Origin of the sequence: Mesorhizobium sp. M0306 (genome assembly GCF_040321655.1) — a bacterium.
Taxonomy (GTDB): Bacteria; Pseudomonadota; Alphaproteobacteria; order Rhizobiales; family Rhizobiaceae; genus Mesorhizobium.
Window position 1 is genome coordinate 109,083 of sequence record NZ_JAMYRY010000001.1, and the last position, 55,485, is coordinate 164,567.

The window sequence follows — 55,485 nt, forward strand, 5'->3', positions numbered from 1 at the left end:
TTCTTGAGCCGGGTATTCTACAGGGATCGAACATCGGTCCGTCCTCCAGTTGAAGATGCAGATAGAAGGGTGAACCAACCCAGGCCGCGGGCACGCGCAGCGCGGCAAAGGTCACATCGGTCGAAGTGTGTTCAGGTGGGGCGTTCAGCCCCTTCCACAGCTTGAAAAACATCGCAGGATTCCTTCAAAGGCCGAAAAAGGTTTCGGCGGGAATCGGTGCGATTGAAGTCTAGAAAGTCAGGAGAATCGTCGTGCCGAATCCGCCGTCGGGCTGGTAAGCCCACGAGAGGGGTGGTGGATGTGCATGGCCATCATGAATTACCCCTCCATCGGTTCGGGTTGACAATGCTGGCCGTATAACCGACTTCGCAGAAAATGACCACCCGCCAGTCCAGGAATTTCCAAAACCGCGAGAGCTCTGTGGCTGATCTGCCACTTATTAGAAAGACGCGGAAATGAACGACCGTCTCCGCATCGCGCTCTACCAGCCGGATATCGCCGGCAATACCGGGACAATCCTGCGCTTCGCCGCTTGCCTCGGTCTCGGCGTCGACATCGTCGAACCGGCGGGCTTCCCGCTCAGTGACCGGGCGCTGAAACGGGCCGGAATGGACTACCTCGAAATGGCGGCGCTCACCCGGCATGTCGACTGGCACGCCTTCGAGGACTGGCGCAAACTTGGCAAGCGGCGGCTGGTGCTGCTGTCGACCAAAGCCGCTGTCGCCTACACGGATTTCGTCTTCGCCACCGATGACATTCTCCTGTTCGGCCGCGAATCCGCAGGCGTGCCGGATGCCGTCCACGAGGCGGCGGATGCGCGACTGATCATCCCGATGCAGCTCGGCGCGCGCAGCATCAACGTCGCGCTTTCCGTTGCGATGGTGGCGGCCGAGGCGATCCGGCAGCTCCGCTAGGATGTGTACGTGATCGCCGGCCGCAGCGACCAAGGCGTCGTCCTCGCGCAACACTGCGTCCTCTCCGGTCATTCTCATCCAGACGCACATCGCCTTCTCCTGCCGTTTGCATCTTCGAGGCTTCTTCGCTAGAAGCTCAACTTAACTTGAGGTCAAGCGGAAAATCGGAGATGGCTGCGGCAACCGAATTAACAGTCGGCCAGGTGGCGACGCGCAGCGGCGTGGCGGTGTCGGCGCTGCATTTCTACGAAGCACGCGGGCTGATCCGCAGCCACCGCACATCAGGCAACCAACGGCGTTACGGCCGCGACGTGCTGCGACGTGTGGCGATCATCAAGGTAGCGCAGGAGGTCGGCATTTCGCTGGCCGAGATCAGCGCCGCACTTCGATCATTGCCCGAAGGCCGAACGCCGACGCGCGAGGATTGGAACCTGCTTTCGACGGCTTGGCGCGACGAGCTCGACCAGAAGATTGCCCAGCTCAAGAAGCTGCGCGATGGGCTGACCGACTGCATCGGCTGCGGCTGCATGTCGATCGACAAATGCCCGCTGAGGAACAAGGGCGACCGGCTGAGCACCCGGGGGCCGGGAGCGAGACGTTTGCTGATCGAGCGTTAATCCGCCGCCGGCAGCCGCCTGATGGTGAATTCGATGACGTCGCCCGGCCGCTCGAACCAGCTCTCGATCTCGGTCCAATAGGCCTGCTTGGGAAAGCGCTCGAACCATTCCTTCGCCTTGAGACGAGCGTCGGAGCGCGGCAGCACGAAGGTCTCGCGCAGAAATCCGTCGCGCGGCATGCGCGCGTTCTCGGCGCGTGAACGGTCGAGCCTCTTCTTCAGGCCATCCAGCGGCGGTCTTGCCGGGGTGCGCACGAAAGACCTCCATTCACACTTGACCCTTGCACCTAAGAGATTAGGGATCGCGGCCGGAAAAGACGAGTCATTTGTCGGGGTACGCCCCGCAACCGGAGACAGGATTTGCAACGACCCGAGATACCGGCGGGGCTGCCAGCCGACATCGAACAGAAGAAGATGAAGGCACGGCTGTGGTTCGAGACGTTGCGCGAGCGCATCTGCGCCAGCTTCGAGCAGATCGAGCAGGACCTGCACGGGCCGCAGGCCAGCTGGTCGCCCGGTCGCTTCGAAAAGACGCCGTGGCAACGCGATGCCGGCAAGGGCGGCGGCGGCATCATGTCGATGATGCACGGCCGCGTCTTCGAGAAGGTCGGCGTCCACACCTCGACCGTCCATGGCGAGTTCTCGCCCGAATTCAGGAAGCAGATGCCGGGCGCCGAAGAGGACCCGTCCTTCTGGGCGAGCGGCATTTCGCTGATCGCCCATCCGTGGAACCCCAACGTGCCGGCCGTGCATATGAACACGCGCATGGTCGTCACCTCGCGCCAGTGGTTCGGGGGCGGCGCCGACCTGACACCGGTGCTCGACCGCCGCCGCAGCCAGGACGACCCCGACACGATCGCCTTCCACAGGGCGATGCAATTTGCCTGCGAGAAGAACGCGGCGATCGCCGACTACGCGAAATTCAAGGCTTGGTGCGACGAGTACTTCTACCTGCCGCACCGCGACGAGCCACGCGGTACCGGCGGTATCTTCTTCGACTGGCTGCATTCGGGCGAGGACAAAGGCGGCTGGGACGCCGATTTCAACTTCGTCCAGGACGTCGGGCGATCTTTTCTCGTCGTCTACGGACATCTGGTGCGCGCCAACTTCAATGATAACTGGACCGATGGCGACCGTGACGAGCAGCTCATCCGTCGCGGCCGCTATGTCGAATTCAACTTGCTTCACGATCGCGGCACCATCTTCGGGCTGAAGACCGGCGGCAATGTCGCGTCGATCCTGTCCAGCCTGCCGCCTGAGGTGAAATGGCCGTAAAATCTCGGTGAGCACAACGTGAGCCGCAATCGGGTCTAAATCCCCAGAATTTGACGGCAAATGTGGCGCAAGGCGCGCCAGAAAATATCTTTTTCGTCTAATATTCTATTGAAAAGATTGGGCTATTTGTCGCGTCGGGCCGGGAAACGCCGGCGGTTCTTTACTCCCGAGCGCCGCGACCCGACGTGACCGGACGGCCCATGATTGAATGGGGCACCTTTCCCAAGCGGGTGCCCGCATTTTCCAGGAGAGCATGCCATGCGCAAGCTTATTATGACCGCAGCCGCCGCTGCCGTTCTCGCCTCTGGTACTGCCGCATTCGCTGCGGTCAAGCACACCACCGGCACGATCAAAAGCTTTGATGGAACGGCGATGAGCCTAGTTCTGGATAATGGAGCCACCTTTACGTTGCCCCAGACCTTCAAGGATCCTGGCCTGAAGGTCGGCGAAAAGGTCCGCGTCACGTGGGATATGAGCGGCAAGGACAAAATTGCTGAGGCAGTCAAGATCGTGAAGTGATGTCCTGCCTGCTGGAGTAAGACAAGGTCTTGCCTCCGGGGGTAGCGTAAGAGGGCGGAGCAGCGATGCTCCGCCTTTTCGCAATCCGTACCCTTGAGCACTGCGTGTCGGCTTGGACGCGCGGCGCTCTAAGGCAACCAAAACCGTTCGATCGTGTTATGCTAAGCTGGCCAGCGTGTAACCTGGATACCGGACCCGGTTTCCGGATGCTGCGCAAGATCAAAGGTCTGGAGCTTCCGTGTCAGTGCGCTGCGCGGCGCTCCAAGGAGGAGATGAGGAGAAGCCGATGAAGGAATTCCATTGCGGGTCGCTCGTACCTGGCTGCGAGTGGCACACACGCGCCGAGGAGGAGGCTGAGGTCATGCGCCGTGCCGTCGAGCATCTGCGCGAGACGCACGGCGAGACGGTGATCCGCGAGACGATGATCGAGGCGATCCGCTCGCGCATCGAAAAGGCCCGCGACGCAGCGTGACGGTTAGGATTCGAGTGCCTCTGCGGCGCGCTTGAGCAGCGCGCCGCGATCAAGCGCAAAACCGGACTCGACCCATTCCTTTTCAAGATTCTTCAACGTTGCACCAAGCTTCGGCCCCGGTGATGCGCCAAGTGTCGTCAGATCGGCGCCCTTGACCGGAAAAACAGGGTTTTGCCATTTTGCGGCGAAGGCAAGCAGGCGCGAGAAGCCGCCGGCTTCGAGCAGTGCGTCATTGTCTTCGACCGCGCGGGCTCGAGCGGAAGCGAGCAACAGCCGCAACCGATCGACAAAGCCTTGGCGGTCGCCAAAATAGAGCCTTTTCGCCAACTCTACTTCGGTCGTTTTCGGATCGACGGCAGCCGTGATCGCCCAATGCCGCAGGCGGCTTGCCTCGCTCACGGAAAGCCTCAATCTCTCGGCAAGCGTTTTCATGCGCGCGGCATCCGGCGGCACGATGGCTTCCAGCCTGAGCAGCGGGTCCGGCGCCCAGGCCAGGTCCTTCTCGGTCTTGGTCAGCCCGTGGATGGCATCGATGCCCCATTTCTCGCTTTCCGGCAAAACGGCGGTCAGAACGCCGGCCTGGCGCATCCACAGCAGCGCCCGCGACGGATCTGGCGCCGACAGCAATTTCTTCAATTCCCACCAGACGCGCTCGACCGAGAGCTGGTCGAGCCCCTGCTTCAGCCTGGCGCAAGCCTTCAATCCTTCGGCATCCGGCCTGCCGTCGCCATACCAGGCGAAGAACCGGAAGAAGCGCAGGATGCGCAGATAATCCTCGCGGATGCGCGCTTCCGGATCGCCGATGAAGCGCAGCCGCCGCGCTTCGATATCGGCGATCCCGCCGACCAGATCGACGATCGTTCCATCGGCTTCGGCATAGAGTGCATTGATGGTGAAATCGCGCCGCTCAGCGTCGGCTTTCCAGTCGCGGCCGAACGACACTTTGGCGCGCCGGCCGTCGGTTTCGATGTCCGCACGAAGCGTGGTGATCTCATAGGCCTTGCCATGGGCGACCGCGGTGACGGTACCATGCTCGATGCCGGTTGGCACCGTCTTGAAACCCGCCGCCTCAGCGCGCCGGATGGTTTCCTCGGGCACCGTCGTGGTGGCGATGTCGATGTCGGCGACCGGCTGGCCGATGAGCGCGTTGCGCACGGCACCGCCGGCGACGCGTGCCTCCTCGCCGCTGTCGGTGAGCGCGGCGAGCAGGCGCTGCAGGTGGCTTTCGCCGAGCCAGCCGGCCTTGCCAGCAATCGACACCGGATTGCTCACGAATAGAGCCTTTCATAAAGCGTTCGGATGATACCCGCGGTGACGCCCCAGATGCGCTGGCCGCCATAGGGCATCTCGTAATAGAACCATTCGAGGTCATTCCACATGCGACTGTCTCTGGTGTGGTTGGCGGGGTCCATCAGAAAGCCCAGCGGCACTTCGAAGACGGCATCGACCTCGTCGGAATTCAGCGTCAGGCTGAAACCGGGCCGCACAATCCCGAGCACCGGGGCGATGCGATAGCCGCTGCCGGAGACGTAGTCCGGCAGACGGCCGATGATCTCGATGTAATCCCTATCGAGACCGATCTCCTCGAATGTCTCGCGCAATGCCGCCGCTTCCGGGCTCGCATCGGTTGGATCGATGGTTCCGCCGGGGAAAGCCACCTGCCCCGAATGGTTGCGCAGCTTTTCCGCCCGCCTGGTCAAAAGGACCGTGGCTTCATGGCCATGATCGACCACCGGGATCAGCACGGCGGCGTCGCGCAGCGCCTTGGCCAGCTTCAGCCTGGCATGGCCCGGATTGAAGCGGTGGTCGCCAAAATCGTCGCCGGCATGCGCCAGTGGCTGCGCCGCGACGCGCTGGCGAAACTCGGCAGCGGAAAACGGCAACGGCGTCACCTGATCCATCATAGACGGTCCATCATGCGCTCAGCCGTTTCAGTTTCTCAGCCGGCATGATTGGATAGACCTCGCCTTTGGAACGGACGGCAAACATCGTCTTGCCGCCGATGTCGATCTCTTCGCCGTGCTCGACCAGCTCGTACATCACCGGCCGCGCCACCAGCGCCTCCAGCCGCCCGCGCACCAGCACGTAGGGCTTCAGGCCACCTGTCTCATCCTCATCGACGAAGCGCAGCGGATGCTCCGCCCCAGCCTCGACCACATCGCCGACATTGGTGCGAAAGGTGATGATTTGTCCGTCGCCGGCGCCGGACACGTCCATCTCGACGGCAATGAAGGGCGCGTCGGCGACGCGGATCCCGACCTTTTCTACCGGCGTTACCAGGTAGGTCCTACCGTCCTCGTCCTTGCGCAGCACCGAGGAAAAAAGCTGCACCAGCGGCATCCGGCCGATCGGCGTTCCCAGATAGAACCAGGTGCCGTCCTGCTTGATTTCCATGTCGAGATCGCCGCAAAATGCCGGATTCCAGCGTTCCACCGGCGCCTGCCCCTTGCCGGCGCGCGTCGCGCGCGAGACCAGCGCCTCCAGCCCGCGCGCCTCGGTCGCGGCCGTCAGGCTCTCTTCACGATGGTCGGCGGCTTCTGTCATGGTCACGAAATAGTCACTGTTGTTCCGCTTGTCAGCCTAAGTCTGTGATTTAAGTTCATTGCAGGCGCCATGCGAGGCCGAATCGCGGCATTCTGCGGCACCCAAGGTGCCAAGCGGTATTTCCAACCAGAAGGATCGATGCTGCATGAGCGTTATGATCAAGGAAAGCCCGATCAGCGAAAAGGACATGGTGGCACAGGCCGAGAAGGCGCTGGCCGACATTTCGAGAATCCGCGACGGCGTCGGCCGGGTCATCTTCGGCCAAGAAAATGTCGTCGAGCGCACGCTGGTTGCATTGCTGGCCGGCGGCCATGCACTGCTGGTCGGCGTGCCCGGCCTCGCCAAGACCAAGCTGGTCGAAACGCTGGGCATCGTGCTCGGCCTCGATTCGCGCCGCATCCAGTTCACGCCCGACCTGATGCCATCCGACATTCTCGGCTCAGAAGTGATGGAGCAAGATGAATTCGGCAAGCGTTCGTTCCGCTTCATTTCCGGGCCGATCTTTGCGCAACTGCTGATGGCCGACGAGATCAACCGCGCCTCGCCCCGTACCCAGTCGGCGCTGCTGCAGTCGATGCAGGAATACCACGTCACCATTGCCGGCGTGCGCCATGACCTCCCGTCACCGTTCCACGTTCTGGCGACGCAGAACCCGCTGGAGCAGGAAGGCACCTATCCGCTGCCGGAAGCGCAGCTCGACCGCTTCCTGATGCAGGTCGACATCCTCTACCCCGAGATCGAGGCGGAGCGCCGCATCCTGCTGGAAACCACCGGTATCGAGGATGCCAAGGCTGAAAACGTGCTGCAGCCGGCGCGGCTGAAGGACATCCAGACGCTCATCCGCCGCATGCCGGTGCCTGAAAGCGTCGTCGAGGCGATCCTCAAGCTGGTGCGTTCGGCGCGCCCCGGCCAGGGCAACGCCGATACCGACAAGCACGTCGCCTGGGGCCCAGGCCCGCGCGCCAGTCAGGCGCTGACGCTGTGCGCCCGCGCCCGCGCCCTCTATGACGGCCGGTTGGCGCCGTCGGTCGACGACGTCCGCGCGCTGGCCGAGCCGGTGCTGCAGCACCGCATGGCGCTGACCTTCGCCGCCCGCGCCGAGGGCACCACGGTTCGCGATATTGTGGCGAAGCTCGCGAAAGGGATTTGATGGCGCGCATCGGTGAAGCGCAGGCACCGGCAGCGACGCGCGATGCGCTCGCCAGAGGCCGGTTGCGGGCTTCGTTGGTGCCGGACCTGCTGGTCGAGGCGCGCCGCATCGTCAACACGGTAATTGCCGGCTGGCATGGCCGCCGCAAGCGCGGCATCGGCGAGAATTTCTGGCAGTTCCGGCCCTATGTCGAAGGCGATTCCTCGCGCATCGACTGGCGCCGTTCCGCTCGCGACGACCACACCTATGTCCGCGACCGTGAATGGGAGGCCGCCCATACGGTGTGGCTGTGGGCCGACCCCTCGCCCTCCATGCTCTACAAATCGACCGGAGCCAGCGTTTCCAAGGAATCGCGCGCCCTGGTGCTGGCGCTGGCCATGGCCGAGCTTTTGTCGCGCAGCGGCGAGCGCATTGCCTGGCCGGGCCTGACCGACCCGTTCACCGCCCGCAATGGGGCCGAGCGCATCGCGGCGCAACTGATGCACGCCGCCGACCTGCCGGCAAAGCCCGACCTGTCCGGCATTCGCCGCTTCTGCGACATCGTCCTCGTCAGCGATTTCCTCGACCCGGTCGAGGACACCATGGCCTGGCTGGACGTGCTCGCCCGCCACGGCGTGCGCGCACATCTGATCGAGGTCGCCGATCCGGCCGAGGAAAGCTTCCCCTATGCCGGGCGCACCGAATTCACCGATCCTGAGACCGGCGACAAGCTGACCGCCGGCCGCGCCGAAATGCTGGGCGAGGAATATCGCCTACTTTATGCCGCCCGCCGCCAGGAACTGGCCGCCTGGTGCAAACGGCTTGGCTGGAGCTTTACCGTCAATCATACCGATCGCCTTGCCTCCGAGGCGCTGGTGCGCATCCATATGGCGATGACCGCCGAGGGCAGCTTTGCCGGGAGGGCCCGCGCATGAGTTGGCTGCCTCTCTCTTTCGGGGAGCCGATGGTGCTGTGGGGCCTGCTGGCGCTGCCGGTGATCTGGTGGCTTCTGCGCCTGACCCCGCCCAGGCCGCAAACCGAAGTGTTTCCGCCGCTCAGGATTCTCGCCCGTGTGCTGAGGCGCGAAGAAACGCCGCAGCAGAGCCCTTGGTGGCTGACGCTGCTCAGGCTGCTGATGGCCGCGCTTATCGTGGCAGCACTTGCCGAACCCGTCTTCAACCCGCGCGAAAAGCTGCCGGCCGAGGGCGCCGCCTTGGCGCTGGTGATCGACAATGACTGGGCAAGTGCCGCCGACTGGGGCAAGCGCGTCGCCACCGCCGAGCGGCTGATCGCCGATGCCAATTCGAACGGCGTGCCGGTGCTCATCGCTTTCACTGCCGAGAAGCCGAATGCCGAGATCGGTCCCTTCGATGCCGCTGCCGCGCTCGACCGGCTGCGCGCGGCAAAGCCGCGGCCGATCCCGACCGACCGCCCCGCCGTCTACGCCCGCGTCGCGTCAGCCTTGGAGTCGCTGCCGGGCGCCAGCGTCGCAGTGCTCGCCGATGGCTTGGCGGCGCAAGGCGACGAAGCCGCCTTCAACACGCTGTTGTCGAAGAATGCGGCACGCGTCGTCTGGGCCGTCTCCGACCGGCTGTCGCTGACCGGCCTGACCGGCGCCGACAACCAGGTCGACGGCTTCGCCCTGACCGCTATCCGCGCACCGGGCGATCCGGCACCTGCACAGGTGACGGCCGGCGCCTTCGACGACAAGGGCCGCCGCATCGCCGACGCGACGCTGACCTTCGCCCCGGGCGGAACCACCGCCACCAGCACGATGGCGGTCCCGTTCGAACTGCGTAACGACTTCGCCTACATCGCGCTCGATGGCGAGCGCCAGGCCGGTGCCGTCCGCGTGCTCGATGAGAGCTCAAAACGCCGCCGCGTCGGGCTGCTGTCGCAGGCCGAGGCCGACCAGGCGCAACCGCTGCTGTCGCCGCTCTACTACATCCGCCGCGCCCTGCAGCCTTTCGCCGATCTCGTCGAGCCGTCGAGCGTCGATCTCGCCGATGCCATCCCGCAACTGCTCGACCAGAAACCGGCGATGATCGTCATGGCCGATGTCGGCACCATTCCGGAACAGGCACGGCGAAGGCTGGTCGACTGGGTCGACAAGGGCGGCACGCTGGTGCGTTTTGCCGGTTCGCGGCTGGCGGCTGCCGGCAATGACGACGATCTGCTGCCGGTCCGGCTGCGTACCGGCGAGCGATCGCTTGGCGGCGCGCTGTCATGGACGGCACCGCAGCCGGTCACTGAATTCCCGAAAACCGGCCCCTTCGCCGACCTCGCGCCGCCCACCGAGGTCACCGTCACCAGGCAGGTGCTGGCCGAACCGACGCCCGACATCGTCGAGCGCACCTGGGCCACGCTTGCCGACGGTACGCCGCTGGTGACCGGGATGAAGAAGGACAAGGGCACCCTCGTGCTGTTCCACGTCACCCCCGAGGCGACGTGGTCCAACCTGCCGATCTCCGGCAGCTTCGTCGAGATGCTGCGGCGCATCGTGCAACTGTCGCGCAACCAGGGCGCGGCGGTCGCCAATGCCGAGGCCGCCGCGACGTCGCTGGCACCCTATCGCATGATCTCCGCCGACGGCACGCTGGTGCCGCCGACGCCGGATGCCAGGCCGCTGGTGCCCGGCGCCGGCCCGCAGCCGGTGACGCTGGAAAACCCGCCCGGCCTCTACGGCTCCGAGACGGGAGTGTTCGCTCACAATCTGCTCGTTGGCGACAGCGCATTCACGCCGCTGGCCCGGCCTGAAATCACCGTGCCGGTCACCACCATCCAGTATGCCTTCGGCGAGCAGCGCAACCTCAAAGGTCCGCTGGTCACGGCGGCCCTGGTGCTGATGGTGCTCGACACGCTTGCCGTATTCTGGATGGGCGGCCTGTTGTCGCGCCGGCCGCGCCGTGCCGGCGCTGCGGCGACGGCAGCCGTCCTGCTGATTGCGCTCGGCGCCTTGATTGGCCACGCGGACGTCGCGCGTGCCGACGACGCCAAACCGGGAGATACGGAGGCGATCGGGGACATTTCAAAGACCCGGATCGCCTATGTGCTGACCGGCGAGCCGGGTATCGATTCGATCAGCCGCGCCGGGCTCGAAGGCCTGACCCGATTCCTCATCGAAAAAACCGCGCTCGAACCCGGAGCACCGGCCGGCGTCGACATCTCGAAGGACGAACTGTCCTTCTATCCGCTGATCTACTGGCCGATCGATCCCTCGGCCCCGATGCCGAGCGAGGCCGCCATCGCCCGCGTCGACGCCTATATGCAGCAGGGCGGAACCGTCTTGTTCGACACCCGCGACCAGTTCGCCAATGGCATTGGTGCGGATTCGACCAGCCCGGCGACGGAGCGGCTGCGCGACATCCTCGGCAACCTCAACGTGCCACCGCTGGAACCGGTGCCGTCGGACCACGTGCTGACCAAATCCTTCTACATCCTTCCGGAGTTTCCCGGCCGTTTTGCCGGCAGCCCGCTTTGGGTCGAGGCATCGCTTGAAGCCAGCAACACCGAGAACCGCCCGGTGCGCACCGGCGACGGCGTTTCGCCAATCATGATCACCGCCAATGATTTCGCCGGCGCTTGGGCCGTCGACGAGAATGGCGACCCGCTATTGCCGACCGTGCCGTCGGATCCGATGCAGCGCATCTATGCGCTGCGCGCCGGCGTCAACATCATGATGTACATGCTGACCGGCAACTACAAATCCGACCAGGTGCACGTCCCGGTGCTGCTCGAACGGCTGGGGCAATAGACCATGAACTGGTCGCTCGCCTTCGAACCGCTCACCACCTGGCCGCTGCTCGCAGCGGTTGTGGTGCTGCTGCTGCTGCTGGCGCTAGTCGGCCTTTGGTTTCGCCAGCGCGGCGCGGTCTTCCGCCTGGCAGCCCTGATTGCTCTGGCTGCGGCGCTGCTCAATCCGGTGTTCCTCGACGAAGAACGCGAGCCGCTGAAAAGCATCGTCGCCGTCGTCGTCGACCGCAGTCAGAGCCAGGATATCGGCGACCGCACCAAGCAGACCGACGCGGCGTTGGCCGGTCTTCAGCAGCGTCTAGGCCGCTTCAAGCAGTTCGACGTCCGTGTCGTCGAAGCCGGCAAGTCCGAAGCCGCCGACGAGCGCACCGAGACGCGGTTGTTTTCCTCGCTCGAAAATGCTTTCCGCGACGTGCCGCCATCGCGCATTGGCGGCGCCATCATGATTACCGATGGCGAGGTCCATGACGCGCCACCCGGCGCGCCCGACTTCAATGCCCCGCTGCATGCGCTGATTACCGGCAACGACCATGAAAAAGACCGCCGCATCCGCTTCGAGAATGCGCCGCGTTTCGGCCTCGTCGGCAAGCCGCTCGACATGACCTATCGCGTCATTGCCACCAACAACGAAACCGGCCCGGTCGACGTCCGCGTATCGGTCAACGGCGAGCAGGTATCGGTCGAGCACGCCAACATCGGCCAGGCGATGCCGCTGCAGGTGACCATTCCCAACGCCGGGCGCAACATCGTCGAACTCGCCATCAACCACGAGCCGGGCGAACTCACCGACACCAACAACCGCGCCATCGCGCTGATCGACGGCATCCGCGAAAATCTGCGCGTGCTGCTTGTTTCCGGCGAACCGCATGCAGGCGAGCGCACCTGGCGCAATTTGCTGAAATCCGACGCTTCGGTCGACCTCGTGCACTTCACCATCCTGCGCCCACCGGAAAAGCAGGACGGTACGCCGATCAACGAATTGTCGCTGATCGCCTTCCCGACGCGCGAGTTGTTCGTCGAGAAGATCAAGGATTTCGACCTGATCATCTTCGACCGCTATCAGCACCGCGACGTGCTGCCGATCCTCTATTACGACTACATCTCCGAATATGTCGAAAAAGGCGGCGCGCTGCTAATCGCGGCCGGCCCCGAATACGCCGGCGAAAGCTCGATCGCCCGCACGCCGCTGATGTCGGCGCTGCCGGCAATGCCGACCGGCGAGGTCATCGACAAGGCCTTCTATCCGCGCCTCACCGATACCGGCCAGCGTCATCCAGTAACGCGCGGGCTTGATGGCTCGGCGACCGAGCCGCCGCACTGGAGCCGCTGGTTCCGCACCATCGGCGTCGAGAACCCCGAGGGCGAGGTGGTGATGAAGGGCGCCGACAACCGGCCGCTGCTGCTGCTCGACCGCAAGGGCGAAGGCCGCGTCGGCATGCTTCTGTCCGACCAGGGCTGGCTGTGGGCGCGCGGCTTCGAGGGCGGCGGGCCGCATGTCCAACTCTACCGGCGCATCGCCCACTGGCTCATGAAGGAGCCCGAACTCGAGGAGGAGCGGCTGACCGCCGACGGCCGCGGCATGGTGCTGGAGATCCGCCGCCAGACGATGAGTGACGATCCCGGCCCGGCGCAAGTCATCACGCCGTCCGGCAAGGCACTGATCGTCAGGCTTGAGAAGTCCGAGCCAGGCGTCTTCCTCGGCAGCGTCGAGACCAGCGAAATCGGTCTCTATCAGGTCGGCAATGGCGACCTGACGGCATTGGCCCATGTCGGGCCGGTCAACGCGCCGGAATTCACCGACGTCGTCTCCACCGAAAACCGGCTGAAACCACCGGCTGAGGCAACCGGCGGCAGCGTTCGCCGGCTGGCGCCTGCCTCGGCACTTGGCAATCTCACCAGCACGGTCACGCTGCCCTCCGTCGTCCCAGTCCGTTCCTCGGGCGCGGCTTCCGGTAATGACTGGATCGGCCTGCGCACCACCGACGACAGCGTGCTCAAGGCCGTCTCGCGCGTGCCGCTGTTCGGCGGCTTCCTCGGCCTCGGCCTGCTGCTTCTGGCGATGGGCTCGATGTGGTACCGCGAAGGGCGGTAGTTCCCTTCTCCCCGTCTCTATACGGGGAGAAGGTGCCGGCAGGCGGATGAGGGCGGCGCCGGCGCTGTGAAACTTTCTTCAGACATTGCGCTGCCCCTCACCCTGCTCCGTCCGGCAAGCCGGGCCTCGCCTCCCTCTCCCCGTAAACGGGGCGAGGGAGGAGCTCTACTCCTCCGGCTCCGTCGTGAACATCAACGGGTAGCCCTTGGCCTTGCCGGCATCGGTTGCCCGCGCCGCCTTGGTCTCGGCGACATCCCTGGTGAAGACGGCGACGACGCAGACGCCGCGCCGGTGCGCGGTGATCATTATCCTATGCGCCTGGTCTTCACTGAGCTTGAACTCGGCCTTCAGCACCGTCACGACGAACTCGCGCGGCGTGAAATCGTCATTGACCAGGATGACCTTGTAGAGCTTCGGCCGTTCGACCTTCGGCTTCGTGCTGGTACGGGGTTTTGTGGTGATTTCAGGCATTGGACCGGCAATTGCGTACGACAGCTTTGCGGTCATTTTGACATGGGCAAAAGCGGTCGTCCATTCAACCGCGCGCGATCGGCTTCCCGGCGGGCGCAGTTCAAAAGTCCGTGCCTATGTGGGAACTGCCGTCTGGCGTTCAACGGAGGGTGTGGGCCGGGACTGACCCTATTGTCTGCACGCAACAAAAAGACGACCGCTCCAGGCAAATCGCAACTGGAGCGGTCTTCTCATAGGGTAGAAAGATGTCGCTTGATCAGGCCTTCGGAGCTGCCTTGACCGCGTGCTTCTTGTGCTTCTTGACGGTCTTCTTGGCAGCGACCTTCTTCACGGCCTTGGCCGGCGCAGCGGTCGTCGTTGTCGTCGCAGCCGGGGTGGTGGTCGCGGCATTGGCGCTGCTGGCACCGAGAACCGGCATCGAGAAGGCCAGCGCGATAGCGAGACCGAGGGCGGAGAGCAGGGACTTTTTCATGGCTTCACTTCCTTTTGTGCAGATTTGTGCAGATCGGATTGAGTGTCACTGAACGGGATCGATCGGTGTCACTCCAAGCAGCTTCAAAGCGTTCGCGAGCATCCGGATTCCCTGCGCCTGTTTCTTGTTGGCGCAGAACCGGTTTCCCTTTCTTTGAAGTGCTTTCGCCGCGGTGACCTGCGTTGCCGCGGCATGGGTTTCGAGGGCTTCGTCAAACTGGCGGTTCAGATCGATGCAACGCTCGCTGCGGGTGGTCGCCACCTTTGCATCGGCCGCCTTTGCATTGGCCACCTTCGCATCGGCCAGTTTTGCATCGGCTTGTTCAACCGCGGCCGTGACGAGCGAAATGGAAAGCAACGCACCCATCAGACTGATCGAGAACCTTTGCATTGGTCTGTCCGTAATCCCGTAACGCGTGTCGCAGCCGATGACCTGACCGCCACGGCACCACTTATGCCTTTGATTTTTTTCGGTAGTTTTTCCGGATTGTAGAATTTTGTTTCTGGATTGTTTCTGGGCAGCCCGGATCGAGCCGCCGATCTCCACTGGCCAACTTATGGCCTGAATTCTATCGTCTGGCTGACGGGCGAAGCACGGCTTGGGCGATCCACAAATGACAGGTTCCCTGTGAAATCCGACCCCCACATACTGATCGTCGACGACGACAAGGGCATTCGCGACCTGCTTCAGGAATTTTTCCAGAAGCGAGGGCTGCATACATCGGTCGCCGCCGACGGCACCGAGATGGAGACCGTACTGCGCCGCGCCCAGGTCGACCTGATCGTCCTGGACGTCATGCTGCCCGGCAAGAGCGGGCTGGAGCTCTGCCGCGAGTTGCGCGCCAATTATTCGACACCGATCATCATGCTGACCGCGGTTACCGAAACTACCGACCGCGTCGTTGGCCTGGAGATGGGCGCCGACGACTACGTGCCGAAACCCTTCGATCCGCGCGAGCTGCTCGCACGCATCCGTGCCGTCTTGAGACGCAATGGCGCCGCCGAACCGCGACGCACCGCCTCGCGGCAGATCTACCATTTCGCAGGCTGGACGATGGACTGTTCGCGCCGCCGGCTGATGGCGCCCGGCGACGTCAGGATCGAGCTGACGATGGCCGAATTCAACCTGCTGCAGACCTTCGTCAAGAGCGCGCAGCGCGTGCTGAGCCGCGAGCAGCTCATCGAGCTGTCCGGCGGCGACAGCGGCTACAGCTTCGACCGCAGCGTCGACATTCTGGTCAGCCGGCTGCGGCGCAAGATGGAAGACGACCCGAAAACGCCGAAACTGATCCTGACCGTGCGCAGCGGCGGCTACCAGTTCCTGCCTGAGACGACCTCCGAATGAGACGCATTCTGCCGCAAACGCTGCCGGCCTGGGTGCTGCTCATCGTCATCGCCGGCCTGCTGATCAGCCAGATCGCGACCCTCTACATCGTTTCGCGCGACCGTGCCGCCGCCAATGACGTCGTCGATCTCTACCGGCTCAACGACCGCGCCTTCTCGCTGGTACAGCTGATGCATGACGCCACCCCCGAACAGCGCAAGGCGACGGCGTCCGGCCTTTTCAACGCCACTTACGCGCTCACCGTCTCCGGCACGCCCGCCGTTACTTCGTCAATAGCTGGCGATGACGAACTGGCCGAATTGGAAGATATATTAGTCGGTCGGCTATCCAAGTTCGGCATCACCGACGCCCGGGTCCGCCGCGACCCTGCAACGCACGAAGCCGACGCTCCCGGTGGGACGGTCGCCGGTCCCGATATCGGCCAGGTCGAGCGCGACCTGCTGGTGCTGGCGGCCGATTTCGCCCAGAGCGACAAGCTGACGGCCTCGCTTCGCTTTGCCGACGGCCAATGGCTGAACTTCACCGAACCGAACACACCGGCCGGGCCGATACTGAGCTTCGAGAGCCTGCCGCTTTATGCCTTGATCGCCGGGCTGGTGGTGGCGAGCTCGATCTGGTCGCTGCGGCGGCTGACGGCGCCCTACCGGATGATGGAGACCGCGGTGAAGCGGATCGGCGAGGACCTGAAGAGCCCGCCGATCGCCGAGAGCGGCAGCCGCGAGGTGCGCACCGCGGCAAAGGCGGTCAATGCCATGCAGGCGAGGCTGCGCGCCTATGTCGAGGACCGTGAGCATCTTGCGGCCGCACTGGCGCACGACCTGCGCACGCCGCTGACCAGGATGCGGCTGCGCCTCGAATTGCTCAGGAATTCCACCGTGCGCGCCGCACTGGCGCACGACCTCGCCGACATCGAAGGCATTGCCAGCTCGGTCATCGACTTCGCCACTTTCGAGGTGACCGAGGAGAAGAGCGAGAGGATCGATTTCTGGTCGCTGGTCGAATCGATCGCCGACGGCTTCGACGAGGTCTCCTTCGACAATGAGGAAGCGCGCTCGCGCGGCCTGATCTGCATAGCGCGCCCGGTCGCGCTCCGGCGCTGCGTCACCAACCTCGTCCAGAACGCGGTGACCTACGGCAAGAAGGCGCATCTCAGCCTGCGTCAATCAGGCAAGACAATCATGCTGGCGATCCATGACGAAGGGCCGGGCATACCGCAAGCCGAGCTCGACGCCGTGTTCGGCTCGTTCGTGCGTCTGGAACAGTCGCGCAACCGCCAGACCGGCGGTCTCGGTCTTGGCCTGACCATCGCCCGCAACATCGCCCGCAGCGCCGGCGGCGAAGTCAGCCTGTCCAACCATCCCGATGGCGGCCTGATGACGGAGTTGCGCCTGCCGCTCGCGGTTTAGCTTGCGGTATCGGGCTAAGCCGGCGTTCCTTCGCGCCCCCTCTGTCCTGCCGGACATCTCCCCCACAGGTGGGGAGATTGGCTGTCGTCGCCGATTTTCGCCAACTACAAACGTTGGAGTGTGAGAGCCGTCCGCGAAACCGTCGATCTCCCTCCAAGTGGGGGAGATGTCCGGCAGGACGGAGGGGGGCGCGACAGAACTCGGCGTTTGGTCTTGGTTCTCTTCCCAAGGAAAAACTACCTTCGCAGCACCGCGCTCAGCACATCCCTGACGCCGATGGCGCCGACGAAGCGCGACTGGTCGTCGAACAGAGCCACCGGTGCGGTCTGCGACCGATGCATGGCCAGCATCACGGTCTTCAGCGAGGTGCCGGGGTTGGCCCAGAACACCTGCGCCGTCTCTTCCGGCTGGGCCTCGACATCGGCGCAGGACACCCACACCGCCGGCTTGCCGTCGCGCTCCGCCGCCGCCACCAGCCCGTGTTCGTCGATCTTGAAACGCGTCGTCTTGCGCCGGTCGAGCCACACCCAGCCGTCCTCGCCATGCTCGAGGTCGCGGCGGTCGCGCATGACATTCCAGGCGGTCAGCACCGAAAGCGGATTCACATTGGCGATGAAGTCGCGGACATAGTCGTTGGCAGGCCGCAGCACGATGTCTTCCGGCGCGCCGGTCTGCACGATACGCCCGCCCTCCATGATGGTGATGTGGGTGCCGATCTTCAGCGCCTCCTCGAGGTCGTGGCTGACGAAGATAATGGTCTTCTTCAGCTCGGCCTGGAGCTGCAGCAACTCGTCCTGCAGCTTGGTCCGGATCAGCGGATCGAGCGCCGAGAACGGCTCGTCCATCAGCAGGATCGGCGCCTCGGTGGCAAAGGCGCGCGCCAGGCCGACGCGCTGCTGCATGCCGCCGGAAAGCTCATGCGCGTATTTCTTCGACCACTGGTCGAGATGGACCAGCCTCAGCTGCCTGTTCACCCGCTCCTTGCGCTCGGCTTCGGGTACCCCGGCGAGTTCGAGGCCGAGGCCGACATTCTCCTCCACCGTGCGCCACGGCAGCAGGCCGAACTGCTGGAACACCATTGCCACCTGTTTCTGCCGCAGCCGCCGAAGCGTCGCCTCGTCGCAGGTGACGACGTCGACCGTACCGTCGCCGTCCTTGACCAGCACCTGACCGCGCGAGACGACGTTCAGCCGGTTGACGGCTCTGAGCAGCGTCGATTTGCCCGAGCCGGAAAGCCCCATCAGCACCGAGATCTCGCCTTCGTTCACGGTGAGGCTGGCGCCGGCGCAGCCCAGCACATTGCCCGTCTGTTCGAGGATCTCGGCGCGGGTGGCGCCGCTGTCGATCAGCGCCAGCGAGCCTGCCTGGTCGGCGCCGAAGACGATGTCGACATTTCTGAAATCGACGGCGACGGTCATTTCTTGCCTCCCACGCCGATGCGCGTCATTCGGTCGAGCACGATGGCGAGCACGACGATGGCCAACCCTGCCTCAAGCCCGAGGTCGATCCTGCGCGAACCGAGCGCCCGGTTGATTTCTGTACCGAGCCCGCCGGCGCCGATAAGGGCGGCGAACACCACCATCGACAGCGACAGCATGATCGACTGGGTCAGCCCAGCCATGATGGTCGGCAGTGCCGAAGGCAGCTCGACCTTCCACAGCAGCTGGCGCTTGGTGGCGCCGAAAGCTTCGCCCGCCTCGACGATCGATTTCGGCACCGACGTGACGCCGAGATGGGTGAGCCGGACCGAGGTCGGGATGACGAAGATGATGGTGACGATCAGGCCGGGCGCGTTGCCGAGGCCGAACAGGGTCAGCACCGGGATCAGGTAGACGAAGGTCGGCAGCGTCTGCATCAGGTCAAGTACCGGCAGCATGACGCGATAGATCTTCGGCTTGTGCGCGGCCCAGATGCCGAGCGGCACGCCGTTGGCCATCGACACGGCGGCGGCGGCAACCACCAGCACCAGCGTCTCCACTGTCTGCTTCCACAGATTCTGGTTGAGGATGAACAGCAAACCGATGAACACCGCCAGGGCCAGGCCTTTCGAGCGCTGCAGGAAATAGGCGAGCAAAGCGATCAGCGCGATCAGCAGAACCGGCGGCAGCAGCAGCAGCCCGTCGACGATGCCGTCGAGCAGGAAATTGAGGCTGTTGGAAAAAGCCCTGAAGACGGTGTCGAAATTATCGGTGAGAAAGCCGAAAAACGCCTTCCCCCACGCCCCTATGGGAATCTTGTAGCTGACCAGGAATTTGGAGATCGGATCCATCTAGCCCCTCTTCTGCCGGCGCCGTCCTTGCCGGACGGTCATCTTGTCACAGGATATGAAAAAGGGCAGCCATTTCTACCGTGGCTGCCCCTCGTCTTGTCGTGCAAGCGGTCAGGTCAGCTTCCGAGCGCTGTTTTCACCGCTGCCGCCGCATCGCCGCCGTCGAAGGTGGTTACGCCGGCGATCCAGGGAGCGACCGCGTCCGGGTGCTTCTTCAGCCAGTCGGTCGCGACCGTATTGGCGTCGCCGCCCTTCAGGATCGCGTCCATCATCTCGCCTTCCATGTCCAGATTGAATTTCAGGTTGGTGATGAACTTGCCGACATTAGGGCACTCGGTTGTGTAACCCTTGCGTACGTTGGTATGCACAGTCGCAGCGCCGAAGCCGCTGTCGCCCATACCGTCGAGATAGGTGATCTTCATGGCGCCCATCACCGGATGCGGCGTCCAGCCGAGGAAGGCAATCCATTCATTGTTCTTCATCGACTGCTCGGCTTGGGTGAGCATGCCGGCCTCGGAAGATTCGACCAGTTCGAAGCCTTCGAGATTGGTTTTCGGATCCTTGATCATGTCGAGGATGATGCGGTTGCCGTCATTGCCGGCCTCGATGCCGTAGATCTTGCCGTCGAACTTGTCCTTGAACTTGCCGAGATCGGTCAGCGTCTTGACACCGGCATCGGCGACATAGGTCGGAACGACAATGCCGTAGCCGGCGCCGCTGAGGTTTTCGCTGACGGTTTCGACCGAGCCTTCGGCGGCATAGTCCTTGATGTCATTGGTCATCGACGGCATCCAGTTTCCAAGGAACACGTCGAGGTCTTTGTTCTTCAGCGACGCATAGGTCACCGGCACGGAAAGCTGGATCACCTGCGGCTCGTAGCCGAGCGCGGTGAGCAGAACCGAGGCGACGCCGGTAGTCGCCTGGATGTCGGTCCAGCCGACATCGGACAGACGCACCGTCTTGCAGCTTTCCGGATCGCCGGCGAAGGCCCCACTCGTGGATAGAAAAGCCGCCAGGCCGAGGCCGGCGACGAATGAATTCAGACGCGACATGAAAATTCTCCCATTTCATTTCTCGGTGAAGCGAAGCGACGGTTTTATCTCCGCCTTGTCGCGTCAGCCAAACATCATTCTGCTGCGGTTTCAAGCACTAAGGCAATCACGAACAACGGCGCAGGCTGGCCGATCAGCGACACGCCCGCCGCTTTCCGGATGGAAGCCGCCTTTTCCCGGTGGAATGTAGGCGCTCCCCCTCCCCGCTTTGTTGCAACTCGGCTTAAAAGGACGGCATGGCCAAGCTGTACTTTCACTATGCGACGATGAATGCCGGCAAGACGACGATGCTGTTGCAGGCCTCGTACAATTACCGCGAGCGCGGCATGACGACGATGCTGTTCATCGCCGGCCACTATCGGAAGGGCGATACCGGGCTGATCTCGTCGCGCATCGGCCTGGAGACGGAAGCCGAGATGTTCCGCGACGGCGACGATCTGTTTGCCCGGGTCGCCGAGCATCACGACCACGCCACGGTGCATTGCGTCTTCGTCGACGAGGCGCAGTTCCTCGAAGAGGAGCAGGTCTGGCAACTCGCCCGCATCGCCGACCGGCTGAACATCCCGGTCATGTGCTACGGCCTGCGCACCGATTTTCAGGGCAAGCTGTTTTCCGGCTCGCGCGCCCTGCTGGCGATCGCCGACGACCTGCGCGAGGTGCGCACCATCTGCCGTTGCGGCCGCAAGGCGACGATGGTGGTGCGCCTCGGCGCCGACGGTAAGGTGGCGAAACAGGGCGAACAGGTGGCGATCGGCAAGGACGTCTATGTCTCACTCTGCCGCCGCCATTGGGAAGAAGAAATGGGCCGCGCCGTGCCCGACGATTTCATCGGCTTCACCAAAGCCTGAACCAGCGCTATTGCTTTCATCCGACCTCCCGGCCGACATTCGTTCCGCAATCGCGCCATCGTGCGGCGCTTGTTAAGGTTTGCTTCCTATTTCAGAACCTCTCAGCCAGAGCCGTCGGGATTTCCCATGCTTCGAGCCATTTCGTCTGTCGCTGCTTTCCTCATCACCGGCACTCTTGCCGCGCATGCCGACGGCGATGCTGCTCTCGGCAAGAAGGTCTTCAACAGATGCATGGCCTGTCATGAGGCAACGAGCGACCGCGACAAGGTCGGCCCGCATCTGCTGGGTGTCGTCGGCCGGACCGCCGGCACCGCGGACAGTTACCTCAGCCGCTACTCGCAGGGGATGAAGGACGCGGGCGCTGCCGGCCTGGTCTGGGACGAAGCAAACCTTGCCGAATACCTGCGCGCGCCGCGGCAGAAGGTCCCCGGCAACAAAATGGCCTTCTCCGGCCTGACCAGCGACGACGACATCGCCAACGTCATCGCCTATCTCAAGGCCGATCCCAAGCCCTGAGCGTCGCTCCCGAGCAAAAAGTCCAGCCGCGGTTGAAGCGGTGTCTGACCGGACGGCAGTTACACCGTAATCATGGCTTGACTATCCTGCGGTCGCCTCCTGAAATTCTTTTGTTTTCCTGTAATCCCATGTCTTCCGTCTTTCATTCGCCAAACCCGGCACATATATTCGCGGCGGTTTGCGTCACGAAACCGATGCCGAAGCGGGAGGCCCCAATGGCGACATTGCAGAATTTCGATGCCGAGATTGCCAAGACCAAGCAGGTCGTGCAGGACATGCGCACCAAGATCGAGCAGTCCGGTACCGTGCTCGACACGCTCGCCACCGCCGACAAGAAGATCGGCGACGCCAATTTCGATATCGAGAATGCCCGCATCGAGGATGTGCTGAAGCAGCAGAAGGTGATGGAAGGCAATATCGCCGACCTGATCATCGGCCTCGAGGACGCCACCAACGTCTTCGGCGCCGAATTCGAGAGCATGAAGAACTACACCGGCTGGGAAAGTTTCGTCGGCGTCTTCTCCAGCCAGCGCAAGCAGCGCATGCGCACCGACCGCGTCCGCAACATGTCGCTGGCCGGCAATTTGCAGGAGCTGCTGGCGAAATCCGACACCATCGTCGGCATCCTCAAGGCACAGAAGCAGGTCCTCGACACGCGTTACAAGACTTCCGAGGCCAGCCTGTCGCAGGTGATCGAGCGCCGCAAGACCACCATGTCCAATCTCGAGACCGTGCAGAAGCGCATCGAGGAACTCAACCCGATGCTGCTCGACATCGAGAACAAGATCGCCGCCTCGACCAGCCAGAAGGAACGCACGCAGCTTGAAGGCGAACGCTCGAAACTGGCCACGGAATACAACGAGAAGCAGGCCAAGGAGCAGGAATTGCTGGCCGAAAGCCAGACGCTGGAGCGCTATACCTCGATGTTCCAGACCTTCGTCGATTCGCTCAACAACCAGATCGCGGCGCAATCGACGCTGATCAACAAGCTGACCATCGATACCGAGCAGCGCATCGTTCTGTACAAGGCGCTGGAAGATTCGCTGAAGACCGCCGCCCAGCAGGATGTCGCCCACAAGATCAACACGCTGGGCAGCCAGGTCGACAACACCGCCGAAGAGACCATGGCCGGCATCGGTGCTGCCTCGCAAAAGCACATCGGCGATCTGCTTGAAATGCATGAGAAGAACATGGTCGCCACCGCCGACATCCAGCGCCGCAAGAAGCTCGCCGACGATGCCTTCGCCCGCCGCTTCGACGATGTGATGAAGAAGCACAATTCGGCAAATTACGTTCAGTCGTAATTGCTGCACGTGCACTGCTCCCAAGGGCTGGCAACATGACCCCCGAAAACGAAGCCGCGGCGCGGTATTTCTCGGCGATCGCGGCGGCACTTGGCGGCCTCGAAGTGTTCATGCGCGACGATCGCTCGCCGCTCTACCGGCACGGCATCGTCGCCAAGGTCGTCGCCGAATATATTGCGCGGCTCGACAAGTCGTTCTCGTGCTGGCGCAACCGGCTGGGCTTCACCGAGACGTTCCGCATCTCGCGCGCCGAAAGCGGTTTCCCGGTCTTCCAGAACCTGCTCGAGTTGGAGAACGACCGGCTCCAGGCCGATGCGCGCCTCGCCAATCTCCCGCTGGCCGACGAGCTGCGCGAGGAAATGGCGGACTTCATCCTGCGCCACAAGGAATTCCCCGAAGCGCTGCAGAAGTCGATGGCCGAGCGGCTTTACCTCGAGGACGTCAAGAGCGAGACCACCTTCGGCCCGTTCACGCTGGCGCAGACGGTCAAGGTGTCGGTCAATCCGAAGACGTTGCGGCCCTATTATCTGGTCCACTGGGCCTGCTTCGACGGCAGCGCCAACCTCCCGCTTGTCTATATGGTGACGGTCGAGGATTCCTCGGACGACATGATCCGGCAGCTTGTCGACTCCAGTGGCAAACTTAATGAGAGGGTCGACATTCCGCTGCCGGTCGACGGCTTGCTCAATCCCGAGCTTGCCCGCCGTTTCGACGATTTCACCGAGAAGAATTCCGCCTACGCGCTGTCGCCGGCGACCATCGCGGTCAACCTCGACAAGGATTTCGAGCCGCTGCATCCCAAGCAACTGCGTCGCGTCGTGCTCGGCCCGTTCTATTCTGCAGGGATTACCGACAACAATTCGACGGTGAGCGAAGTGCTGGCCAAGGTGCGCAAGCCGGAAAACGCCTGGCTGCTGACCTGGACCATCCAGGAGGTCTTTTCCAAGGCCGAAAAGCCAGGCCGCAAGGGGCTGTTCTCGAACGAAAAGACGACGCAGGAATTCTTCATCAATACCGACGATCTCGAGGCCGCGCGGCAAGGCGTGTCGAGCTATGAGAACCACGCGCTGATCCCGCACGAGGCCTATCAGGCGCTCTATGCCGCCGGCGAGGCGCAGAAGATCTTTTCGGGCTACAAGGTCCACATCCTGTCCAAAGGGCAGGTCATCAGCGACGTCTGACCGTCAAATCGCGGAGCATCCTCCATGGACACCGGCCTGACCACCATCCCGGAAGCGGCAATTGAAAAGCACCGTGCCACTGCGCAAAGTTTCATCACCCGCATCGTCGTGCTGGAGGACCCGTCGCGCGAGTCCGGCACCGCGCTTGCCGGCACCAACCGCCGCTTCGTCTCGACCGTCTCGGTCGGCTCGGTGCGCCGCACGCGCGAGGTCGAGCTCGCCAAAACCGTCGCCGCCGTCCATTCCGACGACCAGTTGCTGACCATCCCGCAGCACACGCTGTTGTTTCGCGCCCGGCGAGGGCTGGCGATAGCGCTGGCCATATCGGATATCTTCGCCGAAGGCTCCGATCTCGAAAGCCTGCAGGCGAAAAACGCCCGCGCGCCGCTCGAAGGCGATGAAGCTGCCACCTTCAAGAAGCTGCTGTCGGCCTCTGCCTACATCTCCGCCTTCAGCCTTGCCTCCTATTTGTTCCAGCTGATCGACAGCGACGGCGAGGCGCCGAACGACACGCCCGAGCCGGACTTTCTGTTCGACACGCCACAGGATGCGGTGAAGTCGATCGTAGCCGGGCTCGACAGGGCGATAGCAGGTTCGAAGGACGATGCCGACCTGATGACCCGCGCCCGCGCCTTTGCCCGCGTCGCCATCGACGGGCTGTTGGCGCGAAAGGGCCGCTTCGACGGCATCGGCCCGTTCGATAACGCGCATATCCGCATCGACGTCGACGATTTTACCCTTGACGGTTTCGACGTCGCGCCGGGTAAGCGGGCAAAGCCGCTGGTGATGACCTTCAAAAAACCGGAAGAGGTCGTCGGCAACCACATCGCCAAATACCAGTCGGTCAAGCTTGCCAAGATGCTGATGGCCTACGATTTCGAGCGTGAGCTGAACCCGTTCGTCGAGCTCGGCGGCTTCCTGTTCACCTTTATCGGCGATGGCGCGCCCGGCACCGGCAAGACAACCTTGATCCAGATGATCGCCGGCCTTCTCAATGGTTATTGCCAGGTCGCCGGCTATCCCTTCGCCTACGAGAATTTCGGCGTCGACCAGATCTCCTCCTACCAGGGCAAGTCCGGCCAGAACTGCCGCCAGTTCATCAACAATGTGCTGAACCCGCGCGTCATCGGCTTCGGCACCATCGACGATATCGACCAGGTCGCCGCACGCCGCTCAGACGACCGTGCCTCCGCCGGCCAGCAGGAAATCACCGGCGTGCTTATGGACGCGTTTGGAGGTGCGGCGACCGTGGTGCGCGGCAACTGCTCGTTCGGCATGTTTTCCAACTATCCCGAAAACGTCGACGACGCGCTGCGCCAGCGCGCCGGCGCGCGCTGGCTGGTCGACGGCCCGCAGAGCCGCGACGACTATATCGACATCTTCGTTCTGCTCGCCGGCAAGAACCACAAGATCCCGCTCGGCGACCACAAGCTGTATGCGGCGCAAGAGATCCAGCGCGCGGTGATGGAAGCTTACGAGGAGCATGAGAAGCCACAGGAAGACGGGTTGATGAAGGTCTATGAGCGCTACATGAAGGAGAACGGCGCGCCAAAGACTATGGCCGACATCGGCGCTTATCTGCATATGATCAAGGATGCCGAGCCGCGCTTTACCGGCCGCGCCATCAAGAACGTCACCGATGCCATCAAGATGCGCGCCATGGACATCGAATTGCCCGACGAATGGTTCGAAAAGCCGGAAGCCTTCATGCACAAGGGTTACGACGACAAGAAAGCGATGATCGAGGAACTGCGCGGGCCATTCTCGATGGACATGGTCATGCAGGAGATCAACCGCTACGCGGATTCCGAATTCCGCTATTCCGACAAATCCGATGATGCGGCGGTGACCAAGATGATCCGTGACACCCGTCTGCGGGAGCGTGCCGTGCGTGAGATCGAGGAGATGAAGAAAAAGGGGCTGTGGAATGCGTGAGTCTGGCGCTTCTCCCTTCTCCCCGTTCACGGGGAGAAGGTGCCCGAAGGGCGGATGAGGGGCAGCGCTGTGCGTGGTGGAAACGAGCCGAAAGTTACGAGAGCCCGGCAACTGCGGAAGGTCGAAAACGGCGCCGAAGACAAGCTTTGGAGCGAACTGCGCGGACGAAGGTTGAATGGCCATAAATTTATTCGCCAACTGCCGATCGGTCCATATTTTGCTGACTTCGCCTGCCGTGAAGCCAATCTGGTCGTTGAAGTTGATGGAAGCCAGCACGCAAACCGATCTCAGGATCGATACAGGGACGAGACGATGAACCGGAATGGCTGGTCGGTACTGAGGATATGGCACGCCGATGTGCTGACGAGCCGCAAGAGCGTGCTGGACACGATCGTGGCCGTCCTTGACGGTCGACTGGATGAAAAAATGATTGCTGTTGACGCAAAATTTCTGCCTTCGACAGCTGCAGGAAAAGAATGATGAGCGTCTGCGCCGCCCCTCATCCGCCCTTCGGGCACCTTCTCCCCGTAAACGGGGAGAAGGAATAATGGCCAAGAAGCCCGATCTGCTGCGCGACAACGAGCTGATCTACGGCCGGCTGCTGACGATCGACGAGCCGCACCTGATCCAGCGCTACAACAAGGCGATGGTCGCGTTCGGCTTGAAGCCGACCAAGTTGAAAAGCTTCGAGATCGATCGCACTGGCTTCTCGCCGCAGGTCGCCGAGGAATGCGGCGACTACAGCTACCTCGATCCTAACGAGGTCAACCGCCGCTTTATCATCCTGACGCCGTCGCAGATAGACCTGCCGGTGGTGCACACGGCTTTCTCCAACACCTCGCTGCTGATGTACGAATTCATGTCCAAGAACCAGCGCGCCATCGATGCGCTGACGATCAAGGACGTCATCTACGGCGAGATCGAGGATTCGGTTCCCAAGGTCGACGACATCGAGGACCTGCTATCGATCAACCAGGTCGAATTCAAGGTGCTGTCGGCCGAGGATGTGCTCGGCAAGGCCGCTGAACTCGGCAAGCTGGTCGACCGGCTGAAGCAGGAGCCGGATGCCTGGCGCGACAACGCCATGCTGGCCCACATGGTCGATCTGGCGAAGATCTGCGGCGACATCCGCGAGAATGCGCTGGTGCCGGACCAGGTGATCTTCCGTCACAATGCCTATTGGACCAGCCATTTCGGCGGGCTCTATGTGTTCGTCGATCCGGACGTGACGACGGTGATCAGCGACCCGGCAGCGCCGGGCTTCCGCCGCTCACGGCCATGGCAGGTGAGCTACCTTTCGATCCACGACGCCGACAAGGTGTTCAAGTTCCTCGCCTCGACCGGCCGCATCGAGTTGCCGCGCGCCTCATGGATCGAAACCTCCGGTTATCTCGAGCATCGCGCCGAAATGGTGGTGCGCGCGCTAATCCGCGACGCCGATCCCGACCGCAATCTGACCGACGTCGACAAGGTCTGGCTGCAGACCTGGATCCACGGCCATACCGATCTGATCACCAGAGACGGCAATTTTCCCTTCCTCAACGCCGCCAAGCGCGAGATCGCCCAGCTCGGCCATCTCAAGATCGAGGACGTGTTCCCGCAGCAGCGCTTCCTGGTCATCCGCGCCAAGCCGGACCATCCCGACGCCTGGCTGACCAACCAGCTGATCTCGGACTTCGTGCCGCAGGACTTCGTTTCGCGTTACGTCTTCAACAAGCCGGGCTTCTACAGGGATTATGAAGGCTTCAGCGACGCCTGGCGATCGCATGTTGTGGACGTTCTGAAAACCACATATCTGAAGGACAAGGTGGCGTTTCGCACACGCCTCTACGGCTTGACTGACTGAGGGGTGACATCGCCATGCTTGATCCGATCGTGAATTTCTTCACCCGGATTTTCCAGTGGATTGGCCGCGGCATCGGCATAATCATCGGTGCGATCCTGTGGCCGTTCCTGTGGGCGGGGCGCTGGTACACGCAACGCGGCTGGATCCTGAAGGCGGTGCTCGGCCTGGCTGTGCTCGTGCTGATCGGCCTCTATGTCAATTTCTTCTACGCCACCCAGTGGTGGAACAATTTCGACCCGAATTACGTCGACAAATACACGTTCGAAAAACGCAACGGCTCCGCCGGTGAACAGGTTTCCGCCGGCGCCGGCACCGACACGGCCAAGACCTGCGGAAATTCAGCCATTGCCCAGGTTGCGGCCGACCTGACCGACTTCAACGTCAACCAGAATGCCTGGGTGTCGTCGATGATCCTTTACAAGCTCGGCCTGTTCGGCATCGACTGGGACCACACGCCGTTCATGGACAACAAGGCTTCGTTCCAGCGCGGAATCAACCAGGCGGTGCGGCGCACGGCGACCGAGCTTGCCGACAATCTCGGCCGCGTCCGCACCACCTCGCAGATCGACGCCGACTTGCAGGACGCCCGTGGCAATCTGCAGTTCGATGAGGAAACCTGGTACTTCGGCTTGAACCCGTTCGGTCCCAAGACGCCGACGCCGAGCTACTATCGCGACGCAGTGCGCAAGCTGCGTTCCTTCAACGCCCGCCTCGCAGCCTGCCAGGCGACGTTCGATGCCCGCGCCGACAATCTCAAGCAGTATATCGACCGCATTTCGTCCGATATCGGTTCGACCTCGGCGATCCTCAAGGAGCGTGCCGAAAACCACAATAATGGCTGGTTCGACACTCGCGCCGACGACCGCTTCTGGTTCGCCTATGGCCAGCTCTATGCCTATTACGGGCTGATGAAGGGCGCACAGGCCGACTTCGAGGACGTCATCAAGGAAAAGCACCTGCAGAACCTGTGGGATACGATGGACGCGCAATTCGTCTCGGCGCTGCGCATCCAGCCCTTCATCATCGCCAATGGCCGCGAGGACGGCTGGCTGTTGCCGACACACCTGACGACGATGGGGTTTTATATACTCAGGGTGCGCTCGAACATGGTCGAGATCAGCAACGTGCTGACGCAGTAGCGGATCGTCCCGCACAGCCGGCGCTGGTGAATTTGCGCCGTTGCTTCTGTCGCTTTTCGCGTATTACGCGGCTGTTTTGAGACGGCGGAACCGCGCCTGCTCTGGCTTCTATACGGCGCGGCAACCGGCGCGAAAAGAACCTGTAGCAGGGCAGCCGGCCGCAGAGGCATTTTCTTCGTAGGAAACATAGTTGCATGAAAGTTGACGCGGCGGCAGCGACAGGGGTAGAACATGCCCGCGCCTGCAATGCCGGGCTATTCTTGCGACCACACTAGTCAAATCCGTCCAATTCAGAGGGAAGCCGTCATGGCCGAAGTGAAGTCCGACATCGAGATCGCCCGCGGCGCCAGGAAAAAGCAGATCCAGGAGATCGGCCAGAAGATCGGCATTCCGAGCGAACATCTTTTGCCCTACGGCCACGACAAGGCGAAGATCTCGGCCGAGTTCATCAAGTCGGTGAAGGGCAACAAGGACGGCAAGCTGATCCTCGTTACCGCCATCAACCCGACACCGGCCGGCGAAGGCAAGACGACGACGACGGTGGGCTTGGGCGACGGCCTCAACCGCATCGGCAAGAAGGCCATCGTCTGCATCCGCGAGGCTTCGCTCGGACCGAATTTCGGCGTCAAGGGCGGTGCCGCTGGCGGCGGCTACGCGCAGGTCGTGCCGATGGAGGACATGAATCTCCACTTCACCGGCGATTTCCATGCCATCACCACCGCTCACAATCTGCTGTCGGCGCTGATCGACAACCACATCTACTGGGGCAACGAGCTCGGCATCGATACCCGCCGCGTCGTCTGGCGCCGCGTCATGGACATGAACGACCGGTCGCTGCGCGAGATCATCTGTTCGCTCGGCGGCGTCGCCAACGGTTTCCCGCGCGAGGCCGGTTTCGACATCACAGTCGCCTCGGAAGTCATGGCCATCCTGTGCCTGTCGACCGACCTGAAGGACCTGGAAAAGCGCCTCGGCGACATCATCGTCGCCTATCGCCGCGACAAGTCGGCCGTCTATGCCCGCGACCTCAAGGCCGACGGTGCAATGGCCGTACTCTTGAAGGACGCCATGCAGCCCAATCTCGTGCAGACGCTGGAGAACAACCCGGCTTTCGTCCATGGCGGCCCGTTCGCCAACATCGCGCATGGCTGCAACTCCGTCGTTGCCACCACGACGGCGCTGAAGCTTGCCGATTACGTCGTCACCGAAGCCGGTTTCGGCGCCGATCTCGGTGCCGAAAAGTTCTTCGACATCAAATGCCGCAAGGCCGGCCTTAGGCCGGCAGCGGCAGTCATCGTCGCCACGGTTCGCGCCATGAAGATGAATGGCGGCGTCAAGAAGGAGGACCTCGGCAAGGAGAACGTCGAGGCGGTGAAAAAGGGATGTGCGAATCTCGGCCGCCACATCGAGAACATCCGCCAGTTCGGTGTGCCGGCCGTGGTCGCTATCAACCATTTCTACTCCGACACCGAGGCCGAGATCCAGGCGATGAAGGACTACGTCGCCTCGATGGGCGAAGAGGCGATCCTGTGCAAGCACTGGGCCCAGGGATCGGCCGGCATCGAGGAACTGGCCAAAAGAGTCGTGGCATTGGCCGAATCCGGCGCGTCGCAATTTGCCCCGCTCTATCCCGACGCCATGCCGCTGTTCGAGAAGATCAACACCATCGTCCAGCGCATCTATCGCGGTTCAGAAGCGATCGCCGACAAATCGGTGCGCGACCAACTCCACGCCTGGGAGCACGCCGGCTACGGTCATTTGCCGGTCTGCATGGCCAAGACGCAATATTCCTTCTCCACCGATCCGAATCTGCGCGGCGCGCCGACCGGCCACACCGTGCCGGTGCGCGAGGTCAGGCTGTCTGCCGGCGCCGGCTTCGTCGTCATCATCTGCGGCGAGGTGATGACCATGCCCGGCCTGCCCAAAGCGCCATCCTCGGAAAAGATTTTCCTGAACGAAATGGGCCAGATCGAAGGCCTGTTCTAGGGATAATCAAAGCTTGAACGGCAAAGGGCGCCGCAACGCTGCGGCGCCCTTCTGCCTGTTCGCAATAGTCTCCTAAGCCGCGCTTCGCGCCAGCGCGCGCTGGTTGGAGGCATAGGGTGTGTCGTGCTGGGGCACAACGCCGGTCTTCAGGCAATCGATCCACTCGGCGGTTTTGAGAACGGCCGCGAAGCGCGACTGCAGGACGATCGTCACCACGCGATGGATTTCCTCCCCCGAAGCGTAACCGGCGCTGTTGGCGTACGGCAATGACCCCGTTGCGTCCGACAGGAACTCCACCTCAAAGCCCATATGCACGGCGTGGATGACCGTCGACAGATCGCAATTATGCGTCATGTAGCCAATGACCGTGATCGTATCGATAGAGTTGGCGCGCAGCCACTCCTCGAGGTCTGTGCCGGTGAAGGCGCTGGGCAAGTTCTTTTCGATGTAGTGGTCGCGGTTTCGCCTGGCGATTTCCGGGTGCAACTCGGCGCCATGGCTGCCCTTGGCGAAGACCGGTGAGGTTTCCGGCGCCAACTGTTTGATGACCACCACCTTGACGCCTGCCTCGGTGGCCGCGTCCATCGCTCGCGCTACATTGACGACGCTGTCGCGGAAGGGCGGATGCTGGATGGCGAGGTTGCCGCCATCATAGTCGTTCTGAACGTCGATGACGATGAGGGCGCGGCGTGGAGCTTTGCCTTTGGCTGGTTGCGACATGGGTTTTCCTTTCCCGTTGGACATTGATGGGTGGACGATAGGCTCGGCACCGGATGGAAAAAGTGTCCCGATTGACATTATTCGAAAGAATTGGGACAATTAGCTGTTACTCCTGTTGGTGCTGCCATGACCGATCCTGCCGTTGCCGCCATCGCCTTCGATGGCATCAGCCCGTTTCATCTCTCCGTGCCGTGTCTCGTGTTCGGCGCGGATCGCACGACGCTCGGCCTGCCGCGCTTCGACTTCCGGGTCTGCGCGATTGAGGACGAGCCGATCCGCACCGATGCCGGGCTGACCATCAGCGTCCCGCACGGGCTTTCCGCGCTCGATGACGCCGACATCGTCATCGTGCCAAGCTGGAAGGATCTCGGGAGTTCACCTCCAGCGGCATTGATCGACGCGTTGCTTGGCGCGCACGAGCGCGGCGCGCTGATCGTCGGACTGTGCTTGGGAACGTTCGCTGTCGCAGCGACCGGACTGCTCTCAGGGCGGCGAGCGGCGACGCACTGGGCCTACGCGGATCAGCTGCAGGAACTCTATCCCGACATTCTCGTCGAACCGGAAGTGCTCTACATCGACAATGGCGATGTCGTGACATCCGCCGGCGTCGCCGCCGGGCTCGACTGCTGCCTGCACGTCGTACGGGCTCGTTACGGCGCGGAGGCGGCACTTCGCCTTGCCCGGCAGATCGTGCTTTCTCCGCATAGGCAGGGCGGGCAGGCTCAATTCATCGAACGTCCTATCGCCAGGACCGGCAATGCGGACCGCTTTACCCAGGCTCTCGAAACGGTGCGCAAAACCCTGGGTGATCCGCACAGTCTGGACAGCGTTGCCAGTCTCGCCGGCCTCACCCGCCGGACGTTCACGCGCCGTTTCCAGAAAACGATCGGCACCAGTTTCGGCGGCTGGCTGACCGATCAGCGCGTCCAGCTGGCGCAGCGGCTGCTGGAAGCAACGGAAAAATCAATGGACACGATTGCCTTCGAGGCCGGCTTCGGCAGCGCCACCTCGCTGCGCCAGCATTTCGCGGCGCGGCTCAGAACCTCGCCGGCGCAATACCGGCGCGAATTCTCGAAGAGTGCTCAGGAGGAGCGCGTGGCTCACATGCCGAGGTGAAATTCGGCTCGCGCTCGATTCCAGGGCAATCGCTTCGGGTTTGCGCTGCCCCTCATTGCCCTGCCGGGCATTTCTCCCCGTATAGAGACGGGGAGAAAGTCGCATCGCAAAGGATTTCGCCAATCACCAGCGTTAGAGAAGGGTGCGGAGGTTGCGGCCAGCCCCTTCTCCCCGTCACTATACGGGGAGAAGATGCCGGCAGGCAGATGAGGGGCGGCGCCGACGTCGAACTGGCATCTGGCCTGAATTATAGGCTATCTTTTTTCTCGAAGCGATTGCCCTGCTCTCGATCCTGTCGTCCTTGAAAGGCTCTGCGTCATCTGTCATGTATTAAAGCGACAGATGACGCGAAGAGGCCCGCCGTGGCGATAGCATTGGAAAAGGCTGCGCCAGCAGCAAAAAACAATGAACTGCAGAAAGTGGCGAGATTGCTAGGCGGCAGCCGTATTCTGGCAAGGCGCCTCAGCAGCGCTTTGGATGCCCACGAGCTGCTTCTGCACGGCCTGCCGGCTTCAGCGCTGGACCATCTTATCGGGCAACTCGTCTTCATCCAGAAGACCGATTCGCTGGAGAAGGCCGTCGGCATGAGCCTGCGCACCTACCAGCGCCGCAAGGATGCTCCTTCCAAGCCTCTCAGTCAGGACCAGAGCGGACGAACCTGGAAGTTCGCGGAGATCCTGTCGAAAGCTACCGACGTGTTCGGTTCGCAGGCGGAGGCAGAGCAATGGCTGGAGCGCCCGGCGATTGGGCTCGACCAGCGTCGTCCAATCGACCTTCTGGCGACGCCGGCGGGAATCGAGCTTGTAGAAGACTATCTGGAACGGCTTGAATATGGCGTTTATGCATGACGCCGCTGCCGGCGGCGCTTGGTGGCTCCGACCTCATCGGATGGCGCCTCGATCAAGCCGCGTTTGCGTCTACATGGGATAGTGGCGAGGGCGCATACAGGGTGGGCGGACGCTGGAACAGCAAGGGCGTGCGCGCCGTCTACTGCTCGATCGATCCCTCGACTGCGATCCTCGAAGTTGCGGTCCATAAGGGCTTCAGGGCGCTCGACACGGTTGCGCATGTCATGACGGCAGCAATCGTCAGCGATGTCACGGATGTGCATATCGTCGAACCCGCCGCCGTGCCCAACCCCAACTGGTTGCGCCCGGGCATTCCGAGCTCCGGACAACAGGCGTTTGGCGACGATCTTCTGCAACGGCACCGATTCGTTGTGATTCCGAGCGCCGTATCGCAGCACAGCTGGAACCTGATCTTCGACGCGAGCCTCGCCAGGGGGGCATACGCCATGAAGACCCAGGAGGCGTTTGCGCTCGACACACGGTTGCATCCACCTCCGGCCAAGTGACACAGCCGCCCATGTCCATCAGAACGAGGACATGACCGGGACAGAAGCACGGTGCTCAGCTGTTCCTGATTATCCGTGCCGGATTGCCAACCACCGTGGTGTTCGCCGCGACGTCGCGCGTCACCACAGCACCGGCGCCGACGATGGCGCCATCGCTGATCCTGACCCCGCCGAGGATGATGGCACTGCCGCCGATCCAGGCGTGTTTGCCGATCTCGACTGGCTTGGCGATCTCCAGCCCTGCCTGCCGCCCCGCAGCCTCCTTGTGGTGCTCGGCGCAATAGATCTGCACATTGGGTCCGAGCAGCGTTCCCTTGCCGATGCGGACTGGCGCCGTATCGAGAATGGTGCAGCCGGCATTGAGGAAGACGCGGTTGCCGAGAAAGATGTTGAAGCCATAAGCGCAGTGGAACTGCGCTTCGATCCGGGCGCCCTCGCCCGCAGCGCCGAGCAGCGCCCGCATGCCAGGCCCAATATCGCCACGCTGCCGGGGTGGCAGGCTGTTGTGCTCGAACACCGCGTCGCGTGCCGTGATCCGCAGCGCCTCCAGTTCCGGATCGAGGCAGCAATACCACTCGCCCGCCGCCATTTTCGTGCGTTCGCTTCCGGCCATGGCCGCGACTCCAGTCTCAATCTTTGCCAAAGCACAAGTGGTGAAAATACGGAAGCGCCGGCGGCGACACCACCTCTGGTCAAATACCGGACCTATGGTAGCCTGCCCTCTCGGACCTGTCCCAGGCCGGCCATCGAGGGGATCAATCATGCTGTATACTCTTGTACTCCTGATTGGCATCGTTGCCGGGCTTCGCGCCATGACCGCGCCCGCCGCGGTCGCCTGGGGCGCCTGGCTTGGCTGGTTGCCGGTCGCCGGCACCTGGGCGAGCTTCATGGGCCACTGGATCACCGTCGGCATCTTCACCATCCTGGCCATCGCCGAACTGGTCACCGACCAGCTGCCATCGACGCCGAGCCGCAAGGTGCCGCAGCAATTCGGGACGCGCATCGTCCTGGGCGCTTTCACCGGCGCGGTGATCGGCGCCACGGGTGGCGCCACCATCGGCGGCCTGATCGCCGGCGCCGTTGGTGCGGTGATCGGCACGCTGGGCGGCGCCGAGGCGCGCAAGCGCCTGGCCACCGCCTTCGGCAAGGACCCGCCCGCCGCCTTCATCGAGGACGCGGTGGCGATCGTCGGCGGGCTTCTGATCGTGGCGGCGGTGGCATGACGGCAAAGACATTCGACGCCATCATCATCGGTGCCGGGCAGGCCGGCCCACCGCTCGCCGGCCGGCTGAATGCGGCCGGCATGAGCGTGGCGCTGATCGAGCGAAAGCTGGTTGGTGGCACGTGCGTCAACACCGGCTGCACGCCGACGAAAACTATGGTGGCAAGCGCCTATGCCGCGCATCTCGCCCGCTCCGCCGCGGATTACGGGGTGACGCTCTCCGGTCCCGTCGGCGTCAACTACAAGGCCATCAAGGCGCGCAAGGACAAGGTCTCGAACGACGCCCGCGGCAATCTCGAAGACTGGATTGCCGGCATGGACAAATGCACGCTTTATCGCGGCCATGCGCGCTTCGTGACCGCCAATACGGTGCGCGTCGGCGACGATCTGCTGAGCGCCGAAAGGATATTCCTCAACACGGGTGGCCGCGCCTCGGTGCCCGACTTGCCCGGCGTCAACGACGTATCCTACCTCACCAACTCGTCGATGATGGATCTCGACGTGCTGCCGCGCCATCTGATCGTCGTCGGCGGCAGCTATGTCTCGCTCGAATTCGCGCAGATGTTCCGTCGCTTCGGTTCCGAAGTCACGGTCATCGAAAAGAGCCCGCGTCTGATCGGCCGCGAGGACGAGGATGTCTCGGACGCCATTTTGTCGATCCTCGAAAACGAAGCCATTGCCGTCCATCTCGGCGCCGACGACATCCGCTTCGCCAGGCGAGGCAACGAAATCGCCGTGACCTTCTCGCCAGGCAAGGCGGCTGCGGTCGGCTCGCATGTGCTGCTGGCGCTGGGCCGCACGCCAAACACCGACGATCTCGGCCTCGACAAAGCCGGCGTCGAGGTCGACAAACGCGGCTTCATCGTCGTCGACGACCAGCTGCGCACCACCGTGCCCGGCATCTGGGCGATGGGCGACTGCAACGGCAAGGGCGCCTTCACCCACACCTCGTACAACGACTACGAGATCGTCGCCGCCAACCTGCTTGACAACGATCCGCGCAAGGTCAGCGACCGCATCGAGGCCTATGCTCTCTATATCGACCCGCCACTCGGCCGCTGCGGCATGACCGAAGCCGCGGTTAGGAAATCCGGTCGCCGCGCCCTGGTCGGCCAGCGGCCAATGACCCGTGTCAGCCGTGCCGTCGAAAAAGGTGAGACGCAAGGTTTCATGAAGATCCTGGTCGATGCCGACACCAAGGAGATCCTCGGCTGTTCGGTGCTCGGTCCGGGCGGCGACGAAGCGGTGCACTGCGTGCTCGACCTGATGTATGCCAAGGCGCCGGTCAGCACGCTGGCGCGCGCCGTGCACATCCACCCGAACGTCTCTGAGCTTCTGCCGACCATCGCCCAGGAACTCAAGCCCCTGGTGTGAGCGCCGGGCGCAGGCGTTATCTCCCGACGCTGCGAGCGCCGGCCGGGTAGAATCTTGCGCCCATAGCGGCGCCGGCTGGACCAATCGACAGCGTATCGGCGAAAGGGCATGTGTTCGGCCTCTTTCCTGGAGGAATATCATGCAGAAATCGATCGAGCGCATAGCCGGCGACAGCGAGGGCGTTTCCTACGAATTCTCGGTCTTCCGCTTTGACGGCAGTGACAAGGCAGCACCCTCAGCCTATCTGCAGGCGGCTCTGCATGCCGGCGAACTGCCGGGGGTCGTCGCCATCGACGCGCTGATGCCGATGCTCGGAAAAGCCGAAGCGGAAGGCCGCATCAAAGGCAATATCACCGTCGTGCCCCAAGCCAATCCCATCGGCCGCGCCCAGTATCATTTCGGCGAGCACCAGGGCCGTTTTCACTTGGGCACGCGCACCAACTTCAACCGCGGCTTTCCGCTGCTGGCCGCGCCGGACATGATGCTGTTGCCGGACACCACGCTTGGCACGGCCGATCAGCGGCTTAAGGTCCGGTTGCTCCAGCTCTCCATCGGCCACGACATCGTGCTCGACCTGCATTGCGACGATGAAGGCCTCGCCTATCTCTACGTCCACACCAGCCTGTGGCCGGCCATGGCGGATTGTGCGGCGGCCATGGGCGTCGATGCGGTGATGCTGTGGGACGAAGATCCCGACGGCACCTTCGAAGGCGCCTCGATCATGCCATACCAAAACGTTCCCGCCGACGTCGCGTGCCTGGACCGGCGCGTCGCCACCACCGTCGAATATCGCGGCATACTCGATGTCGACGGCGCCCTCGCCGGCGTCGATGCTGAAGGGCTCTACCGGCTGCTGGTGGGGCGCGGCATCATCCGGGATCAGGCGCTGCCCGCGCCTGGCAGCTTCGTAGGGCTCGTCGCTCCTATCGAAAACATCGAGATGATGCCGGCGCCCCGCTCGGGCGCGATCCTCTACGACGTGAAGCCGGGCGACCGGGTCGCCAAGGGTGCGCGGCTTGCCACCATCGTCCACGCGCCGGGTGAGCCCGACGGCCGCACGGAAGTGTTGGCGCCGCAAGCGGGCCTCATCCTGACACGGCGTTCCCGCCGCATCATCCGCGCCGGCGAAGACCTCTTGAAGCTGGTCGGCGACAGGAAGAGCGCCGATGCAAGGTCCGGGACGCTGGAGGATTGAGGCCTTCCTTTGAATCCAGTTGCGCGGCCGTCCAATCGCCGCTATGGGAATCGCCATGAATATGCGTTCGATCAAGACCATTTGGTGGTGGGCTCGCTGACAGCGGCCTGTTCGAACGCGTTCGCGTGACAAGAGAGGGTGGCCGCAGCGGAATGTCCGGGCGGCCATTTGTTTTTTCAAGCCATTCCCGGGTCCGTTGCCCCAAAGACGCTGATGGAGACGGCAATGACGACGAAAATTCTGGAGAATGGCGCCGAGCGCTTCGTCACGGCGGGTGGCGTGGCGATTACCCGCCAGCGCCATGACCGGCCATATGAAGGGGCGATCGACGGCTATGTCGATGGCCTGAATTCGCGCCGCGGCGCCGTGTTTTCCTCGAATTACGAATATCCCGGCCGCTATACGCGCTGGGACACCGCCATCATCGATCCGCCGCTGGTGATCTCGGCACGCGGCCGCGGCATGCGCATCGAGGCGCTGAACCGCCGCGGCGAGGTGCTTTTGCCGGTGATCGGCACGGTGCTTGCCGGCCTTGACGATGTCACGATCGCCGAGACGTCGAACAAGCTCATCCGCCTCGAAGTCGCCAAGCCCGGCCGTGTCTTCACCGAGGAGGAACGCAGCCGCGTTCCCTCCGTCTTCACCGTGCTGCGCGCCATCACCGCTTTGTTCAAGACCGAGGAAGACGCCAATCTCGGTCTCTATGGCGCCTTCGGCTACGACCTCGCCTTCCAGTTCGATCCGGTCGACTACAAGCTCGAGCGCAAGCCAAGCCAGCGCGATCTCGTGCTGTTCCTGCCCGACGAGATCCTCGTCGTCGACCATTATTCGACCAAGGCCTGGACCGACCGCTACGACTATTCCGGCGATGGCTTCTCGACCGAAGGCCTGCCGCGCGACGAAATCGTCGAGCCGTTCATGACCGCCGACCGCATCCCGCCGCGCGGCGACCACGAGCCCGGCGAATATGCCAAGCTGGTGCGCAAGGCGATGAAGAGCTTCGAGCGCGGCGACCTGTTCGAAGTGGTGCCGGGGCAGATGTTCTACGAACGCTGCGAAACCCAGCCCTCCGAGATTTCCCGCAAGCTGAAGAGCATCAACCCTTCGCCCTATTCCTTCTTCATCAATCTCGGCGAGGGCGAATATCTGATCGGCGCCTCGCCGGAAATGTTCGTGCGCGTCAACGGCCGCCGCGTCGAGACCTGCCCGATCTCCGGTACGATCAAGCGCGGCGACGATGCCATCTCCGACAGCGAGCAGATCCTGAAGCTGCTCAATTCGAAGAAGGACGAGTCCGAACTCACCATGTGCTCGGACGTCGATCGCAACGACAAATCGAGGGTCTGCGAGCCGGGCTCGGTGCGCGTCATCGGCCGCCGGCAGATCGAGATGTATTCGCGCCTGATCCACACCGTCGACCACATCGAAGGGCGGCTGCGCGAAGGCATGGACGCTTTCGACGCCTTCCTGTCGCATGCCTGGGCCGTCACCGTTACCGGCGCGCCGAAATTATGGGCCATGCGCTTCATCGAGCAGAACGAGAAGAGCCCCCGCGCCTGGTATGGCGGGGCGATCGGCATGGTCAATTTCAACGGTGACATGAACACCGGCCTGACGCTTCGCACCATTCGCATCAAGGACGGTATCGCCGAGGTGCGCGCCGGCGCCACGCTGCTCTTCGACAGCATTCCCGAGGAAGAAGAAGCCGAAACCGAACTGAAGGCATCCGCCATGCTCTCCGCCATCCGCGACGCCAAATTAGGCAATGCCGCCAGCACCGAACGCAGCACCGCGCGTGTCGGCGACGGCGTCAACATCCTCCTGGTCGATCACGAGGACAGTTTCGTCCATACGCTCGCCAACTATTTCCGCCAGACCGGCGCCAATGTCTCGACGGTGCGCACACCGGTGCCGGACGAGATCTTCGACCGGCTGAAGCCAAACCTGGTCGTGCTGTCGCCCGGCCCCGGCACGCCGAAGGATTTCGACTGCGCCGCTACCATCAAGCGAGCCCGTGCGCGCGACCTGCCGATCTTCGGCGTCTGCCTCGGGCTGCAGGCGCTGGCCGAAGCCTATGGCGGCGAGCTGCGTCAACTGCACATCCCGATGCATGGCAAACCGTCCCGCATCCGCGTGTCGAAGCCGGGCATCATCTTCTCCGGCTTGCCCAAGGAGGTGACGGTCGGCCGCTACCATTCGATTTTCGCCGATCCGGTGCGGCTGCCCGATGGTTTTGTCGTCACCGCCGAGACCGAAGACGGCATCATCATGGCCTTCGAGCACCGCAAGGAGCCGATCGCTGCGGTGCAGTTCCACCCGGAATCGATCATGACGCTCGGCCACAATGCCGGCATGCGCATCATCGAGAACATCGTCGCGCACCTGCCGCGGAAGGCCAAGGAAAAGGCCGCTTAATTCGAGGGCTCAGTGTTGGGATCTTTTCCCCAATGACCGCGGCAGAAATCAAGGCCGCCGCCAGGCAGAAGGTCGCCAGCCTCGCCTTCTGGTCGATCATTGTCGCCTTCGTCGTGCTCGGCCTGAAGCTGGCCGCCTGGTACATCACCGGCTCGGTTGCGCTTTATTCGGACGCGCTGGAATCGATCGTCAACGTCATTGCCTCGGCCGCCGCCTATTGGGCAATCCAGGTCAGCTACAAGCCAGCCGACCAGGACCATCCGTTCGGCCACCATAAGGCCGAGTATTTCTCGGCCGTCCTGGAAGGCGTGCTGATCGTGCTTGCCGCCTTGCTGATCCTCAACGAGGTCTGGTGGTCATGGCAGCATCCGGCCCCGCTGGAACAGCCATGGACCGGCCTTGCCGTCAACGGCGTCGCAACGGTCATCAACGCAGTCTGGGCCTTGACGCTGATCCGCACCGGACGGAGTGAAAAATCGCCGGCTCTCGTCGCCGACGGCAGGCACATCATGACCGACGTGGCGACCTCGGTCGGTGTGTTCATCGGCCTGGTCGGCGCCGTGCTGACCGGCTGGCAGGTTCTCGATCCGGCTCTTGCCGTGATCGTGGCGCTGAACATTCTATGGCAGGGCTGGCACGTCATCGGCTCGTCGATGAACGGGCTGATGGACCGCGCCGTGGACACTCAGGAACATATCCGCATCCGCGACATCATCTCGGCCAATTGCAAGGGCGCGCTCGAGGTCCACGACCTGAAGACGCGCATCGCCGGCCGCGCCACCTTCATCGAGTTCCATCTGGTCGTCGACGCCGACATGTCGGTCGGCGCCAGCCACGTCATTTGCGACCGCATCGAGGACGCGCTGCAGGCAGAGATCCCTTCCGTCCGCGTCATCATCCATGTCGAGCCCGACGACGAGGCGAAACTGCCCAAGGGCACGACCGCCGTGCCCTTCGCGTGAGGTGGCGCAGATCGGTCTCCTCGTTGGTAGCGCATATATCTTGGAGATTAGCTGAGACATCCATCCCTTCGTCATCCCAGGGCGGAGCGACGCGAAGCGGAGCGCAGACCCTGGGATCCATGCCGTAACATCCGCCGAAGAATGCTGCGGGTCGGAATGTGTCACCCCGCTCCTAACCCGCCGTGACGAAGTGGCACTCTCGATTCTGGTCCGCCTTCGTGTGCCGCATATATCGCGGCATGGATCCCAGGGTCTCCGCGACGTCGCTTCGCTCCTGCTCCGCCCTGGGATGACGAAGGGATGGTGACTTTTGGCCAATCACCAGCGTTGTCGATTGGCAATTAGGGGCGGCGCCGACCTCCACAGTCCCTTTGGAGGAGCGAGATCAGCTAAAGACCACACCAAGGGCGGCTCGCTCCTGATCCGACGGACTTTCCAGCGCCGCCTCCGCGAAATCGTCGTCAAGCGGACCTATCACTCCGTCCAGCCAGGCCCAGTCCTGCGCAAGAGGCTCGATAATGACCCTCTGGCCGTGGCGGCTGATCAAAACCTCTTTGGTGTCGAAACGGTACTCCTTTGGCAAGCGCACCGCCTGCGAGCGGCCGGACCAAAACACCCTTGTCTTGCGCATGGCATCCACCTCCTCGTCACATTCGGCCAATTTCGAACCTGGGGTCCCGAACCCTGATCACGGCCCGCAGGCCGCCTGCGGCATCGGCTCCAGCCGGTAGACCTTGTCGTCGGAGCCGGTGTCGCCTTCCGCCGCCTTCGAGCACAGATCGACGATCGGCAGGCCGCTGTTCGGGTTGGCCAGCATCATCGTGCCGTTGGCGCCGCGGCGAAGGAAGACCTCCTTTTGCGCGATGTCGCAGGTGGCAGCACCCGTCTTCGCGCTCGCCGCGCAGCGCCATTGGTCGCCCTCGCCCTGGCAGTTATAGACCTGCGTGACCTTGGCCGATTTCTGCCGCGTGCTAACCGAAACGGCGATATCGGCGCCGCTTGGCCAATTGGCCGGATCGCCCTCCTTGGCGAAAGACGCCAACTCGACCGGTCCGCGGAACACCCTGATCGACTGGGTCAGCTGGTCTGGATGCAAGCCGAGATGCGCCGCATCGTAGTCGCGTCCGTAGCAGAAGGCCTGGTCCAGCTTCAGTCGCTCACGCAATGGCGGGCCAAGGGCCGGGTCGATCGGGTCGATGCGCGCGAACTCCGCCTTGCAGGTCGCGGCCGGCATCGGGTCGAGCCTGAAGCCGTTGTCGTCCTTGCCCAGCGCCTGCCTTTCGTACTCCGCCTTGCCGAGCTCGTCTTCCGATCCGGCGTCGAGATAGAGGTCGGGCTGCACGTCCGAGACGATCAGCCGGCCTTTGTCGTCGACCTTCAGCGACGCCATGGTGCGATCGCAGTCCATGCCGCAACGGATCGGGCCGGTCTTGCCGTCCTCCGACTCATGACTGCACCAGCCGCCGAGCCATTCCGGCGCCTCGGCGCCGCGCACCGTCGTCGCCATGAAGCCATTGTAGGAGGAATCGATGCCGGCGCTCGGCTCCTCGTTTGGCCGGCTGACCGGATCGCGGCCGTAATAGAAGAAGATGCGCGTTACCTTCTGGTGCGGATGCGACTTGAGATGCGCGGCGTCGTAGACGCGGCCGAAGCAGGCGTCCTTGCCGTCGGGGCTGAGCTCGGTGAGTTTGAGCGTGTCATCGGCGAAAGCAGCGCCGGCGACGGCGGCAAGCAAGGCAACCCCGAGCCCGGCACCCACAAAGGTCCCCATTATGGTCCTCGACGTCATGCTACCCCTCCATTGCCCCGACAAGACGTGGCGTCAATTTATGCTAGGATCGAGGCCGAGGCCACGCAATTTGCGCGGGCCGGCTAAATGGGAGATGAAGCCATGCGACGCCGCGATATTTTCCGCGTCGGTCTTGCCGGGGCCGCCGGGCTTTTCGGGCTGCGCCCGATCAAGGCAGCAGCTAATGAAGTCAAGCCGGCGGCTTCCGAAGAAGAAAGGCAAAAGGTCGCCTATCACCTCAGCGACCTCGACAAGGTCAATTTCGTGCTCGGCAACATCAAGAACCACTTCGAAGGCACCGACGGCAAAGTCGACATCGCGCTTGTCGTGCACGGCCCAGCACTTGCCGCCTTCAAGTCGAAGGGCATATCGGCCGCCATTTCCGGGCGGTTCGCCGGCCTTGTCCAGGATGGGCTCAGCCCGCACGCTTGCGCCAATACCATGCACGGCATGGATATCGGCCTGGCCGACCTGCTCGACGGCTTCCATGCAGCCGACCGGGGTGGCGTCGTCAAGCTCGCCGAATTGCAACGCCAAGGCTACGCCTATCTCAGGCCATAGGCTTTTACGGACTTGAACGCGAGGACTGCGAGGGCCTACGAAGAGCAGGCAGAGTCCCCGGAGGAATAGACGTGCCAGCCACCACCACCCTTGTCAGCCCCTCTCTGGTCATCCCCGACCTTGCCGGAAAGGCGGTCCTGGTCACAGGCGCCTCGACCGGCATCGGCGCGGCGCTTGCACTTGCCTACGCCGCGCAGAAATGCCGCGTCGCGCTGCACTACAATTCGAGCCGTGCGGCAGCCGAAAACCTGGCCGCGACCATTCGCAACGGCGGCGGCGACGTGTTCCTCACCCAGGGCGATTTCTCGACCCCTGCCGATGTCGAGCGCGTCGTCGAGGACAGTGCGCAACATTTCGGCCGGCTCGACGGCCTCGTCAACAATGCCGGCGGCATGCTCGGCCGCGTGTCCTATGCCGAGCAGACCGAGGCGCATTACGACGCGGTGATGGACCTCAACGCGCGTTCCGTGCTGACAGCTTCGCGCAAGGCGATCCCATGGCTGAAGCGGCAGGGTGGCTTCATCGTCAACACCTCCTCGATCGCCGCGCGCAACGGCGCCGGCGGCGGCGCCGGCCTTTACGGCTCGGCCAAGGCCTTCGTCTCCAACGTCACGCGCGGCATGGCCAAGGAGCTGATCGGTTTCAACATCCGCGTCAACGCGGTGGCGCCCGGCACGATCGCGACACCTTTCCACGAGCGCTACTCGACCGACGACCAGATGAAAGGCATGATCGCCACCATCCCGCAGGGCCGCGCCGGCACCGCCGAGGACTGCGTCGGCGCCTATCTGTTCCTCTCCTCCGATCTGTTGAGCGGCTACATCATCGGCCAGGTGATCGAGGTCAATGGCGGGCAGTTGATGCCGTAGACGGCGAACTGCATACTCCTGGTTGCGTCATCTCAACGGAGCAAAGCGAATGTACGGACTGATCGGCAAGATGCGGGCAATGCGCGGCCAGCGTGACGCAATGATGGATATCCTGCTCGCCAGCACCAGCGCCATGCCCGGCTGCCTGAACTACATCATCGCCACCGACCCGGCCGATGCCGACGCGATCTGGGTGACCGAGGTGTGGACCGACGCCGAAAGCCACAAGGCTTCGCTGCAGCTGCCCGAAGTCCAGGCGGCAATCGCCAAGGCACGGCCGATCATCGCCGGCTTCGAGTTCCAGGTGGAAACGCATCCTGTTGGCGGCTTCGGCTTGCCGGCGGTGAAGGCGGGATAGAGGGAGAGGCCGGCGGGACAGCGCCCCCCTCTGGCCTGCCGGCCATCTCCCCCTCTAGTGGGGAGATTGAATGTCACTTCGGCCTTCGCCAACCTCCAAAGAAGAGCGCTGTCGGCGAAGCTGCCAATCTCCCCACTAGAGGGGGAGATGGCCGGCAGGCCAGAGGGGGGCGCGAAGGATCGCTACGGATGGCTCATGCCATTACCACCTAAGCCCTTTTCCCTCTCAAAAAGGGTTCGCATTTTTCCGCCACCGGTCTAAGAGCCGATCTATGGATTCTTCCCCGAACCCGCCGGCCATCGAGCATCTGGCGCGGATCCACAAGGCTTGGCAGTGGCCGGTCCTGGTGGTGGTCTCGGTGCTGTTTGCCGGCGCGCTGGAACTCGCCGCCCTGCCCGCCGCGCTCTTGATCGGACCGATGCTGGCGGCCATCGCTGCCGGCACCAACGGCGCCACGGTGCGCGTGCCGCGGGTTCTGTTCGGCTCCGCCCAGGCGGTCGTCGGCTGCCTGGTCGCCAGTTCGATCTCGGCCGATATCTTTCCCGTCTTCTACAAGGAATGGCCGCTGTTCCTCGGCGTCGTGATGGCCACGGTCGCGGCATCCAGCCTGCTCGGCTGGCTAATCAGCCGCTGGCGCATCCTGCCCGGCACCACCGCGGTCTGGGGCTCGTCGCCGGGCGCCGCCACCGCCATGGTGCTGATGGCCGGTGCCTTCGGCGCCGACCAGCGCCTCGTCGCCTTCATGCTATATCTGCGCGTCATCTGCGTCTCGATGACGGCAGCCTTGGTGGCCAAGCTTTGGGTCGACACCTCAGGCATCGAGGTGCCAGCCATCGTCTGGTTCCCACCGGTCGACCCGCAGGGCTTGGCCGCAACGTTCGGCGTGGCGCTGGTCGGCGGCCTCACCGGAAAGCTTTTCCGGCTGCCGTCGCCGTTTTTCCTCGGCACCTTCATTTTCGGCACCGTGATGCATCTCGGGCTCGGCGTGACCATGCAGTTGCCACCCTGGCTGCTCGCCTTGAGCTATACGATGATCGGCTGGAGCATCGGCCTGAATTTCACCAGGGCCATTTTGCGCCACGCGGCCCGCGCGCTGCCGCAGATTGTCGGCTCGATCATTGCCCTGATCGTCTTTTGCGGCGGCCTCGCCTTCCTGATCAGCCGCCTGCTCGGCATCGATCCGCTGACCGCCTATCTGGCAACCAGCCCCGGCGGCATGGACAGCGTCGCCATCATCGCCGCCGCCGCGCAGCATGTCGACATATCCTTCGTCATGGCGCTGCAATCGGCACGCTTCCTGATCGTGCTTCTGGTCGGCCCAAGCGTGGCGCGGCTGGTGGCGAGAAGCCTGCGGGAGTAAAGACCAGCCGGGCAGCGCGTCAGCTGATCACCAGGCTCGATATACGCTCGCCGTCCAGCGTGAAGACCATATCGCCCTCGCCGTTGAAACCGTTGCCTTCGACCGCGATGCGAACGCGCCAGGTGCCGTCCTCCGCTGCGATGCCGAGGATGCGGAGCCTGGACTGCACGCCGATATTGTCCGACTGGTTCCAGCGCGCAATCTGGTCGCGGCCCTGGAACGACCTGCCCCAGTCGCTCAGAAAGGCATCGGCCGTGAACGTCTCGAGGAAAGCTTTGGTGTCGCCGGCATTGGTAGCTTCGACAAAGCGGCGGATGGCATCGGGCGTGGTCATTTCCTTCCTCCAGGTGGCCTAATCCAGCCGGTGCATCAGATCGTCGTCCAGCCAGCGGGCGAAGAAATAGACCAGTTGCTTGTGCCACCACGGCCAGTCATGGGCGACATCGCCGCCCCAGTAGTCGACCCAGGCCGGAATCGACTTGTCGCGCAGGATCTGTTCCAGCGCCTGCGTATCGGCCAGCATCCGTTCCTCCCAGGCACCCTGCCCGCAGCAGAAGATCAGCCGCAGCGCCTTCAGCCTGACAAGCAGCCCCGGATCGACGATACCCGGCAGGTAGTCGAGCGGCGAGTTGAAGAAAATCTGTCCGTCGAGCGCGCTGCCGAAGAAATCGTGGGTCGAATAGACCCCCGACAGCGCGATGACGCCGCTGGCCAGTTCCGGAAAGCGGAAGACGAAATTCGACGAATGATAGCCGCCCATCGAGCAGCCGCAAAACAGCGGCTTCAGCGTACGCCCGCCATTGGCCTCGGCTGCGACAGACAGGAGTTCCGGCAGCGCCTCCTCGCGCACATAGCGGAAATACGCTTCATGCCGGGCGATGCGATGGGCCGGCGCGGCATGACGGTCGAAGAAGGATTCCGCATCGATGCCGTCCAGCGTGAACAACTGGATGCGACCGGTGTCGACGAACTCGGCGAGAGCCGAGACGGCGCCGGAATCCTCGAACTGGTAGAACCGCCCTTGCGAAGTCGGGAACACAACCACGGGCCGGCCGGCATGGCCGTAGCGCTTGTATTCCATGTCGCGGCCGAGGTTGCGGCCAAAACCCTTGTGGTAGGAAACGTCCATCGCCTTACGCCTTTTCCGCATGGATGTAGTCGACCGCCCGGCGCAGCGCCTTCGGGTCCGTGGAGCGCAGCTGATAGGCGTAGTTTCCCATGGCGCGGCTGAAAACCTCCTCGATGGCGTGATGATGGACGATCATGTCGCCATGGGCGGCTAGCACGTCGGCATGGCTGTGCACATAGTTGAGGTGCCGCTTGCGGCTGGCATAGGCGGTGAAATACTTGCCCCTGTAAGGGCCGCCGGCGGCGTCCTTGACCACCATGTCGGCCCAGGCGGCATAGACATCGATATCGAAGGTGTAATTGATGGCATCGGTCATCCAGGCGCCGGGCGGCCGCATGTTGACCTCCAGCGCGATGACCCGGTCGTCCCTGGTTTCGAACAGCTCGATGTGGAAGAAGCGCTCGCGCACGTCGAACGCCTTGAGGATTTTCCTGCCGGCCTCCTCGACCGCCGGGCTGATCTCGGGAAAACAGACATAGCTCATATGGCGGTCGCGGTTGACCACCTCCATGACGCTCTGGTCATAGCGGTGGCTGGCGGCCAGCACCACCTCGCCGTCGCGGTTGACCAGCCCGTCATAGGTCACCACCAGCCCTTCGATGAACTGCTCCATGACGAAGCTGACGCCTTCCGGCTTGTCCCTGAAGAACCGGTCGAGTTCGCCGGCGTTGGAGATTTTGAAGGTGTTCGAGGCGCCGGAGCCGGAATCCGGCTTCACCACCACGGGATAGCCGACGCGGCGGATGAAAGTCATGGCGCCGGCGCGGTCGGAGCATTTGCGTTGCGGGATGGTTTCGACGCCGCTCTTGCGGAAGAATGCCCGCATGCGGCTCTTGCGTTTCAAATTCTTCACGAAGTCGAGCTTGGTGCCGAAGATGTTGAAGTCGGTGCGGATATTGGCTTCCAGCTCCAGCCAATGCTCGTTGAGCGATTCGAACCTGTCGACGCGGCCCCATTTGTGGATGAAATGGCCGATCGCCCGGAACACCGGCTCGTACTCCTCCATGTCCTCGATGCGGTAATATTCCGAAAGGGCTGCCTTCAATTTGCCGTCCAGCGCATCGAACGGCGCATCGCCAATGCCGAGCACGGTGGCGCCGGCCTTCTTCAGCCGGTCGCAGAAATCGGCGCCGTTGGCTGGAAAATGCGGCGAGAAGAACACGAAGTTCATGGACGATTCCTCCCGGCGGCGAGCCATCGCACCCCCGCCGACAATCGACTCTGGCGCATTTGCCGGGCTCGGGGAAGAGCAACTGGATCAGGTGAGCGGTTGGGTCCGCGAAAGGTGACGCCAAAACCGTGAAATAAAAAACCCGCCTCGACGGCGGGTCCTCGGTGCCAATCAGCACCATACCCAAATTAGTAGCATAGCTGCCGGCACAAAGCAAGAACAAAGTTGCTATAATCAGGAAAAATCGCTTCCTGTCAGCGCCGCGCCTTCATTGCAGCCTGGGTTCCTCGCCCCACGAAAGTGGGGAGAGGTGGCTCGGCGAAGCCGAGACGGAGAGGGAACTGCGCCTATGAAGGCCCCCTCTCCGGCCGCTTTGCGGCCACCTCTCCCCCGCTTCGCGGGGGCGAGGAACCCAGGTCTTGAGGCTGGATCCGCAGCTTCTGCGACAGCGAGGCCCCCACTTGCCTCGCTTTGCCCGCTCCTGTATGAAATCCGCCATGAGCCCGCGCGCCACCTCTTTTGCGTCCCGTCCGACCGGCATTGCCGGCCAGACCGTTCGCGCGCTTGCCTCCACCCTGCTGCTTCTCGGCCTTATCGGCGATCGCCGGGTTCGCTGAAGGAGCGCCCGGCGGTCGAATTCGCCGCTCACGCGCACGCTCCTTGGCCAAATTGGCAAGTCACATCAAGCGAACGAAATTCTGGTAAAGGCGCCGCTCGCCACCAATCCGCCTGAAGCTGGATCCGCGAGCCGCCGGGAGAAAAGACGATGAACGCACGAGAAGATATCCGTCTGAATGTAGAGGAAACCGCCAAGCCCGCGAGGGGCATGCCGGACGCCGCCCGCAAATACCAGCCCTATCCGACCGTCGGTCTTGCCGATCGCACCTGGCCTTCGAAAGTGATCGACAAGGCGCCGATCTGGTGCTCGGTCGACCTGCGCGACGGCAACCAGGCGCTGATCGATCCGATGGGCCAGGAACGCAAGGCGCGCATGTTCGCCCTGCTGCTCGACATGGGCTTCAAGGAGATCGAGATCGGCTTTCCGTCGGCCTCGCAGACCGACTTCGATTTCGCCCGCTGGTGCATCGAACAAGGCAACGTGCCTGCCGACGTCTCGCTGCAGGTGCTGGTGCAGTGCCGGCCGGAACTGATCACCCGCACTTTCGAGGCGCTCAAGGGTGCCACCAACCCGATCGTCCATTTCTACAACTCGACCAGCGAGCTGCAGCGCCGCGTCGTCTTCGAGAAGGACGTCGCCGGCATCAAGCGCATCGCCACCGATGCGGCCAAGATGATCACCGACATGGCCGCGAAGGCCGGCGGCGGCTACCGTTTCGAATATTCGCCGGAGAGCTTTACCGGCACCGAGCTCGACGTGGCGCTGGAGATCTGCAACGCCGTCACCGAGATCGTCAGGCCGACGGCGGAAAACAAGCTGATCATCAACCTGCCCTCCACGGTCGAGATGTCGACGCCCAACATCTATGCCGACCGCATCGAATGGATGTGCCGCAACCTCGACAATCGCGAGAACCTGTTGATCTCGCTGCATCCGCACAATGACCGCGGCACCGGCATCGCCACCACCGAGCTCGGCCTGATGGCGGGCGCCGACCGCGTCGAAGGCACGCTGTTCGGCAATGGCGAGCGCACCGGCAATGTCGACATCGTCACGCTGGCGCTCAACATGTACACGCAAGGCGTCGATCCCGAGCTCGATTGCTCCGACATCAACCGCATGAAGGACGTTTACGAATACTCCAACCAGCTGAAGATCCCCGAGCGCCATCCCTATGTCGGCGAGCTCGTCTACACCGCCTTTTCCGGCTCGCACCAGGACGCCATCAACAAGGGCATGAAGGCGCTGCGCAAGGCCAACACGCCGCATTGGGAGGTGCCCTATCTGCCAATCGACCCGGCCGATGTCGGCCGCAGCTATGAAGCCATCATCCGCATCAACTCGCAGTCCGGCAAGGGCGGCATCGCCTATGTGCTGCATGCGGATTACGGCCTCAACCTGCCGCGCAACCTGCAGATCGAGTTCAGCCAGGCCATCCAGGCGATCACCGACGCCGAAGGCAAGGAGGTGCCGGCCAAGCGCATCTACGAGCGCTTTCTCGACACCTATGTCGACCAGCCCGGCGCGCGGCTGAAATTCCTCGACCACCACACCTACCCCGACACCGGGGTCAAGGGCCGGCGCGTGGTGGAAGCGGTGATCCTCGACAGAGGCAAGGAGGTGACCATATCAGGCACCGGCACCGGCCCGATCGACGGCTTCGTCGATGCGCTGTCGCGCCATGTCGGGGTGCCGATGTCGGTGCTCGATTATTCCGAGCATTCCATGCAGCGCGGCTCGAATGCCTCGGCCATTTCCTATGTCGAGATGGAACATCCGGGCGGCAAGCTGTTCGGCGCCGGCATCAACACCAACATCGTCGCCGCCTCGCTCGAAGCCGTCGTTTCGGCCGCCAACCGCATCGTCGGCCGAAAGGACGGCTAGCCGAGACTACCGGGCTCGCGCCATTAGCCCACCGGATATTTATCGGGTGGGTACGCTATCGCACCATAAGCACATGCTTGTATGGCGCCGCCAGCGCTATATGATCGTACCTCAACCTGTGCCGAATTCGAAGGGATCGACACTTGCAGCATACCACGCCTGCCGCCCCCGCAGTGCGCGAAACGTTGGAGCGATTGCTTGCCAGCGAAACGTTCGGACGATCCGAGCGCGCGCGCAAGCTGCTCCGCTACCTGGTCGAGCGCGAGCAGGCAGGCGAAGCCGACCGGCTCAAGGGCTTCTCCATAGCGATGGACGTTTTTGGCAAGGACGGCGATTTCGATCCGTCGACCGATGCGGTGGTGCGGGTGCAGGCCGGCAGGCTGCGCGAGCTTCTGCAGCAGTATTTCGCCAATGAGGGCGTTGCCGAACCGGTCCGCATCGCCATTCCGCGCGGCGGCTATGTTCCATCCTACGAACTCAACGCCATTCGCTTGCCGGTGGAGGCCGAGGCAGAGGGCAAGCCGCAGCCGGCGACAGAGGAGGCGGCGGCGACCGCCCCACCCGGATCGCCGCAGGATGCCCGCAACCGGGCACATCCGGCTGCATTGCTGAGCGTTCCAGCCGTGGCCCCCGCTGCACCTTCGCTGCAGCGCCATTTGCAGTTCTTCTGGCTGGCGATCGCGCTGGTCATTCTGATGCTGGGTGTGCTGATCCTTCGCCAGGGCAGCGTGGTATTGCTGACCGGCGGCGACACGGCGGTCGAGACCGCGGTGGCGACCGGCAGCATAGCAGCGCCTCCGGTTGAAACCCTCCCCCAGGTCTACATCGCCATCAAGGCCGACAGCGACGTGGCTCGCCGTGTCGCCGCATCGCTGCGCGCCGGCCTTAGCGGCTTCGATACCATCAATTTCATCGGCCGTGATGCCGACAGCCCGCCCGATCCACTTACCGACGCCGCCAGCTTCGTGTTCGCCGTCCTGCCCGGACCGCGCACCGGCGACATCATGCTCGAGCTGCAAAGTGTGGCGACCGGCCGCGTGCTGCTGTCACGCAACCTGACCGCCGGCGACAGCGCGAACACCGCCATCGAGGACCAAATCTCCGGCATTTTGAGCTCGGCTCTTCCCGCCTCGGGCACGATCTACAACTACATCGAGCAGAGCGGCATCCAGACCGGGCTGACGGCGTGTCTGGTGCTCAACGGCAAATATTATCTCGACCAGAACGCCCAGACGCACGAAGCCGCCTACCGCTGCCTCGAAGATCTTGCCAACCGGGAGGCGAAGTCGTCGCTCGTCTATTCGGAACTCGCGTCCTTGCATTTCGAAGCGGTCACGGACCACTATCCCTACCCCGCCGACGCGACGATCGACAAAGCGATGACGTTTGCCCATCGCGCCATCCAGATGGGCCCGACCAGCCCCTACGCGCACCGCGCCCTTGGTTATCTCAATTCGCGCATGGGCGATTCCGCGGAATCGATCCGCTGGATGCACAAGGCCTATGAGCTCAATCCCTACGATCTCGCAATGGCCGCCGCCTATGGCTACGGGCTGGTTTTCGCCGGCAGGTACAGCGAGGGCACCCCGATCCTTGCTCACGCCGTGGACATCGCCAGCGCCCATCCGACATGGTGGGATTACGGGCTGTTCGCCGGAGAGTTCATGATGGGCGACATGAACAGGGCCACGCTTGCCAGCGACGGCTTGCGAACGACGGAAATGAAATCGCATTATCTGGCGGCGCGGCTGATCGGCGCCAAGGCTGCCGGCCGCGAGAAGCTGGCGAGCAGGCTGCTGCAGGAACTGTCCACCAAATTTCCGAAATTCGCAGCCAATCCGCGCGCAACCTTCGTCGAGCGAAGATATCCCGCCGATCTGACCAACCGGCTGGTGGAAGCCTTGCGCGCCGCCGGCCTTGGCGGCGCCAGCTGACGTCTCCCGGCGCGTACACGACGTCAGGTGATCGCGAAGATTTTACTGGCCATCCGGACGGCCAAAGCGCAATTCAGACACAATTTGAACCGGCCAATCTGATCCCACATAGGTCTGATCCCGCATAAGACTGATCTCCGCATAAGTCTGACCTCCCGCAAAGACTGATCCTCGCATAGACCGCCCCCGGCATCCTGACTGATCCCGGCACCAATCCATAAAGTTTGCATGACCCCATCTCTTTACGCTGCCGAACGGGGCACCGGCCCGACAACGATTGCCTTCCTGCATGGCTTCGGTGGCTGTCACGACGACTGGCGCGACGTGGCCGCGTCTCTGGCGCCCGGCGTGCGGACGTTGGCCTATGATCTGCCGGGGCATGGGCTGTCGCTCGATTTTCCGGGCGGCGGTCCGGCCAGGGTCGCAGCCAGTGCCGTCCTTGCGGATCTTTCCGCTCGCGGAATAAAGCGGGCCCATCTCGTCGGCCATTCGATGGGCGGCGCCGTAGCCGCCCTTATGGCATTGAGCGAGCCCGAAAGAATGGCGTCGCTGACGCTGCTGGCACCGGGCGGTCTTGGTCCTGAGATCAATGGCCCGCTGCTGCGCCGCTACGCCGCGGCTGCCGGCACCGACGAAATTCGCGCCTGTCTAGCCGCCATGTCGGGACCGCAAAGCCGGCCGCCGCTGCATAGGATCGATCTCCTCAACGGGATGCGGCAGCGTCCCGGCCAGTTGCGGACACTTGTCGAGCTCGCAGCCGCAATGACCAGGGATGATCGGCAAGGCGTCATCCCGAGCGAGCGGCTTGAAACGCTGAACATGCCGGTGATGGTTGTTTGGGGAACCGACGACGCGATGCTGCCCGTCAGCCAGGCGGACGGCGTGCCGAAGCATTTTCACCTGCACCACGTGCTGGAAGCCGGCCATATGCTGGTCGAGGAAGCGCCCGGCCTGATCGTCGAGGCTGTCCGTCGCAATATGCGGCGCCGCAGCAGGCGGCTTCGCCCGGGATTTGCCGCTGCGGCGAGCTGATCGGGTCTCGCGCAGGCACGGCGGCGCCGCTGGTGCTCCTCCAGCGAACCCTTGCCCGGCCATCGATCTCGCAAGTGCATTTTGCCGGCGGCTGTGTTAATTCGGTGTTAACCAAACCCCGCGAGGCCACGCCGATGAACGACGCAGGCGAGAACATCACCCAGATCGATCAGTCGCGAAAGCTGTCCGATGCCATTCGCGACGTCAAGAACGCCTTCGCCGACCGCGATGACGTCGTCGTCGACATGCGCGAAGCGCATCGCATGCGGCTCGATCTGCTTGCCGCCGAACTCGCGCCGGTCTTCGCCGACGTGCCCACCGACATGGACAGTTTCGACTTCGCCGTCTCGTCCGGCCTGCAACCACGGCTGTGGATCGACGCCGTCAGCCATGTCGCCATGGGACGCGACCGTCGCACCTATCGCTTTCTCAAGGACACGCGCATCGGTCGCGTCGTCCTCGCTGAGTCGACCGACATGAAGGTCGTTGCCGACCAGGTGACGCGCTATGTCGCCGAGCGCGTCGTCGAACGCCAGAGAATGATGGAAGGCGGCATCGAGCAGGCCGTCGCCGGCCTGAAACGCGCCCTGGTGGCGGAGGCCGAGCCGCCGCTGCAGATCGCTGCGCGCAGCAATGGCTGGTCGGCGTTCTTCTCGGGCCTCGGCCTGATCGCCGCCGGCGCCCTGGTCGGCCTGGCGATTTCGCTCGTGCTGTTCTGGGACCGCATCGTCGCGATGAAAATCAGCTTCTAGAGCGGTTCATCGTTTCACGGAAACGCTGAACCGCTCTATCTCTTTGTTTTGACGCAATTCCGGACGGAAATCCGTTTTACACATTTCCTGGAATTGCTCTAGCCATCGACGCGTCGGCTTCGACGCCAAGCTCCATTGTCTGCAGGTCGCTGGGCGGCAACGCCGGCCCGGTCAGGCCGCGGCGCGTCAGTTTGATCCGCCAATTGTCCTTTTCACCGTCGATGTCGAGCAGATTGTATTGCGCCGGCGCATGCGAACTGCCGGGGGCCTGCCCGGCGGCGGCGACCCCGACCACCGGGATTTTGGTCTTGCGGGCGCCGATGAAGAAGAGCGACGGCACATGCGAATGGCCGTGCAGCACAAGCTCGGCGCCGTGCCGGTGGAGAACCTTATGGAAGCGGGAGATGCCGAACAGCCGCTTGTTCTGCGAAACGGCGCCGCGCACCGGCGGGTGGTGGATCATGATCACCCGGAACAGGCCGCGCTTGCCTGTGGCGTCGAGCATGTCGCGCAGCTGTTCCGCCTGGCCTTCCAGAAAGAAGCCGTTGGCCATGAAGGGAGCCGTGGCGCGCGCCGTCGAGACGCC

General features: G+C 63.3%; 55 protein-coding genes (2 of these 55 running past the window's edge). 36 read left to right on the forward strand and 19 right to left on the reverse strand.

Annotation, left to right across the window (positions count from 1 at the left end; genetic code table 11):
* Positions 1–172: the 5' end (the start) of a hypothetical protein gene (locus tag NKI95_RS00615; protein WP_352713179.1), read on the reverse strand. Its footprint begins 371 nt before the window's first position; the window shows 172 of its 543 coding nt (coding positions 1–172); its start codon is at positions 170–172; its stop codon lies beyond the left edge, outside the window.
* Positions 173–455: 283 nt separating this feature from the next.
* Between NKI95_RS00615 and NKI95_RS00620 the strand changes: the two genes are divergently transcribed.
* A complete protein-coding gene (locus tag NKI95_RS00620) occupies positions 456–914 on the forward strand; it encodes a tRNA (cytidine(34)-2'-O)-methyltransferase (RefSeq protein ID WP_352713182.1) in 459 nt (152 codons plus the stop codon).
* 170 nt (positions 915–1,084) lie between these two features.
* Positions 1,085–1,531 carry a redox-sensitive transcriptional activator SoxR gene (gene soxR, locus NKI95_RS00625; protein WP_352713185.1) on the forward strand — a complete coding sequence of 149 codons (447 nt, stop codon included), beginning with the start codon at positions 1,085–1,087 and terminating at the stop codon, positions 1,529–1,531.
* Here the strand turns inward: soxR and NKI95_RS00630 are convergent.
* Entirely contained in the window at positions 1,528–1,785 is a 258-nt protein-coding gene (locus NKI95_RS00630) for a hypothetical protein (protein WP_023679487.1), read from the reverse strand. The genes soxR and NKI95_RS00630 overlap by 4 nt on opposite strands.
* Positions 1,786–1,890: 105 nt before the next feature.
* Here NKI95_RS00630 and hemF point away from each other — a divergent pair, with 105 nt between their 5' ends.
* The 3 genes from hemF to NKI95_RS00645 all read left to right on the forward strand — a co-directional run bounded on the left by hemF (position 1,891) and on the right by NKI95_RS00645 (position 3,796).
* Positions 1,891–2,805, forward strand: a complete 915-nt coding sequence (gene hemF, locus NKI95_RS00635) for an oxygen-dependent coproporphyrinogen oxidase (RefSeq protein ID WP_352713188.1) — start codon at positions 1,891–1,893, stop codon at positions 2,803–2,805.
* Between the two features lie 258 nt (positions 2,806–3,063).
* Complete coding sequence (locus NKI95_RS00640; RefSeq protein WP_023679489.1) at positions 3,064–3,324, forward strand: DUF1344 domain-containing protein; 261 nt, start codon at positions 3,064–3,066, stop codon at positions 3,322–3,324.
* Positions 3,325–3,610: 286 nt separating this feature from the next.
* Positions 3,611–3,796 carry a DUF1059 domain-containing protein gene (locus tag NKI95_RS00645; protein ID WP_292662162.1) on the forward strand — a complete coding sequence of 62 codons (186 nt, stop codon included), beginning with the start codon at positions 3,611–3,613 and terminating at the stop codon, positions 3,794–3,796.
* Between the two features lie 3 nt (positions 3,797–3,799).
* Here the strand turns inward: NKI95_RS00645 and NKI95_RS00650 are convergent, their stop codons facing one another.
* The 3 genes from NKI95_RS00650 to NKI95_RS00660 are packed head-to-tail and all read right to left on the reverse strand — an operon-like array spanning position 3,800 to position 6,340.
* Complete coding sequence (locus tag NKI95_RS00650) at positions 3,800–5,068, reverse strand: CCA tRNA nucleotidyltransferase (protein ID WP_352713190.1); 1,269 nt, start codon at positions 5,066–5,068, stop codon at positions 3,800–3,802.
* Positions 5,065–5,697, reverse strand: a complete 633-nt coding sequence (locus NKI95_RS00655) for a CoA pyrophosphatase (protein ID WP_352713193.1) — start codon at positions 5,695–5,697, stop codon at positions 5,065–5,067. Before NKI95_RS00655 ends, NKI95_RS00650 begins: the two co-directional genes overlap by 4 nt.
* A gap of 13 nt (positions 5,698–5,710) precedes the next feature.
* Positions 5,711–6,340, reverse strand: coding sequence for a DUF1285 domain-containing protein (locus NKI95_RS00660; RefSeq protein ID WP_352714559.1), 630 nt, complete (start codon positions 6,338–6,340; stop codon positions 5,711–5,713).
* Positions 6,341–6,485: 145 nt separating this feature from the next.
* On the opposite strand from NKI95_RS00660, the gene NKI95_RS00665 reads away from it, so the two are divergent.
* Genes NKI95_RS00665 through NKI95_RS00680 form a run of 4 tightly spaced genes read left to right on the forward strand, consistent with a single transcriptional unit; the run spans position 6,486 to position 13,314 of the window.
* Positions 6,486–7,490 carry an AAA family ATPase gene (locus NKI95_RS00665; protein ID WP_352713196.1) on the forward strand — a complete coding sequence of 335 codons (1,005 nt, stop codon included), beginning with the start codon at positions 6,486–6,488 and terminating at the stop codon, positions 7,488–7,490.
* Positions 7,490–8,404 (forward strand): DUF58 domain-containing protein, encoded by a 915-nt coding sequence (locus tag NKI95_RS00670; RefSeq protein ID WP_352466815.1) that lies wholly within the window; start codon positions 7,490–7,492, stop codon positions 8,402–8,404. The genes NKI95_RS00665 and NKI95_RS00670 overlap by 1 nt, the downstream gene beginning before the upstream one ends.
* The gene (locus tag NKI95_RS00675; RefSeq protein WP_352713198.1) at positions 8,401–11,223 is read left to right on the forward strand and encodes a DUF4159 domain-containing protein; all 2,823 of its coding nucleotides are present in this window, start codon (positions 8,401–8,403) and stop codon (positions 11,221–11,223) included. The genes NKI95_RS00670 and NKI95_RS00675 overlap by 4 nt, the downstream gene beginning before the upstream one ends.
* Before the next feature lie 3 nt (positions 11,224–11,226).
* Complete coding sequence (locus NKI95_RS00680) at positions 11,227–13,314, forward strand: hypothetical protein (RefSeq protein ID WP_352713201.1); 2,088 nt, start codon at positions 11,227–11,229, stop codon at positions 13,312–13,314.
* Positions 13,315–13,479: 165 nt separating this feature from the next.
* On the opposite strand, the gene clpS is transcribed toward NKI95_RS00680, so the two are convergent.
* From clpS to NKI95_RS00695, 3 genes are all read right to left on the reverse strand, one after another.
* Positions 13,480–13,785: an ATP-dependent Clp protease adapter ClpS gene (gene clpS / locus NKI95_RS00685; RefSeq protein WP_023679498.1), complete on the reverse strand. Its 306-nt coding sequence runs from the start codon at positions 13,783–13,785 to the stop codon at positions 13,480–13,482.
* A 256-nt stretch (positions 13,786–14,041) separates the two neighbouring features.
* Positions 14,042–14,257 carry a hypothetical protein gene (locus NKI95_RS00690; protein ID WP_352713203.1) on the reverse strand — a complete coding sequence of 72 codons (216 nt, stop codon included), beginning with the start codon at positions 14,255–14,257 and terminating at the stop codon, positions 14,042–14,044.
* A 45-nt stretch (positions 14,258–14,302) separates the two neighbouring features.
* Positions 14,303–14,647 carry a hypothetical protein gene (locus NKI95_RS00695; protein ID WP_292665026.1) on the reverse strand — a complete coding sequence of 115 codons (345 nt, stop codon included), beginning with the start codon at positions 14,645–14,647 and terminating at the stop codon, positions 14,303–14,305.
* Between the two features lie 237 nt (positions 14,648–14,884).
* Between NKI95_RS00695 and NKI95_RS00700 the strand changes: the two genes are divergently transcribed.
* Entirely contained in the window at positions 14,885–15,601 is a 717-nt protein-coding gene (locus NKI95_RS00700; RefSeq protein WP_352713206.1) for a response regulator, read from the forward strand.
* The gene (locus NKI95_RS00705) at positions 15,598–17,007 is read left to right on the forward strand and encodes an ATP-binding protein (protein WP_352713208.1); all 1,410 of its coding nucleotides are present in this window, start codon (positions 15,598–15,600) and stop codon (positions 17,005–17,007) included. Before NKI95_RS00700 ends, NKI95_RS00705 begins: the two co-directional genes overlap by 4 nt.
* A 236-nt stretch (positions 17,008–17,243) precedes the next feature.
* Here the strand turns inward: NKI95_RS00705 and choV are convergent, their stop codons facing one another.
* From choV to NKI95_RS00720, 3 genes are all read right to left on the reverse strand, one after another.
* On the reverse strand, positions 17,244–18,425 hold the full coding sequence (gene choV / locus NKI95_RS00710) for a choline ABC transporter ATP-binding protein (protein WP_352713211.1): 1,182 nt from the start codon (positions 18,423–18,425) through the stop codon (positions 17,244–17,246).
* Complete coding sequence (gene choW, locus NKI95_RS00715; protein WP_352713213.1) at positions 18,422–19,276, reverse strand: choline ABC transporter permease subunit; 855 nt, start codon at positions 19,274–19,276, stop codon at positions 18,422–18,424. Before choW ends, choV begins: the two co-directional genes overlap by 4 nt.
* A gap of 116 nt (positions 19,277–19,392) precedes the next feature.
* A complete protein-coding gene (locus NKI95_RS00720; RefSeq protein WP_352713216.1) occupies positions 19,393–20,328 on the reverse strand; it encodes a choline ABC transporter substrate-binding protein in 936 nt (311 codons plus the stop codon).
* 236 nt (positions 20,329–20,564) lie between these two features.
* Between NKI95_RS00720 and NKI95_RS00725 the strand changes: the two genes are divergently transcribed.
* From NKI95_RS00725 to NKI95_RS00765, 9 genes are all read left to right on the forward strand, one after another.
* On the forward strand, positions 20,565–21,176 hold the full coding sequence (locus NKI95_RS00725; protein WP_352713219.1) for a thymidine kinase: 612 nt from the start codon (positions 20,565–20,567) through the stop codon (positions 21,174–21,176).
* Between the two features lie 126 nt (positions 21,177–21,302).
* Positions 21,303–21,692 (forward strand): c-type cytochrome, encoded by a 390-nt coding sequence (locus NKI95_RS00730; RefSeq protein ID WP_352713222.1) that lies wholly within the window; start codon positions 21,303–21,305, stop codon positions 21,690–21,692.
* Positions 21,693–21,907: 215 nt separating this feature from the next.
* Complete coding sequence (locus NKI95_RS00735) at positions 21,908–22,996, forward strand: hypothetical protein (RefSeq protein ID WP_352713225.1); 1,089 nt, start codon at positions 21,908–21,910, stop codon at positions 22,994–22,996.
* Between the two features lie 35 nt (positions 22,997–23,031).
* Positions 23,032–24,177: a hypothetical protein gene (locus NKI95_RS00740; protein WP_352713228.1), complete on the forward strand. Its 1,146-nt coding sequence runs from the start codon at positions 23,032–23,034 to the stop codon at positions 24,175–24,177.
* A gap of 24 nt (positions 24,178–24,201) precedes the next feature.
* Positions 24,202–26,112, forward strand: a complete 1,911-nt coding sequence (locus NKI95_RS00745; protein WP_352713230.1) for an AAA family ATPase — start codon at positions 24,202–24,204, stop codon at positions 26,110–26,112.
* Between the two features lie 69 nt (positions 26,113–26,181).
* Positions 26,182–26,592 (forward strand): endonuclease domain-containing protein, encoded by a 411-nt coding sequence (locus tag NKI95_RS00750; protein ID WP_352714560.1) that lies wholly within the window; start codon positions 26,182–26,184, stop codon positions 26,590–26,592.
* 67 nt (positions 26,593–26,659) lie between these two features.
* A complete protein-coding gene (locus tag NKI95_RS00755) occupies positions 26,660–27,958 on the forward strand; it encodes a DUF6638 family protein (protein WP_352713232.1) in 1,299 nt (432 codons plus the stop codon).
* Positions 27,959–27,972: 14 nt separating this feature from the next.
* Positions 27,973–29,097: a DUF2333 family protein gene (locus NKI95_RS00760; protein ID WP_352713234.1), complete on the forward strand. Its 1,125-nt coding sequence runs from the start codon at positions 27,973–27,975 to the stop codon at positions 29,095–29,097.
* 306 nt (positions 29,098–29,403) lie between these two features.
* Positions 29,404–31,083, forward strand: a complete 1,680-nt coding sequence (locus tag NKI95_RS00765; protein ID WP_352466802.1) for a formate--tetrahydrofolate ligase — start codon at positions 29,404–29,406, stop codon at positions 31,081–31,083.
* 72 nt (positions 31,084–31,155) lie between these two features.
* Here the strand turns inward: NKI95_RS00765 and NKI95_RS00770 are convergent, their stop codons facing one another.
* Positions 31,156–31,803: a cysteine hydrolase family protein gene (locus NKI95_RS00770; protein WP_023679515.1), complete on the reverse strand. Its 648-nt coding sequence runs from the start codon at positions 31,801–31,803 to the stop codon at positions 31,156–31,158.
* A gap of 126 nt (positions 31,804–31,929) precedes the next feature.
* Here NKI95_RS00770 and NKI95_RS00775 point away from each other — a divergent pair, with 126 nt between their 5' ends.
* The 3 genes from NKI95_RS00775 (at position 31,930) to NKI95_RS00785 (ending at position 34,273) form a co-directional block, all read left to right on the forward strand.
* On the forward strand, positions 31,930–32,919 hold the full coding sequence (locus tag NKI95_RS00775) for a helix-turn-helix domain-containing protein (RefSeq protein WP_352713237.1): 990 nt from the start codon (positions 31,930–31,932) through the stop codon (positions 32,917–32,919).
* Positions 32,920–33,281: 362 nt separating this feature from the next.
* The gene (parS, locus tag NKI95_RS00780) at positions 33,282–33,767 is read left to right on the forward strand and encodes a type II RES/Xre toxin-antitoxin system antitoxin (protein ID WP_352466799.1); all 486 of its coding nucleotides are present in this window, start codon (positions 33,282–33,284) and stop codon (positions 33,765–33,767) included.
* Positions 33,764–34,273 carry an RES family NAD+ phosphorylase gene (locus tag NKI95_RS00785; RefSeq protein WP_352713240.1) on the forward strand — a complete coding sequence of 170 codons (510 nt, stop codon included), beginning with the start codon at positions 33,764–33,766 and terminating at the stop codon, positions 34,271–34,273. The genes parS and NKI95_RS00785 overlap by 4 nt, the downstream gene beginning before the upstream one ends.
* Before the next feature lie 55 nt (positions 34,274–34,328).
* On the opposite strand, the gene NKI95_RS00790 is transcribed toward NKI95_RS00785, so the two are convergent.
* The gene (locus NKI95_RS00790; protein ID WP_352713243.1) at positions 34,329–34,886 is read right to left on the reverse strand and encodes a sugar O-acetyltransferase; all 558 of its coding nucleotides are present in this window, start codon (positions 34,884–34,886) and stop codon (positions 34,329–34,331) included.
* A gap of 148 nt (positions 34,887–35,034) precedes the next feature.
* Here NKI95_RS00790 and NKI95_RS00795 point away from each other — a divergent pair, with 148 nt between their 5' ends.
* From NKI95_RS00795 to NKI95_RS00815, 5 genes are all read left to right on the forward strand, one after another.
* Complete coding sequence (locus NKI95_RS00795) at positions 35,035–35,496, forward strand: DUF4126 domain-containing protein (RefSeq protein WP_352713246.1); 462 nt, start codon at positions 35,035–35,037, stop codon at positions 35,494–35,496.
* Positions 35,493–36,869 (forward strand): FAD-containing oxidoreductase, encoded by a 1,377-nt coding sequence (locus tag NKI95_RS00800; RefSeq protein ID WP_352713249.1) that lies wholly within the window; start codon positions 35,493–35,495, stop codon positions 36,867–36,869. The genes NKI95_RS00795 and NKI95_RS00800 overlap by 4 nt, the downstream gene beginning before the upstream one ends.
* A gap of 139 nt (positions 36,870–37,008) precedes the next feature.
* Positions 37,009–38,064, forward strand: coding sequence for a M14 family metallopeptidase (locus NKI95_RS00805; protein WP_352713252.1), 1,056 nt, complete (start codon positions 37,009–37,011; stop codon positions 38,062–38,064).
* A gap of 225 nt (positions 38,065–38,289) precedes the next feature.
* Positions 38,290–40,479, forward strand: coding sequence for an anthranilate synthase (locus NKI95_RS00810; RefSeq protein ID WP_352713255.1), 2,190 nt, complete (start codon positions 38,290–38,292; stop codon positions 40,477–40,479).
* A 32-nt stretch (positions 40,480–40,511) separates the two neighbouring features.
* On the forward strand, positions 40,512–41,441 hold the full coding sequence (locus NKI95_RS00815; protein WP_352713258.1) for a cation diffusion facilitator family transporter: 930 nt from the start codon (positions 40,512–40,514) through the stop codon (positions 41,439–41,441).
* A 385-nt stretch (positions 41,442–41,826) separates the two neighbouring features.
* Here the strand turns inward: NKI95_RS00815 and NKI95_RS00820 are convergent, their stop codons facing one another.
* Positions 41,827–42,072: an antitoxin gene (locus NKI95_RS00820; protein WP_352713261.1), complete on the reverse strand. Its 246-nt coding sequence runs from the start codon at positions 42,070–42,072 to the stop codon at positions 41,827–41,829.
* 57 nt (positions 42,073–42,129) lie between these two features.
* A complete protein-coding gene (locus NKI95_RS00825; protein WP_352713264.1) occupies positions 42,130–43,230 on the reverse strand; it encodes a hypothetical protein in 1,101 nt (366 codons plus the stop codon).
* Positions 43,231–43,332: 102 nt separating this feature from the next.
* On the opposite strand from NKI95_RS00825, the gene NKI95_RS00830 reads away from it, so the two are divergent.
* The 4 genes from NKI95_RS00830 (at position 43,333) to NKI95_RS00845 (ending at position 46,378) form a co-directional block, all read left to right on the forward strand.
* Complete coding sequence (locus NKI95_RS00830) at positions 43,333–43,791, forward strand: DsrE family protein (RefSeq protein WP_352713267.1); 459 nt, start codon at positions 43,333–43,335, stop codon at positions 43,789–43,791.
* A gap of 71 nt (positions 43,792–43,862) precedes the next feature.
* A complete protein-coding gene (locus NKI95_RS00835) occupies positions 43,863–44,660 on the forward strand; it encodes an SDR family NAD(P)-dependent oxidoreductase (RefSeq protein WP_352713270.1) in 798 nt (265 codons plus the stop codon).
* A 49-nt stretch (positions 44,661–44,709) separates the two neighbouring features.
* Positions 44,710–45,018, forward strand: coding sequence for a putative quinol monooxygenase (locus NKI95_RS00840; RefSeq protein ID WP_352713272.1), 309 nt, complete (start codon positions 44,710–44,712; stop codon positions 45,016–45,018).
* A 271-nt stretch (positions 45,019–45,289) separates the two neighbouring features.
* On the forward strand, positions 45,290–46,378 hold the full coding sequence (locus tag NKI95_RS00845) for an AbrB family transcriptional regulator (protein WP_352713275.1): 1,089 nt from the start codon (positions 45,290–45,292) through the stop codon (positions 46,376–46,378).
* Positions 46,379–46,397: 19 nt separating this feature from the next.
* Here the strand turns inward: NKI95_RS00845 and NKI95_RS00850 are convergent, their stop codons facing one another.
* From NKI95_RS00850 to NKI95_RS00860, 3 genes are read right to left on the reverse strand one after another with little or no spacing between them, the layout of a single operon-like run.
* A complete protein-coding gene (locus NKI95_RS00850; protein WP_352713278.1) occupies positions 46,398–46,712 on the reverse strand; it encodes a nuclear transport factor 2 family protein in 315 nt (104 codons plus the stop codon).
* An 18-nt stretch (positions 46,713–46,730) separates the two neighbouring features.
* Entirely contained in the window at positions 46,731–47,507 is a 777-nt protein-coding gene (locus NKI95_RS00855) for an esterase family protein (RefSeq protein WP_352713280.1), read from the reverse strand.
* Between the two features lie 4 nt (positions 47,508–47,511).
* A complete protein-coding gene (locus NKI95_RS00860; RefSeq protein WP_292660670.1) occupies positions 47,512–48,678 on the reverse strand; it encodes an ATP-grasp domain-containing protein in 1,167 nt (388 codons plus the stop codon).
* Between the two features lie 766 nt (positions 48,679–49,444).
* On the opposite strand from NKI95_RS00860, the gene leuA reads away from it, so the two are divergent.
* The 4 genes from leuA (at position 49,445) to NKI95_RS00880 (ending at position 54,899) form a co-directional block, all read left to right on the forward strand.
* On the forward strand, positions 49,445–51,181 hold the full coding sequence (gene leuA / locus NKI95_RS00865; RefSeq protein ID WP_352713283.1) for a 2-isopropylmalate synthase: 1,737 nt from the start codon (positions 49,445–49,447) through the stop codon (positions 51,179–51,181).
* Positions 51,182–51,324: 143 nt separating this feature from the next.
* Entirely contained in the window at positions 51,325–53,115 is a 1,791-nt protein-coding gene (locus NKI95_RS00870) for a tetratricopeptide repeat protein (protein ID WP_352713285.1), read from the forward strand.
* Positions 53,116–53,343: 228 nt separating this feature from the next.
* Complete coding sequence (locus NKI95_RS00875; RefSeq protein ID WP_352713288.1) at positions 53,344–54,147, forward strand: alpha/beta fold hydrolase; 804 nt, start codon at positions 53,344–53,346, stop codon at positions 54,145–54,147.
* A gap of 134 nt (positions 54,148–54,281) precedes the next feature.
* Positions 54,282–54,899, forward strand: coding sequence for a hypothetical protein (locus NKI95_RS00880; RefSeq protein WP_352713291.1), 618 nt, complete (start codon positions 54,282–54,284; stop codon positions 54,897–54,899).
* A 76-nt stretch (positions 54,900–54,975) separates the two neighbouring features.
* Here the strand turns inward: NKI95_RS00880 and NKI95_RS00885 are convergent, their stop codons facing one another.
* On the reverse strand, positions 54,976–55,485 hold the 3' portion of the coding sequence (locus NKI95_RS00885; RefSeq protein ID WP_352714561.1) for a metallophosphoesterase family protein. 435 nt of this gene lie beyond the right edge of the window; the window shows 510 of its 945 coding nt (coding positions 436–945); the start codon falls outside the window, past its right edge; the stop codon is at positions 54,976–54,978.

Excerpts from the sequence above, each read along its gene's own strand:
- NKI95_RS00620 (WP_352713182.1), top strand. The coding sequence starts at position 456 with ATGAACGACCGTCTCCGCATCGCGCTCTACCAGCCGGATATCGCCGGC.
- soxR (WP_352713185.1), top strand. The coding sequence starts at position 1,085 with ATGGCTGCGGCAACCGAATTAACAGTCGGCCAGGTGGCGACGCGCAGC.
- NKI95_RS00640 (WP_023679489.1), top strand. The coding sequence starts at position 3,064 with ATGCGCAAGCTTATTATGACCGCAGCCGCCGCTGCCGTTCTCGCCTCT.
- NKI95_RS00645 (WP_292662162.1), top strand. The coding sequence starts at position 3,611 with ATGAAGGAATTCCATTGCGGGTCGCTCGTACCTGGCTGCGAGTGGCAC.
- NKI95_RS00655 (WP_352713193.1), bottom strand. The coding sequence starts at position 5,697 with ATGGATCAGGTGACGCCGTTGCCGTTTTCCGCTGCCGAGTTTCGCCAG.
- NKI95_RS00660 (WP_352714559.1), bottom strand. The coding sequence starts at position 6,340 with ATGACAGAAGCCGCCGACCATCGTGAAGAGAGCCTGACGGCCGCGACC.
- NKI95_RS00665 (WP_352713196.1), top strand. The coding sequence starts at position 6,486 with ATGAGCGTTATGATCAAGGAAAGCCCGATCAGCGAAAAGGACATGGTG.
- NKI95_RS00670 (WP_352466815.1), top strand. The coding sequence starts at position 7,490 with ATGGCGCGCATCGGTGAAGCGCAGGCACCGGCAGCGACGCGCGATGCG.
- NKI95_RS00675 (WP_352713198.1), top strand. The coding sequence starts at position 8,401 with ATGAGTTGGCTGCCTCTCTCTTTCGGGGAGCCGATGGTGCTGTGGGGC.
- NKI95_RS00680 (WP_352713201.1), top strand. The coding sequence starts at position 11,227 with ATGAACTGGTCGCTCGCCTTCGAACCGCTCACCACCTGGCCGCTGCTC.
- clpS (WP_023679498.1), bottom strand. The coding sequence starts at position 13,785 with ATGCCTGAAATCACCACAAAACCCCGTACCAGCACGAAGCCGAAGGTC.
- NKI95_RS00690 (WP_352713203.1), bottom strand. The coding sequence starts at position 14,257 with ATGAAAAAGTCCCTGCTCTCCGCCCTCGGTCTCGCTATCGCGCTGGCC.
- NKI95_RS00695 (WP_292665026.1), bottom strand. The coding sequence starts at position 14,647 with ATGCAAAGGTTCTCGATCAGTCTGATGGGTGCGTTGCTTTCCATTTCG.
- NKI95_RS00705 (WP_352713208.1), top strand. The coding sequence starts at position 15,598 with ATGAGACGCATTCTGCCGCAAACGCTGCCGGCCTGGGTGCTGCTCATC.
- choV (WP_352713211.1), bottom strand. The coding sequence starts at position 18,425 with ATGACCGTCGCCGTCGATTTCAGAAATGTCGACATCGTCTTCGGCGCC.
- choW (WP_352713213.1), bottom strand. The coding sequence starts at position 19,276 with ATGGATCCGATCTCCAAATTCCTGGTCAGCTACAAGATTCCCATAGGG.
- NKI95_RS00720 (WP_352713216.1), bottom strand. The coding sequence starts at position 20,328 with ATGTCGCGTCTGAATTCATTCGTCGCCGGCCTCGGCCTGGCGGCTTTT.
- NKI95_RS00725 (WP_352713219.1), top strand. The coding sequence starts at position 20,565 with ATGGCCAAGCTGTACTTTCACTATGCGACGATGAATGCCGGCAAGACG.
- NKI95_RS00730 (WP_352713222.1), top strand. The coding sequence starts at position 21,303 with ATGCTTCGAGCCATTTCGTCTGTCGCTGCTTTCCTCATCACCGGCACT.
- NKI95_RS00735 (WP_352713225.1), top strand. The coding sequence starts at position 21,908 with ATGGCGACATTGCAGAATTTCGATGCCGAGATTGCCAAGACCAAGCAG.
- NKI95_RS00740 (WP_352713228.1), top strand. The coding sequence starts at position 23,032 with ATGACCCCCGAAAACGAAGCCGCGGCGCGGTATTTCTCGGCGATCGCG.
- NKI95_RS00745 (WP_352713230.1), top strand. The coding sequence starts at position 24,202 with ATGGACACCGGCCTGACCACCATCCCGGAAGCGGCAATTGAAAAGCAC.
- NKI95_RS00755 (WP_352713232.1), top strand. The coding sequence starts at position 26,660 with ATGGCCAAGAAGCCCGATCTGCTGCGCGACAACGAGCTGATCTACGGC.
- NKI95_RS00760 (WP_352713234.1), top strand. The coding sequence starts at position 27,973 with ATGCTTGATCCGATCGTGAATTTCTTCACCCGGATTTTCCAGTGGATT.
- NKI95_RS00765 (WP_352466802.1), top strand. The coding sequence starts at position 29,404 with ATGGCCGAAGTGAAGTCCGACATCGAGATCGCCCGCGGCGCCAGGAAA.
- NKI95_RS00770 (WP_023679515.1), bottom strand. The coding sequence starts at position 31,803 with ATGTCGCAACCAGCCAAAGGCAAAGCTCCACGCCGCGCCCTCATCGTC.
- NKI95_RS00775 (WP_352713237.1), top strand. The coding sequence starts at position 31,930 with ATGACCGATCCTGCCGTTGCCGCCATCGCCTTCGATGGCATCAGCCCG.
- NKI95_RS00785 (WP_352713240.1), top strand. The coding sequence starts at position 33,764 with ATGACGCCGCTGCCGGCGGCGCTTGGTGGCTCCGACCTCATCGGATGG.
- NKI95_RS00790 (WP_352713243.1), bottom strand. The coding sequence starts at position 34,886 with ATGGCCGGAAGCGAACGCACGAAAATGGCGGCGGGCGAGTGGTATTGC.
- NKI95_RS00795 (WP_352713246.1), top strand. The coding sequence starts at position 35,035 with ATGCTGTATACTCTTGTACTCCTGATTGGCATCGTTGCCGGGCTTCGC.
- NKI95_RS00800 (WP_352713249.1), top strand. The coding sequence starts at position 35,493 with ATGACGGCAAAGACATTCGACGCCATCATCATCGGTGCCGGGCAGGCC.
- NKI95_RS00805 (WP_352713252.1), top strand. The coding sequence starts at position 37,009 with ATGCAGAAATCGATCGAGCGCATAGCCGGCGACAGCGAGGGCGTTTCC.
- NKI95_RS00810 (WP_352713255.1), top strand. The coding sequence starts at position 38,290 with ATGACGACGAAAATTCTGGAGAATGGCGCCGAGCGCTTCGTCACGGCG.
- NKI95_RS00815 (WP_352713258.1), top strand. The coding sequence starts at position 40,512 with ATGACCGCGGCAGAAATCAAGGCCGCCGCCAGGCAGAAGGTCGCCAGC.
- NKI95_RS00820 (WP_352713261.1), bottom strand. The coding sequence starts at position 42,072 with ATGCGCAAGACAAGGGTGTTTTGGTCCGGCCGCTCGCAGGCGGTGCGC.
- NKI95_RS00825 (WP_352713264.1), bottom strand. The coding sequence starts at position 43,230 with ATGACGTCGAGGACCATAATGGGGACCTTTGTGGGTGCCGGGCTCGGG.
- NKI95_RS00830 (WP_352713267.1), top strand. The coding sequence starts at position 43,333 with ATGCGACGCCGCGATATTTTCCGCGTCGGTCTTGCCGGGGCCGCCGGG.
- NKI95_RS00840 (WP_352713272.1), top strand. The coding sequence starts at position 44,710 with ATGTACGGACTGATCGGCAAGATGCGGGCAATGCGCGGCCAGCGTGAC.
- NKI95_RS00845 (WP_352713275.1), top strand. The coding sequence starts at position 45,290 with ATGGATTCTTCCCCGAACCCGCCGGCCATCGAGCATCTGGCGCGGATC.
- NKI95_RS00850 (WP_352713278.1), bottom strand. The coding sequence starts at position 46,712 with ATGACCACGCCCGATGCCATCCGCCGCTTTGTCGAAGCTACCAATGCC.
- NKI95_RS00855 (WP_352713280.1), bottom strand. The coding sequence starts at position 47,507 with ATGGACGTTTCCTACCACAAGGGTTTTGGCCGCAACCTCGGCCGCGAC.
- NKI95_RS00860 (WP_292660670.1), bottom strand. The coding sequence starts at position 48,678 with ATGAACTTCGTGTTCTTCTCGCCGCATTTTCCAGCCAACGGCGCCGAT.
- leuA (WP_352713283.1), top strand. The coding sequence starts at position 49,445 with ATGAACGCACGAGAAGATATCCGTCTGAATGTAGAGGAAACCGCCAAG.
- NKI95_RS00875 (WP_352713288.1), top strand. The coding sequence starts at position 53,344 with ATGACCCCATCTCTTTACGCTGCCGAACGGGGCACCGGCCCGACAACG.
- NKI95_RS00880 (WP_352713291.1), top strand. The coding sequence starts at position 54,282 with ATGAACGACGCAGGCGAGAACATCACCCAGATCGATCAGTCGCGAAAG.